Source organism: Mesorhizobium sp. B283B1A (assembly GCF_020165735.1).
In the GTDB taxonomy this organism is placed as follows: domain Bacteria; phylum Pseudomonadota; class Alphaproteobacteria; order Rhizobiales; family Rhizobiaceae; genus Mesorhizobium; species Mesorhizobium opportunistum.
This window is the reverse complement of sequence record NZ_JAIUIQ010000001.1, coordinates 55,355-109,226: the sequence shown is the minus strand read 5'-3', so window position 1 is coordinate 109,226 and position 53,872 is coordinate 55,355. Positions and strand designations below refer to the sequence as shown.

The window sequence follows — 53,872 nt, the reverse complement described above, 5'->3', positions numbered from 1 at the left end:
ATTGTTGACGAGAATGTCGAGCCGGCCCCATTCGGAGACAACCTTGTCGACCATGGCGGTGATGTCGCCGCCCTTGGCGATGTCAGCTTCAACGGCGAGAGCCTTGCCGCCAGCCTTCTCGATGCGGCCAACCAGCATGTCGAGGCGATCGGCGCGGCGGGCGGCGACCGCCACCTTGGCGCCGGCGGCGGCAAGCGCCGCCGCGGTCGCCTCACCGATGCCCGACGAGGCGCCAGTGACGAGCGCGACCTTGCCCATGAGAGGGGAATTAGAGGATGTCATGATGGATCTTCTCCAGATGCCCGGCCCACCCCTTCAGATAGGCCGCGCGAACGTTTCTGGAAGCCCAGCCCTATGGCGAGGCTATTCGTCCGGCCCGGGTTCCGGCCACGTCTCCTTCGCCGCTTCGGCATACCAGTGCCGCATCGCAGGCGTTGCCAGCACGGCGTCGACATAGGCCTTGGTGTCGGCCGCCAGTACGCCGCCATAAGTGTCGAAGCGGGTGACGACCGGCGCATACATGGCATCGGCGGCGGTGAAATGGCCAAACAGAAACGGGCCGCCCTTGCCGTATTTTTCACGACACTCGCGCCACAGCGCCTCGATGCGGGCGCGTTGCGCCTCGCCTTCGGCGTCGAGCGGCTTATGAACCTTGGGCCGGCGCAAATTCATCGGCCAGCCGTAGCGAACCTCGCGGAAACCAGAATGCATCTCGGTCGCCACCGAGCGCGCCAGCGCGCGGGCGCCAAGGTCGTCCGGCCAGAGTTTTTTCTGCGGGTAGAAGTCTGCAAGATATTCAAGGATGGCAAGGGTTTCCCAGACGATCCTTCCGCTGTGATTCAAAACCGGGACCTGACCGGTCGGCGACACTTTCGCCAGATTGGCGGCCGTCTCCGGCGTACGCAGGCGCACAAAACCTTCCTCGAACGGGATCTCCAGATGCCTCATCGCCAGCCATGGCCGCAGCGACCATGAGGAGAAGCATTTGTTGCCGATGTAGAGCGTGAATTCCGCCATTTTTCTCCCCGCGCACGATTGTCCAAACCCGATGCGTATTCACAGCCTAGCCTGCCGGCCTTTCGCCAGGAAGCGACGGTGCGACCTGATCTGCCGGCCGAACGACGCCTGGAACCCAAGCGGGATCTGTCCGTTGGCTTGCCGCGGATGAATTCGTTCGAATTCAAAACCCAATTCCTTCGAATTCAAAACCCGGGAGATGTGGAAATGGTGAACAAGGATCAGGTCGCAGGCGTGGCCAAGCAGGTCAAGGGTTCGGTCAAGGAGGCCGCCGGCAAGGCGACCGGCAACAGGCAGACCCAGGCCAGAGGCATGGCCGACAAGGCCACCGGCAAGGTGCAGAAGGCCTACGGCGACATGAAGGAAAAAATCAAGAAGGCGCTCTGACCTTTTCGGATGGCTGCATCGACTGTCATGTGCTCCAGCCTTTGCTGAAGGCGTTGGTGAAAGCGACCTCGCCATGGTCATCGATCGCCTCGCCAAGCGCGACGTCCATGCCGTCGCTGGTCAGCCTGGCGACGGCGAAACCTCCCATATAGGCGGCCTTCGGCTTGAACAGGTCGAGCCCGTCGCGGTGATAGATCAGCGGCGTGGCGTGCTGGTGGCCGTGGAAGATGGCGACGACATTGTAGCCCTTCAGCGCCGCCAGCAGCGCCTGCCTGTCGGCTTCGCCCCACCAGTGCGGCGCGCCGGCGCCGTCATCGTCGTAGGTTCTCTTGGCGGCATCCCAACGCTCGATCGAGAATGTGTCCCAGCCATAGTGCTGGAACAGGATGACGGGGCGACCGTCCGCCGCGTAGGTCGCCAGGTCCTGCTTCAGCCATGGCAGGCTGCTTTCGGCGCCGTGGCCGGTATCACCGGCGAAACGATGGGTCTGGACGAGATGCAGGCCGCCCCAGTCCCAGGAATAGCAATCGGTGTCGACATCGTAGCTGGTGGCCGGCGCGGGCGGCTTGAAGAAGACGCCGGCACGGTGGTTGACCTCGACATAGTCGCGCATTTCGCGCCGATACCAGTCGACATGGTGCGGCGGCCCGTTCTGGTCGAGATCATGATTGCCGAGACCGACATAGACCGGCATGTGAACGCGATCGGGGCCGACACCTTGCTGGTAGCGCTGGCTGAACTGCAGGAGCTGCGTGCCCTCGCTCGGCTGGGTGATCTGGCCGCCGCCGTCGTCGGTGATGTCGCCGCCAACGACGAGGCCGAGCGGCGTGCCGATGCGGCTGCCAGCCGAACGCAGGCCGGTGGCGACGCCGTCGATTTCGGCGGGCCAGTCCTTGTCGCCGATGGCGTTCAGCGCCGCTACATTGCGCAGCAATGCCGCGTCGGTCTTGCCTTCCTGCTGGCAGTTGGGGCTCAAACCGCTGGCCATGCGGCAGGCATGGATATCGGCGATGAACAGGAAGGTGGCGTCGATGGGCTGGACGCGTTGCCCGGTCTGACCGAGCGCCGGGCGTGACAGCACGCCAGCCGCGGCAAAACCGGCGGCCCGCGCTAGGAAGCAGCGTCGTGAAAGCAATGCCGGCGACAGTCGATTCATCATCGGGGAATTTCAGCACGGAGAGCGGGCGGCCGTCCAGCGCCTCTCCTTGCAGCCGAGCATCGACATAGGTTCATGGGTCTGGCATGTCTAACCCTCAACTTGCGCGAGCAGAGGAGGACGAAATGAAAACCGCACCGATCTGCGTGATCCTTGCCGCGATCGTGATCCCGTCCGCGAGCACCGCGCATGCCGCCGGTTGCATCGACGCAAAGTCCGCCAAGAATGGCTTCATCCTGGCGAGGCCCGGCATCCAAAGCGAGTTTCGGCCCGTAGCCGGCGGAATGGTCTCCGTCGTCAACACCTACGCTTCGCAATCACCACAGAAGCAGTTCCTGTTTGCCGGCCTGATCGAGGTGTTTCGCGACAGCGACACCGGCCGGCTGGCGATGATCCCATTTTCCGACCTGCGAAAACTGTTTCCGCTGAAAACGGGGACCAAAGGCACGATCGAGTTTGTCGAGCTGTCGCCCAGCAAGCAGCCGAAGAGCACCAAGACGCTGACGCTGGTGGTCAAGGGCAAGGAGACGTTCAGCCTGGGCGACTGCAAATACAATGTGCTCGCCGTCCAGGAGACCTTCAAGAGCGGAGCAGGCGAGACGCTCGATGCCTATACCGCGCTCTATGCACCCGATCTGCAAGCCGCCCTCGCCCGGCGCTACGATGAAGGCACCAGCAAGAAATCGGTGAACGGCTACGAGACGATCAAACCGCTGGCCGAGTAAGGGATGCTAGCCGGGTAAGGAAGACTGGCCGAGTAAGGGAGACTGGCCGTAAGGGACTGGCCTCATGAGGTTCCGTACCGCCGCAGCACCCTGCGACGCCGCCTCGCTCCCGTCTCGCCCTGGGACGACTCACCATGAGACGGCTCGGCCTGGGAAGCGTCCCACTCCAACGCCGCCAGGCAATCGCGCAACGGGCCGGCGTCCTGCGCCGTCTTGGCCATCGACATGGCGCCCGAGTAGGTGGCGATCACCAGCGCCGCAAAGCGCTGGGGATCCATGCCCAGCTCCCTGCCCGCCTGCTGGTCGGCCCCGATCTTGTCGGCGATCGCCTGCCGCCATCCCGAAAAGATGCCGGCAAGGGCGGTGCGGAACTCCGGATCGGCAAGAGACAGTTCGTGCGCCAGGTTGTTGAGCGGGCAGCCGCGCACGAAACCCTGCTGTTCCAGTTCGGCCGCCACAGCCTCGAAGACGAGGCGCACGCCCTCGCGCACCGAGGCCGCAGCCTTGACCGGCATGATCCATGTCTCTTCGACCGCGGCTGCCACGCGCTCCTCGATCACCGCCAGCGCCAGCGCCTTCTTGGTCGGGAAATGGTGATGCAGCGCACCGCCGCTGACCCCTGCCGCCGCCATCAGATCGCCGAGGCTGGACGCGTGATAGCCGCGCACCTGGAACGCGACCTCGGCGACATCGAGCATTTTCCGGCGCATGCCCTGGGGGTCGTTGATGCGGTTGCGAGACCGTGGGCCCGGTCGAATGGTCATCTCTGCTGACATTGCCGGACAATAGCATGTTGACAAAACAGGACAACCGGTCTGTTTATAAACAGGATGATCACCCTGTTTTGGAGAAGAACGCGATGGACCTGCCCCTCAATGCCAAGCCGGAGCTTGCGGCATGCGCGTCGCCCGTCGTCGAGTTGCGGCAATACACGTTGAAATCGGGCCAGCGCGACACACTCATCGACCTCTTCGACAGCAAGTTCATCGAGGGCCAGGAAGACGCCGGGATGACCATTATCGGCCAGTTCAGGGATCTCGACCGTCCCGACATGTTCGTCTGGCTGCGCGGCTTCGACGATATGGAGACTAGGAAAGACGCGCTGACGGCCTTCTATGGCGGCCCGGTCTGGGCCGAACATCGGGACGCCGCTAACGCCACGATGATCGATTCAGACGACGTTCTGCTTTTGAAGCCGGCATGGCCGAGCGCGGGTTTCGATCTGTCGGGGTTGCAAAGGCCAGCCGCGGCGGAAGCCGGAAACCCAAACCCGCAAAGCGCTTTAGATACCCTCGTTGAGATTTCGATTCATCATTTGCGGCCAGGCACCGAAACCGGCTTCGCTGAGCGCTTTCGAACAGAGGCCGCCCCGCAGCTTGCCGCGAACGGCGCGCGCCTGCTCGGGGCGTTCATGACGGAGCGCGCCGAAAACACGTTTTCACGCCTGCCGGTTCGAACCGGCGAAAATGTTTTCCTGTCCGTCACCGGCTTCAAAAGCGAGGATGCCCACGCGCAATGCCAGACGACGCTTGCAGCCTCGCTCGGCTGGCAGGCTTTCCAGCGGGCCGTGGAACCGAGACTGTCAAAGCCGACGGACGTGCTGCGGCTTTCGCCAACCGGGCGATCGCTGCTCGGCACATCAGCGATTGCTTAATCCGGCTGTTTTATGCTGCCGACATCCAATCGGACGTCACCCATGCCGCAGTGGTTCATCGCAACGGTCTTCGGCCTGCTAGCCCTCGCGGCGGTCTGGGGCATATACAGATCGCTGTCCTCGGGCGTCGCCAATGATGGCATTTATCGTTTCGACGTCGATAAAAACCCCTTGGGCTTTGCCTTGGTGATCGCCAGCCGGACCCTCATCATCGCCTTCGCCGTGGCGGTGATCCTGCATGCGCTGGGCCTCATTGGCGACCCGGTGTCGATGCTTCGCTCACTATTCGGCTGAGTTCAGGCTTCGCCGAAGGTCCGGCCGACGGCCCTGGCGACAAAAGCCGGCTCCTCCCAATGCGGATTGTGGCCACAGGCCTCGGCGCGGACGAGGACGGCCTCGGGAAGAGCCCTGAGCAATGCCTGCTGGTGCGCCTCGCCGAACAGCGGGTCGCATGCGCCGGCGATGATCAGCGTCTCGGTCCGCACGGCTCGCGCCGCACCGCTCAGGTCGGCATGGCAGATCTCCTCCAGGATCGCGCGCCAGCGCGCCGCCGGCATCGCCGAGGCATCCTCCGCAAGACCAGCGAGAAAGGGCTGCGGCACGCCGGGCCGGCAGGCATGCCACCAGGCATAGAACGGGTCGGCCGGCGATATCGGGTCATGCAAGGCCTTAACGCCCGCGACCAGCGCATGATCGCGCGAGAAACCAGGCTTCACCGTGCCGGCCATGACCACCAGTCCCCCGACAAGCGCATCATGTCGCGCGGCCAATGCGATGGCCACCATGGCGCCCAGGGAATGACCGACGACGACGGGCCGGTCGAGCCGCAAACGCCCGATCAGCCCGGCGACGTCATCGGCAAAGTCGGCGATGGCGTAGCCCTTGCCTGCTTGCGATCCGCCGTGGCCGCGCAGGTCGGGCATGATCAGCCGGCGGCCGGCCAGATGCGGCGCAAGAAGCGAAAAGCTGCGGCTGGTGTCGGTGAAGCCATGCACCAGAAGCAGCGGCGGCTCGGCGCCCGCGATCTCGACATAGGCGATCTCGAGGTCGCCAACATCGACCAATCGCTTGCGGCCGGCCCAGGCGTCCTGTTCGGCCCCAGCGTCGGGCAAGGCATCCAGCGCGGCCGATCTCACAGGCCGAGCTTTTCCTTGACCGCGGCAAGGCCGGGCTTGCCGTCGAAAGTGGTGACGCCGGCGAGCCAGGCATCGAGGCGGCTCTTATTCAGCGTGACCGCCTTCAGCGCCCCATCCTCCGGCTTCATGCCGTCATTGATCAGGTAGCCCATGCCGACATTCTCGAAATCGATGTCGAAGGCGAGATTTTTCAAGAATTGCGCGACGTTCGGGCACTGATCCAGATAGCCCTTGCGCACCTGCGTCGTCACCGTGGCGGCGCCGAAATTCGGGCCGAAGAACTTGTCGCCGCCGGTCAGATACTTGAAATCGTACATGGTGTTCATCGGATGCGGCGCCCAGCCCTGGAAGACGATGAACTGCTTCTCCTTGATCTCGTAGCCGACCTCGGAGAGCATGCCGGCCTCGCTGGACTCGACCACGTGCCAGCCATCGAGGCCAAAGCTCGGATCGGCGATGGCGTCCATCATCAATTGGTTGGAGCCGGGCTCGATGCCGTACATCTTCTTGCCGAACTTGTCGGCGAACTTGTGCAGGTCGGCAATGTCCTTGACGCCGGCCTCCCAGACATAGGTCGGCACGGCGAAGGTGTATTTGGCGCCGACGAGATTGACGCGCACATTCTCGATCGAGCCATCCTTCTTATAGGGCTCGTAGTAAGTGACCATCGCCGGGTCCCAGTAGCCGAGGAACAGGTCGAGATCCCTGTTCTTCATGCCTTCGTAGATGACGTTGATGCCAAGCACCTCGCTTTGCGGCTGATAGCCGAGCGCTTGCAGCAGGACGTTGGCCACGCCCGTGGTGAAGGCAAGATCATTCCAGCCCGGTTCGGCCATGCGGACCGTCCTGCACTCCTCCGCTTCTGCCGCCTGGGCTGCCTGAGACGCCAGCGCCAACGCGGCAAGACACACGCCATTTGCAAGGATGCGCAACATTTCGGTTCTCCTCTTGTGACCAATTATTGTCGGATTGACCAATTGGTCTTTTTATTGTCCCACTGGTCAATGATTGATCTGACCGGACGAAAATGTCAACGTGGATTCGCCATGCATGGATCGAACCCGTGAAACTCAAGCGTCTCGGCGACATACGCCGCAAGGAATTGCGGCAGGCAGCCTTCGCCGTGCTGGAGCGCGAAGGCATTGCAGGTGCCACGCTGGAAAAGGTTGCCGCCCACGCAGGCGCCTCCAAGGGCATCGTGCTGCACTACTTCCGCAACAAGCAGGAACTGTTCGAGCATGCCATGCGCGAGGCCAATGCCGTCCTGCGCGACGCGGTGGTCACCCGGCTGCGCCAGGCGCGGACGCCGATGGAGCGCCTCGATGCCGTGATCGACGGCAATTTCGAGGAGCACCTGTTCCGGCCACCGCTATGCCATGCCTGGCTTTCGCTTTGCGCCGAGGTCCCGCGCGACGAGAAGCTGGCGCGCATCCAGAGGGTGCTTCACGCCCGCATGCGCTCGAACCTGTTGTCCGGCCTGCGCGGCCTTGCCCCGCCTGGAGATGCGGACGACATAGCGCTTGGCGTCACCGCGCTGATCGACGGGCTTTGGCTGCGGCTCGGCCTGCAACCAGGCAGCGTATCGCGCGAACAGGCGATCCGCCAGGTCAGGGATCTTGTCGCCGCGCGACTGGCCATGCACCGGCCTGCGGCCGTCGGCGCGTAAACCGGCTGGCTTGCCAGCCGGGCTGAGTTTCACCTCATGGGAACAGGCGCACGGTTAGATCGGCCAGCCGGTTGCGCGCTTGCGGTGCTGGAGACCGGATTTCAGATTGCCGCCGCCGGCGGCGTGATCCCCCAGGAGCTTCGCCCATGCCGCCACGGCCGCCGCGCGGGTCAGGCGGGTCTGCGCGAAGTGCTGCGCCTCCGTGGCTATTTCGGCTTCCCTCTTCGGATTGACGCGCAGCCACTCGATGCGTTCGGCCAGGTCCGACATGTCGCGCGCCACCGGGACATAGTGTCGAAACGGCTCGATATCGTCGAAAAACCATTCGCGCCATGGCCGATCCTGCAGCAGGACCACCCGTTTGGTGTGGAGCAGCATCTTGAGGCGGCCACTGTAGCCGGCGCCCTCGATGTCGATCATGTACCTGTACGTCGCGACCTGTTCCTCCATCGTCCTGAACCTGGTGGAATAGCGATTGACGGCGACGTCGTAGTTCGGCTCGGTGTCGTAAGCCTCCAGCAAGTCTGGCCGGGCTTTTGCGAGATCGACGACCCTTTTGCGGGCTTCGTTCATGCAGCGCCCCGCCCAGAACAATCTGTTGTCGCGCGGCGGCTCTTCCGATGCTGCCGCCATCGCTCGTGTCTTCTCATCATAGTCGTCGAACTTTGCGTCCGGCCATCCATCGAAAACGAAATCGGGCGCCGCCACCTCGCCATAGCCGTCGGCTTGGGAGAAGGCAAAGCGGGTGCGGAAACGGCGATGCCTTCTGCGGGACGGGGTGTCCCCGAGAAGCATGTAGAAAGGCGGCATGCTGCGGGCGCCAAGCGACGCCAATGCCTCGGCAATCAGCGTCAGGACCTGCACGTGCCGTTCAAGCCAGGCGGCACGGGAGCGCACGATGAGCTTCCCGTCGTCGAGGCGACAGTAGATTTCACCCCGATTGAGCCCGGGCAGAAAGCGCCGGCCGACCTCGACGACATCGACCGGCAAGGGAAGCTTTCGGTTCGCCATCTCGAGAGTAGCCATTTTCAACAATGCTCTTGCGGGATTCAACAATGCTTCTTGGGAAAGGTATTTCGATAGGAGACCCGTGGCGCTTCACTTGAAACTGCACGACCGCTCGGTCAAGCCGGCTATCCTGTTCGCCCCTCCGAAGCAAGCCGCAGGGCCGGCGGCGATCGAAGTTCATACCGTGGGATAGGCCGCTGGGTTGACCACTGCCGCGACTATGCGGTGCTCTTGGGCTGGCCAAGGCTGCTTTGGAGCGTTCCCATGAAACTTCGCAACAAGCGCGCGCTGGTGACCGGCGGTTCGGACGGCATCGGCCTTGCGATCGCCGAGGCGTTCCTGCGCGAGGGCGCCGATATGCTGATCGTCGGGCGCGACGCCGGCAAGCTCGAAGCCGCTCGCGACAAGCTGATGGCTCCCGGCCCTGTCGGCACGGTCGAGACATTGTCGGCCGATCTTGCCGTCAGCCCCGGCATCGCCGCCGTCGTCGAGCATGTGAATGGCGCCGGCCAGCCGCTCGATATCCTCGTCAACAATGCCGGTGTCGCCTATCTCGTGCCGTTCGAAACCGTCAGCGAGGCGCAATTCCAGCACTCCTTCGCGCTCAATGTGACGGCGGCGTTCTTTCTCACCCAGGGCCTGTTGGAACATTTCGGCGCCGGCGCGTCCGTCATCAACATCTCTTCCTATTTCGCCAACAAGATGATCCCGAAGCGGCCATCCAGCCTCTACTCGCTGTCCAAGGGCGCGCTGAATTCGCTGACCAAGTCGCTTGCCTTCGAACTCGGCCCGCGCGGCATCCGGGTCAACGCCATCGCGCCCGGCACGGTCGACACCGCCATGCGGCGCAAGACCGTCGACAACCTGCCGGCCGAGGCACAGGCGGAGCTGAAGGCCTATGTCGACCGCAGCTATCCGCTGGGCCGCATCGGCCGCCCGGGCGATCTGGCTGGCATCGCGGTCTATCTCGCAAGTGACGAGGCCGCGTGGACGAGCGGTGGTATCTTCGCGATCGATGGCGGGTACACGGCGGGATGAGCGCCAGTTGTCGCCCTGCGTGAGACGGACAGGCGCGGCGCGTTGTTGCCTCGGACCGGATAGATCCGATCGTCGGCCAACGGCTGCTTCAGCTGACGAGTGCAGATCCCATCGACAAGAATAAATACTGATCTTTGTTTATATGCTCCATTCCTCATCAATTAACCATCCAGATGGTCGGCTCGCCATATTCCTTATTTCGCCAGAATATCTTTAGTAACTTTTTACATACGCAATGAATATTGCCCCCACATGCCGATGGGGGATGTACATGAATCTTTTGTTTGGATTTTCCGGGCGGATCGGGCGTGGACAATGGTGGTTGGCCCAGTTCGTGGTGCTGGCCCTGTTGGTGGTGACCGTCGCCGCGCTTGTCCACGTCGGAGGTGCATCGGCTGGTCAAAGGCTCAGGGCGCTTCATTCAGACCGGCTAAGTGTCAATCTGGCGCTAATCACCGGCTCCGTCCTTTCGCTCTGGATCAATTTCGCCGCAACGATCAAGCGGTACCATGATCTGGACAAGTCGGGCGTATGGTCCCTGCTGTTGTTCCTCCCCTATATCGGCGGACTATGGGTGCTCGTCGAATGCGGCTTTTTCTCCGGTTCAGGCGGCAACAACGACTATGGTCCGCCATCCGGCACGGATGATTCCAGAAGCGAGCTCAGCACACACATCTCGCGTATGAAGGCCGAGCACTCTGTTCAGCAGCAATCGCGATCCACCAGGGTGGACCAGCAAGCCAGCAGGATCGATCCCGCACCACGGGCGCCGCAAACGAGGCGTCCCACAGGCCCAACCGGATTCGGCCGCCGCGGCCTCTAGGTCGAGAAAGACAGTTCCGCGAACACGCGGGCGCCTGCATACAAAGCGTAATCCACGGGCCATCTTCAACCGATTTGCATCCTCACCGTCCGCAATCTCCGCTTGATGCGTTTTGTGCAACGCGATACGCCGTTGCCCAAATCGACAGACCGGAGACTTGCCGTGAGCACGCCAAAGACCAGAACCGAAACTGACACGTTCGGTCCCATCGAGGTCGCCGCCGACCGCTATTGGGGCGCGCAGGCGCAGCGTTCCCTGGGCAATTTCAAGATCGGCTGGGAAAAGCAGCCGGTTTCGGTCGTGCGGGCGCTCGGTATCGTCAAGCGGGCGGCAGCGGAAGCCAATATGGAGCTGAAGCGGCTCGATCCCGCCATCGGCAAGGCGATCATCGCGGCCGCGCAGGAGGTTATCGACGGCAAGCTCAACGACCATTTCCCGCTGGTGGTCTGGCAGACCGGCTCGGGCACGCAGTCCAACATGAACGCCAATGAGGTGATCTCCAACCGGGCGATCGAGATGCTGGGCGGCGTCATGGGCTCGAAGAAGCCGGTACACCCCAACGACCACGTCAATATGAGCCAGTCGTCGAACGACACCTATCCGACGGCCATGCACATCGCCTGCGCCGAGCGCATCGTGCACGACCTCCTGCCGGCGCTGAAGCACCTGCACAAGGCGCTGGCCGCCAAGAGCAGGGAGTTCAACCATATCATCAAGATCGGCCGTACCCACACGCAGGATGCCACGCCGCTGACGCTGGGCCAGGAATTCTCGGGCTATGCGGCGCAGGTCGCCTCGTCGATCAAGCGCATCGAGTTGACGCTGCCCGGCCTGCAGGAGCTGGCGCAGGGCGGTACCGCCGTCGGCACCGGCCTCAACGCGCCGGTTGGCTTCGCCGAGCGGGTGGCCGACCGCATCGCCGCCATTACCGGCATCGCCTTCGTCACCGCGCCCAACAAGTTCGAGGCGCTCGCGGCGCACGATTCCATGGTGTTCTCGCACGGCGCCATCAATGCCGCTGCCGCTGCCCTGTTCAAGGTCGCCAACGACATCCGCTTCCTCGGTTCCGGGCCGCGCTCGGGCCTCGGTGAATTGTCGCTGCCGGAAAACGAACCCGGCTCGTCGATCATGCCGGGCAAGGTCAACCCGACACAGTGCGAAGCGTTGACCCAGGTCTGCGTGCAGGTGTTCGGCAACAATGCCGCCGTCACTTTCGCCGGCAGCCAGGGCCATTTCGAGCTCAACGTCTACAACCCGCTGATGGCCTACAACTTCCTGCAGTCGGTGCAGTTGCTCGCCGACGCTTCGGTCTCCTTCACCGACAATTGCGTCGTCGGCATCGAGGCTCGCGAAGACAACATCAAGGCGGCCCTCGACCGCTCGCTGATGCTGGTGACGGCGCTGGCGCCAACCATCGGCTACGACAACGCCGCCAAGATCGCCAAGACCGCGCACAAAAAGGGCACGACGCTGCGCGAGGAAGCGCTGGCCACCGGCCTAGTCAGCGAGGCCGACTATGACCGGCTGGTGCGGCCCGCGGACATGACCCATCCGGGGTGAGGTTTTCGGCGGGAAAATTTACCCCCTTCACCGCGTCATCCGACACGAATTTCGCGCGTGTCGCGCGATCGCGGAAATGTATGACCTGTGAACAATGTGTCGCCGCATAGGCGGCTTTGGTGAACAGTCGGCATCGTCTATCTGGGTGGTCATTCAACCCATTCGGAGAGCCACCATGTCCACCAACACTTCCGCCGCCGGCGCCGGCACAGCGTCCAATAGTTCTGTCACGATCCTGCTCGGCCGCATCCTGCTCGCGGTCATTTTCCTGCTTTCCGGCTTCGGCAAGCTGACTGCCATTTCCGGAACCGCTGGCTATTTCGGCGCCCTCGGGCTGCCGTTGCCAACCGTGACGGCCGTCGTTGTCGGCCTGATCGAACTGCTCGGCGGGCTCGCCATCCTCGTCGGCTTCCAGACCAGGATCGCCGCCTGGGTGCTCGCGATCTTCACGGTCGCCACCGGCCTTGTCGCCCACACCGGCTGGGCCGACCAGATGCAGATGATCCAGTTTCTCAAGAACCTCGCCATCACCGGCGGCTTCCTGCTGCTGGCTTCGTCGGGCGCCGGCGCCTACTCTATCGACGCCAAGCGCGGCTGAGTTTCCCTGTTCTGACGCAGTTCCCGAGGGAAAGCGCTATGCGCTTTTCCTCGGAATTGCTCCAAGCCTTCCCTCCCAAGCCTTGAAAATGGAAGCGGCACGGAATTTTTCGCGCCGCTTCTTCGTTGTCTCAAATAGGCGGCTCTCCGGTTTCAGCCGCAGCCTCGCAGGAGTAGACTGCCTGGCCGCCGGCTGAGCCCGATCGTGCGGCGACAAGGGAGATGGGCCATGGCTCGCAACGCATTGCTCCTGGTTTCGCGGCTGCTGTTTGCCGTGCTGTTCGTACCGTCCGGCTTCCAGGCGCTCGCCAACATCGCCGGCACCACCAATTATTTCGCCGGCCTGGGCCTGCCGCTGCCCACGCTTGCCGCCTGGGGCACGGGCCTGTTCGAGCTGATCGCCGGACTGCTGATCCTCATCGGCTTCCAGACGCGGATCGTGGCGCTGCTGCTTGCCGCCTTCTGCATCGCAGCCGGTTTCATCGGTCATTACGGCCAGGGCGCCGGCGATGCGACGCTCGCCTTCCTGCACCAGCAGATGCTGATGAAGGACATTGCGATCGCGGGCGGCTTCCTGGCGCTGGGCATGGCCGGTGCGGGCGCCTGGTCGGCCGACGGGCGCGACGCGGTTTGATATCTTCTTAGTCCCGAGCCAGGTCGACCCCCACTCCGTCTCGGCTTCGCCGAGCCACCTCTCCCCCGATCGACGGGGTAGAGGAAGGGCGCCAAGTTCTTTGGCGTTAACGCTCGTCCAGCAACGCTCCCTTCCTTTCCCTCCGGAGGGGGGAAAGGTGGCGCTGCGAAGCAGGGACGGAGTGGGGGAAGCCGGTCATCAAACGCGAAACCGCTTGCAAGGTGGCGCGATTGGGTTGATCTGATATCCGCGTGCGCTCTGGTAGACTGTGTCTATTTCACCGACATGCTCGGGCCGCCCTCGACGGCCAGCACCAGCCGGCGGTTGGTGATGCGCGCCAGTTGCGCTAGGCGCCCGGCCGGCCGTTCGCCATAGAGGTCGGCCAGGGATGCCGGCAACACCAATGCCAGCACGCCGTTGGCGCGCTGCTCCCACTTTAGCCTGGGCATGATGCCGGGCATCGAGGCCGTCAGCAGATAGACGACGCGCATCATCGCCGCCAGCACACGGGCGCGCTCCAGATAGCGCGGCGTCGCCAGCGCCTTGATTTCGGGCGCGATGGATTCGTTGAAGATGCCATCGTGGCGATAGGCGTTGGCCAAGGCCAGGAAGGCACGGCCGGGATGGTCGACGCCGAAGAAGGAGGCGTGCGCGATGATGTTGAGCGATTGCCTGCCGCGATACTCCGGATGGGCGCGCCAACCTATATCGGCCAGCAATGCGGCGGCGTGGCGGTAGCGCGCCTCGTCCTCCGTCTCATCAATGCCGAAGGCGGCAAAGGATTTTGCCGTCCAGTCGACCAGTTCATGCGAATGGGTGAGCGAGCGCGAGCGCAGCCGGGCGAGTTCCTCGGATGCCGAAATCAACGGATCGGCCTTCTGCTCGGCCTCGTCGAGCAGTGAATAGAGGAAGCCTTCGCGCACACCGAGTGCCGAGACGATGATCTTCGACGGCTGCATGGCCGCCATGATCTCCTGCAGGACGATAGAGCCGTAAGGCAGCAGCGAGCGGCGATTTTTCGATACGCCTTCAATGCCCTTGATCTTCTCGATCTCGGCTTTTGCCACCTGCTTGAGAAAGGCCGTCGCGCTCTCGGCGGATATCTCGTAGTGGTGCATGACGCCAAGCGGGTAGTTGGTCATCTCCATGTGCAGCCGGGCGAGGTTTCGCCAGGTGCCGCCGACGGCGTAGAAGGGCCGGCCCTGCCCGCCCTTCAACAGCTTGGCCCGCGCCAGTTCGTCGCGCGCGATCTTCTGCGCCTGGGTAAGCGAGTTCTTGGCCATGTCCTGCAGGCGCAGGCCACCGAGCGGCAGCGTTATGCCATCGCCGATCGCCTCGCCATTGACGTCGACCAGTTCGAGGCTGCCGCCGCCGAGATCGCCGGCGATGCCGTTGGCCGGGTGGAAGCCGGAAATGACACCGAGCGCCGAATAATAGGCCTCCTGGCGACCGCTGATGACACGAATCTCGGTCTTCAGCACCTCTTCGGCGCGGTGGATGAAATCGGGACCATTGATCGCCTCGCGGGCGGCGGCGGTGGCCAAGACATACATGTGCTCGGCGCCGGCCTGGTCGGAAAGCGCACGGAAGCGGCGGAACTCCTCCATCGAGCGTGTCACCGCCTCGGGATCGAGTTTGCCGGTCGAAACGATGCCGCGGCCAAGGCCGGCCAGCATCTTTTCGTTGAACAGCATGGTCGGCGAACGCGCCAGTCCCTCATAGACGACAAGGCGGATCGAATTCGACCCGATGTCGATGATGGACAGCGGTCGGCGGTCCTGCAGCCGGCCCTGGGAATCAGACAGCATCAGCCGGACGCTGCGGCGTTCTTCTTGCGGCGCTTGAACTGCGCGATGCGCTTGGGCGCGTGCGACTTCAGCGCGTCACCCCGTCCCGACAGGCTCGGATTGGTCATGAAATATTCCTGCGCGTTGAACGGTTCCTCGCCCTCCTCCAGCACGACGCGCCGGGAGGTTCCATCAGCCAATACGTCGAAACTTTGCTGATTGTCCATGATGTTGCCGAGCATGATCTGGCCAAGGACCTGTTCATGCACAGTTGGATTGGTGATCGGCACCATGGTCTCGACGCGGCGGTCGAGATTGCGCGGCATGAGATCGGCCGAGGAGATGTAGACGATCGCTTCGTCCGAGGGCAGGCCATAGCCATTGCCGAAGCAATAGATGCGGCTGTGCTCGAGGAACCGGCCGACGATCGACTTCACCCGGATGTTTTCCGAAAGCCCCGGAACCTGAGGCCTGAGGCAACAGATACCGCGCACGACGAGGTCGATCTCGACGCCGGCGCGGCTGGCATCATAGAGCGCATCGATGATGATCGGGTCGACAAGCGCGTTCATCTTCATCCAGATGCGAGCCGGCTTTCCTTCCAGCGCATGGGCGACTTCGGCGGAAATGTGCTTGAGGATACGGCTTCTCAGCGTGAAAGGCGAGATCGCCAGCCGCATTTCGTCGGTCGGCTCAGCGTAGCCGGTGATGAAATTGAACAGCTGGGCGACGTCGCGGGCGATCGTCGGATCGGTGGTGAAGAAGGACAGGTCAGTGTAGATGCGCGCGGTGACCGGATGGTAGTTGCCGGTGCCCAGATGCACGTAGTTGCGCAGTTTGCCGTCTTCGCGGCGCACCACCAGCGACATCTTGGCGTGGGTCTTGAGTTCGAGGAAACCGAACACGACCTGCACGCCGGCGCGCTCCAGATCGCGCGCCCAGCGGATGTTGGCTTCCTCGTCGAAACGGGCCTTGAGCTCGACAAGCGCGGTCACCGACTTGCCGGCCTCGGCCGCATCGACCAGCGCGCGCACGATCGGGCTGTCGTTGGAGGTGCGGTAAAGCGTCTGCTTGATCGCCACCACCTCGGGGTCGGCCATGGCCTGGCGCAGGAACTGCACCACGACGTCGAAGGATTCATAGGGGTGGTGGACGATGATGTCCTTCTCGCGGATGGCGGCAAAACAGTCGCCACCATGCTCGCGGATGCGCTCGGGAAAGCGCGGATTGTAGGGCGTGAACTTCAAATCGTCGCGGGCGACCGCCACGATCTCGGAGATCTGGCTGAGCGCCAACGGGCCGGTGAGCACGCTGATACGGCTCGACGAGACGCCAAGCTCGCCGGCGACGAAGTCGCGCAATTCGCTGGGCATCAGCTTGTCGAATTCGATGCGGATCACCGAACCGCGGCGGCGGCGCTTCAGCGCCGTCTCGAACAGGCGCACCAGATCTTCCGATTCCTCCTCGACCTCGATGTCGCTGTCGCGGATGATGCGGAATGTGCCGGAACCCTTGACCTCATAGCCGGGGAACAGCTTGCCGATATAGAGGCCGACCGCCTCTTCCAGCGGGATGAAGCGGACATGGTGTTTGCGATCCGGAAGGCGGATGAAGCGCTTCAGCGCCACCGGCAGGCGCAAGAGCGCGCTCATCTCCTCGCCATTCTTGCGATGGCGAAGCTGCAGCGCCATCGAGAAACCGAGATTGGGAATGAACGGGAATGGATGCGCCGGGTCGATCGACAACGGGGTCAGCACCGGAAACACCTGGTCCTGGAAATGCTCTTCCAGCCAGGCCTTCTCGTCCTTGGTCAGCGCATCCCGCGTAATGGTCTCGATGCCTTCCTTGTTGAGCAGCACGGTCAGCGCCGATAGGCTCTTCTGCTGGTCTTCCTGCAGCCGCTCGACCTCGCGCAGCAGCTGTTCGAGCTGCTGTTCGGGAGTGCGCCCGTCAGGGCTCTTCAAGACGATGCCCTCGCGCACCTGGCCGGCGAGGCCGGCGACGCGGACCATGAAGAACTCGTCGAGATTGGCGGCCGAGATCGACAGGAAGCGGACGCGCTCCAGCAGCGGATGATTGGTGTTCAGCGATTCCTCGAGCACGCGGCGATTGAACTGCAACCAGGAAAATTCGCGATTGACGAAACGGTCTGGATTGCCGCCCTCCGGGCTTGCCGCCTCGACATTGATGAATTCGCTCTGCACCGGCTTCAGTTCGTTCATTGTTCCTGCTCTTCCCACCAGCTCAGCCGGTTAACCGGCTTAACTTATCCTCTGACAGGCTTTTGCGACAGTTTCATTTCATCGATCTTGCAAAGAGACCTGTTATGATCCAGATGCATGCGAGACTGCGTTAAGGAGACGACGATGGCAGGCGGTTCCATTCCCCATTTCCAGAACGATGCGGGCTTTCCGGCAATCGACATCGGTGTCAAGGAATTCATGTGCACGGGCGCCAACCCGCCTTTCGACCATCCGCATGTGTTTCTCGACATGGGTGACGACAATGAGAAGGTCTGCCCCTATTGCTCGACGCTCTACCGCTATTCGCCGAAGCTGAAGGCCACGGAAACGCTGCCGGCGGGCTGCCTTTACATCGACCAGGCCGCCTGATTCTTCCGCGACGGGCCTGATGGACGACAAGCGCTCCCGGCAAGTCGTCATCGCCGGAGCGGGCGTTGCCGGGCTGACCGCAGCACTTGCCTTCGCCGAACGCGGCTACCCCGTGCAGGTGTTCGAACAGGCGCAGCGGCTGGAGGCCGTGGGAGCCGGCATCCAGCTTTCCCCCAACGCGACACGCATCCTGCGCCAGCTCGGCGTGCTCGACCGGCTGCTGCCGGCCGCGGTGCGGCCGGAGGCCGTCGTGCTGAAGGACGCAAGGACGTTGCGCGAACTGGCGCGTGTCCCCCTCGGGCAAGCCGCCGAAGAACGCTGGGGCGCGCCTTATCTCGTCGCCCACAGAGCCGATCTGCAGAGCGCGCTGACCGCACACGTCGCCGAAAGCCCGAATATTCAGCTGGTCAAGGGTGCGCGCGTCAGCGGCTTTGCCACAGGCGACCATGGTGTGGCGGCGACGCTGGAGACGGACGGCAAGATCGTCCAGTCACAGGGCTTCCTTTTGGTCGGCGCCGACGGCGTGTGGTCATCGGTGCGCGCGGTTGTCGATCGGGCTCGGGGGGGATCGTCAAGAAGCCGTTTTTCCGGCGAACTGGCCTGGCGCACGACCGTCACCGCCGATAGCGGCGCCGGACAAGCCTTTGCCGCGATTGGGGCGGCTGATTGTGTCACGACTTTTCTGCATCCGGGATTCCACATGGTCGCCTATCCCGTCAGCAAGGGCGATGCCTTCAACCTTGTCGCCTTCACCAAAGGCGAGCGCATTGCCGAGGGTTGGTCGGGTCGTGCCGATCCCGTCATCCTCGCCAATGCAATGAGCGGCACGGCGGCAGCCCTTGCAAGACTGGTCGAAATGGCCGGCCCGTGGCTGACCTGGCCACTCCATACCGTCGACCAGAAGCAGCACTGGACGACACCAACTGGCATCGCCCTGATTGGCGACGCCGCACATGCGATGACCCCATTCGCGGCACAAGGGGCTGCCATGGCCATCGAAGATGCCGCAACGCTTGCCGGGGTAATTGCCGACTTCCCGGCCAATCCGAAGCAGGGCCTGGCGATCTGGGAAAATCTCAGGCGAGCCCGCGTCGAGAAGGTGATCCGGCGCGGCGCGCTCAACCGGCTGGCCTGGCACGCGTGGGGCCCGGTGGCATTGGCTCGCAACCTGGTGCTGGCGACGCGGCCCGCGGAAAAACTCGCGGCGGATCTGGACTGGCTCTACGGGTGGGAGCAACCGAAGATTGTCAGGCGGTGACGTGTCATCACGTCATTCAGCCTTGACGTCGCAGTGAAATGTAGTTACATTTTTGTGGTTACAAAATATGGAAGAATTGCGATTTGAGTGGGATCTCGAAAAGGCCAGATCGAATCTGCGCAAACATGGTGTGAGCTTCGAAACCGCGGTTAGCATTTTCTCCGATCCCTTCGCGCTAACGGAGCAGGACAGAGTCGAAGACGGCGAATACCGTTGGCAGACGACCGGCGCGGTTGATGACATGCTTGTGTTGTTGATTGCCCATGTCGATCGGGAAGAAGACGGAATGGAGGTGATCCGCATCATTTCCGCGCGGCGAGCGACTACAAGGGAGAAGAAACGTTATGCGCAAAATCGTTCAATATAAATATGATCCGGCCAATCCACCTCCTCTGACAAAAGCACAGAAAGCGGAGATCGCGGCTTTGAAGGCGCGACCGGAGGATGATGTCGATACGAGCGATATTCCCGAATTGACCGAGGAGTTCTGGCAGAACGCTGTCCGAAATCCCTATTTCAAGCCGGTCAAGCAACAACTGACCCTTCGCCTCGATTCCGATCTCGTTGCCTGGTTCAAAAGGAGCGCACCGGATGGTCGCGGCTACCAAAGCGCAATCAACAGAGCGCTTCGAGAATATGTGTCCAAACAGGACCGCAAGACCGGCTGATCAGCCCGAATGATCTTCAATTATACAGCCGCATCGACAGCCCCAGCGAAGCCGGAAGCGGGTTCCACCAGCCGGTGCGCAGGCCGGCGGTGCGTAGCGCCGCCGCCGTCCAGGTGTTGCAGCCGACCAGTGCGTTGAAATGGCCGTTCGCCTCGTAGAAGCGGTCGAACCTGGAATAGGCTGCATTCTCGATGACGATTGGGCCGCCAGTCCCCTGCTGGAAGCTGGCTGCGATAAAATCGAGCAAGTCCGCAAAACGGTCCTCGCCGATATCGAAACCGGCAATGTCGGGATGTGGCTCGGCGATGGCGCCGGCGACATCGACATGCATGACCGACGCGTCAATGGTCAGTGCTTTCATCACCGGAATGGCCTTCAGCTGCGACCAAGTCGGCGTTTCCAGATAGAAGGCGCGGCCACCCCAGCCAAAGACGATGTAGCGCACCTCGGGACTGTCGGCGGGGATGCCGGCCTCGACCAGGAAACGAAAGCGCTGGCGCACGGCATCGTCCACCGGAATGGCGATGTCGGTGTGGATCGGGTTCTTCAGCACCAATACGTGCCGGGTGCCCTCGCCCGCAGCGGCGGCCGGCCACAGTGGCCGCGGCAACAGCGTGCCGAGCGTCGCGGCGAGCGCGGCCGCTATCAACAGCAGACCCAGAAAACGGCCGAGTTTTCTCATGAGGCGGCGACTCTGCGGCTCAGTCGCGTTCCAATGCAAGCGATCCACTCGCTCAAATGCAAGGAAGCCCGGCCTTGGTGCGGCCGGGCTTCCTGAACTGGCGTCGGATCGCTCAGTGCAGGATCTGCGACAGGAACAGTTTCGTGCGCTCGTGGCGCGGGTGGTCGAAGAACTCGGCCGGCGTGTTCTGCTCGACGATCTGCCCCTGATCCATGAAGATCACCCGGTTGGCGACCTTGCGGGCAAAACCCATTTCGTGGGTGACGCACAGCATGGTCATGCCTTCCTCGGCCAGGCCAACCATGGTCTCCAGCACTTCCTTGATCATTTCCGGATCGAGCGCCGAGGTCGGCTCGTCGAACAGCATGATGCGCGGGTTCATGCACAGCGAGCGCGCGATCGCCACGCGCTGCTGCTGGCCGCCGGACAGCTGGCCGGGATACTTGTTGGCCTGTTCCGGGATCTTCACGCGCTTGAGGAAATGCATGGCGATTTCCTCGGCCTGCTTCTTCGGCGTCTTGCGCACCCAGATCGGCGCCAGCGTGCAGTTCTCCAGGATGGTCAGATGCGGGAACAGGTTGAAGTGCTGGAACACCATGCCGACCTCGCGGCGCACCTCGTCGATCTTCTTCAGATCATTGGTCAGTTCCTTGCCGTCGACGATGATCTTGCCCTTCTGGTGCTCTTCCAGCCGGTTGATGCAGCGGATCATCGTCGATTTGCCGGAGCCGGACGGGCCGCAGATGACGATGCGCTCGCCGCGCATCACTTTCAAATTGATGTCCTTCAGGACATGGAACTCGCCATACCATTTGTGCATGGCGATGATGTCGATGGCGACATCGGTGGTGGAGATATGCATCTTGGCGGCGTTGACCTTGATCTCTTCCGCGCTGACGGCATTTTCGGTGGCCATGACGGGGTCCCCTTGCTTTTTTGTTTAGCGTTTGTGGCCGGTGTCGAGCCGGCGTTCAGTGTACATTGAATAGCGCGACATGCCGAAGCAGAACAGCCAGAACACAAAGGCGGCGAAGACGAGACCGGATTTCGCGGTCTGCGCCGTTGCCCAATTGGCGTCGGAAAAGTTCTGCTTGACGATGCCGAGCAGGTCGAACATCGAGATGATGAGGACCAGGCTGGTGTCCTTGAACATGCCGATGAAGGTGTTGACGATGCCGGGGATGACCAGCTTCAGCGCCTGCGGCAACACGATCAGGCTCATCTTCTGCCAGTAGCCGAGGCCGAGCGAATCGGCGCCTTCATACTGGCCCTTCGGGATCGCCTGCAGCCCGCCACGCACCACCTCGGCCATATAGGCGGCGGCAAACAGCGACACGCCGATCAGTGCCCGCAAATATTTGTCGAAGGTGACGCCGGCCGGCAGGAACAGCGGCAGCATGACGGAGACGAAGAACAGGACGGTGATCAGCGGGATGCCGCGCACGGCTTCGATGAAGATGACGCACAGCATCTTGACGATCGGCATCTTGGAGCGCCGGCCGAGCGCCAGCACTGTGCCCAGCGGCAGCGACACGGCGATGCCGACGAAGGAGAGGCTGAGCGTGATCAGCAGCCCGCCCCAGCGCGAGGTTTCGACATGCGGCAGGCCGAACATGCCGCCGACCAGCAGGAAGAAGGAAACGATCGGCAGCACCAGGAAAAGCAGGATGGCATTCAACCCCTTGCGGGGCACGCGCGGGATCAGCATCGGTATCAGCAGCGCCGCGAACAGGATGGCGACCACGATCGGCCGCCAGCGCTCCTCGACCGGATACGTGCCGAACATGAACTGGCCGAACTTGGCGTTGACGAAGGCCCAGCAGGCGCCGCTCCAGCCATCCGGCTGAATGCCGCCTTGCGCAACGGTCGCGCAGACGGTGCGATCCGGCCCGGTCCAGACGGCATTGATGAACGCCCAGCCGATGACCTGCGGCAGCACCCAGGCGACGATGATGATGCCGAGGATGGTCAGGATGGTGTCGCCGACCGTGCCGACCAGGTTCTTGCGCACCCAGGCGATCGGACCGCTGACGCTTGCCGGCGGCGGCTGCGCCAGCGCCATTTCGGTACGCACCCAGGTCATGTCGTGTTCCTGCATGGTCCTACCTCTCCACCAGCGCCATTCTGGCGTTGACCACGTTCATGACGGCCGATGTCACCAGGCTGAGGATGAGATAGGCGATCATCATGATCAGCACGCCTTCGACCGCCTGTCCGGTCTGGTTGAGCACCGTGCCGGCGGTCGCCGTCAGGTCAGGGTAGCCAATGGCGATGGCCAGCGAGGAGTTCTTGGTCAGGTTGAGATACTGGCTGGTCAGCGGCGGAATGACGATGCGCATGGCTTGCGGCACCACGACCAGCCGCAGGATCGATCCGGACCGCAAGCCAAGGGCGGCGGCGGCCTCGGTCTGGCCCTTGCTTACGCCCCTGATGCCGGCCCGCACGATCTCTGCGATGAAGGCCGCCGTGTAGCAGGACAGCGCCAGGTAGAGCGACAGGAACTCCGGCTTCACCTGAAAGCCGCCGGTCAGGTTGAAGGTCGACTGTTTCGGAAGATCGAAACTCAGCGGAAAGCCGCTCAGCACGTAAGCCAGCAGCGGCAGCCCGACGATCAGCGCCACGGAAGTCCACAACACAGGAAATTGCTGGCCTGTCGCCATCTGCCGCTGACGCGCCTTGCGGGCGACGAACCACGCCATGGCGATGCCGACGACGAGCGCGACCAGGATCAGCCAGGAGCCGTCGCCCCAGACCGGGCGCGGAAAGTAGAAGCCGCGCTGGTTGAGGAAGGAGCCGAAGGGCAGGTTGTAGCTGTCACGCGGCGGCGGCAGCACGGCCAGCACGCCCGAATACCAGAAGAAGATGACCAGCAGCGGCGGGATGTTGCGGAAGATCTCGACATAGACGGTGCAGATCTTCTGGATCAGCCAGTTCTGCGACAAACGGCCGATGCCGATGACGAAGCCGATGATGGTGGCGGTGATGATGCCGGCGACGGCGACGATGATGGTGTTGATCAGGCCGACGATGATGGCGCGGCCATAGGTCGAGTCCGACGTATAGGCGATCGGCGTGTCCGAGATGTCGAAACCCGCGCGTCCCCTGAGGAAACCGAAGCCGGAGGCGATGTGCAGGCGCTGCAGATTGTCGATGACGTTCTGCACGATCCACCAGACAGAGCCGAACAGCACGATGACGACCAGCGTCTGGAAGAAGAGACTGCGGACTTTCGGATCATTGACGAACGAAGCCCGGCTTGGCTCCTCGCGAAGGATTTCCTGCGATGCCATGCGACTATCCCCTGGAAAGAGAAACCGGGAGGCAGACGATCTGCCTCCCGGATCACATTTCGGTCAGCGGATCGGCGGAGCGTATTGCAGGCCGCCCTTGGTCCACAGCGCGTTGATGCCGCGGGCGATCTTGAGCGGGCTTCCCGAGCCGACATTGCGGTCGAACATTTCGCCGTAGTTGCCGACGGCCTTGACGATGTTGACGACCCAGTCGTTGGAGACACCGAGATCGGTGCCGATCTTGGTGTCGGCTTCCTGGCCGAGCACGCGCTTGATCTCCGGGCTGGCGGAGTTCTTCATCTCATCGACATTGGCCTTGGTGATGCCGAGTTCCTCGGCGTCGAGCAGCGCGAAATAAGTCCACTTGACGATGTGGTACCACTGGTCGTCGCCCTGGCGCACCGCCGGTCCGAGCGGCTCCTTGGAGATGATCTCGGGCAGCACGACGTGATCCGCCGGCGAGCCGAGGGTCAGGCGGATGCCGTAGAGACCCGACTGGTCGGTGGTGTAGACGTCGCAGCGCCCGGCGTCATAGGCGGCATTGACCTCTTCGAGCTTCTCGAAGACGACCGGGTTGTACTCCATCTTGTTCGCCTTGAAGTAGTCGGCGAGGTTGAGCTCGGTGGTGGTGCCGCTCTGCACGCAGACGGCGGCGCCCGAAAGCTGGAGGGCCGAGTTGACGCCCGGCAGCTTCTTGGCATTGATCATGAAGCCCTGGCCGTCATAGTAGGTGACGCCGATGAAGTTCAGGCCAAGTGCCGTGTCGCGGTTGATGGTCCAGGTGGTGTTGCGCGACAGGATGTCGACTTCGCCGGACTGCAGGGCGGTGAAGCGCTCCTTGGCGCTGAGCGGCGTGAACTTGACCTTGGTGCCGTCACCGAAGACCGCGGCTGCGACAGCACGGCAGAAATCCGCATCGATGCCTTGCCAGTCACCCTTGTCGTCCGGCGCCGAGAAGCCGGCGAGACCTGTCGAGACGCCGCACTGGATGAAGCCTTTCGCCTTGACCGTATCGAGCGTGGTAGCCGACGCGGCCGACGCCATCAATCCAAGCGCAGCGGCGCCAAGAATGCCGATAGCAATGTGTTTCATGACCCACAGACCCTTTTCTGTTTTCAGGCAAAACCTGATCTTTTTTCCCGTGTGAACGCAGCTCCCATTCCGGCCCATTCCCGGAACCCCGCATCGTAAACCGACGCGCTGCCTCCCATTCACGGACAGCATCGAAGGCGATAATTCCCGTGAGGTCAAGGGAAATGACTGATTTCCAACGTGTTTGAAAATCGATTGCCCCGAATGCCTGAATTGCGGACAAGAGCGCCCGCGATTTAGTCATGAGCGCAAATAAAGTCGGCACGATCAGCTTTACGTAAAGTGAGGTTCCCGGTCGAAATCCGTCCTTGCCCGTTACTCGGCGTTACTGGCGCCTCGCCGCGATCGACTGATATCACCTGTCTCCGGGCAAACACGGCCGCAGCGTTCGCGAGCAAGGATACGACGCTGTTCAGGATGGCCCGACGATGAACCAGACGCCGATTGCCGCCATCAGCGCGCCCGAAATGCGCGGCACCAATTGCCCTGTGGGGATGATCTTCTCCAGCAGGACGAGTGCGGCGATGCCGGCGATCCACAGCACGTTCATGACGCCGCCGACGAACAGCAGAGCCATCAGCGCCCAGCAGCAGCCGAGGCAATAGGCACCGTGGGCGACACCGAGCCGAAGCGCGCCGAACGGAGCGGAACGGAACCCGCCATGGCTGGCCAGGAACGCGATCGGCGCCTGGCATTGCCGCAGGCAGACGCCCTTCATCGGCGTCCATTGATAAAGACCGGCCGCGATCAGGACGAGACCGCCGAGGATCGCGCTGCCGGTCGCCATCGAGGGGCTGAGCAAGGCAAGACCGGCGAGCAGCCATTGCGCGGCGGTCGCCACCAGGCTGAAGACGACCCAGACCGCGAGATAACCGGCAAAGAACCATCCCGTCGAGGCAATGGGCCGGCCGTCGGCCCGCGCCTTGCGGCCGACACCGGCATAGAGCAGCAGCATCGGCGCCACCGAAGGCGTCATCATGCCGACCATCATCACCGTCCACATCGTGAAGATGAAAGCGAAATCGGCCGCTGCCCAGGCCCGGAAAACGGGCGCCGCGGTGGCGCCCATGTCCATGCCGGTCATGTCCATGCCGGCCATGTTCATGCCGGCCATGTTCGACATGTCCATTTCAGCCATGCCGCCGCCCGCGCCGGCCGGAGCGGGCGAACCGGTGGTGACCATGCCGGCGGCGAGCCACAGCACATAGGCCCAGGCGAGCATCGCGATCACGACGAGCGCGGCCGTCACGACCGCGCGGTCGCGCCGCAGCACCGCCTCGAGGGTCGTGTCGCTCATGGTCGGCTCAATGCACGACGCCGCTTTGCGTGAGATGCAGATTGGCAAAGTGGCTGTGGGTGTCGGCCAATTCGAACGCGATCGGACCGGTCGCCTTGGTCCAGCCGCGCCCGATTTCGGCGAGTGCGTATTCGAAACCGCGCGGAAGGTCTATGCGCGCCCGATGCTCGGCGCCGGTGACGGGATTCTTGATCGGCTCGCCATGGCCCTCGGTGACGCCCGGCACGTGCAGATGGCCTGTCCTTGCGTCGACGTCGACCTTGAAGTCGATGGCGGCGAAGATCGGGTCATGCAGCGTATCCAGCGTGGTCGAGAAAACCTGGAATATGGTCGCTCCGGGCTCGGTGTCCTCGCCGCCGAGAATGCGAAGCAGGGCTACGCGCTGCGCCTCGTTGGCCCGATCGTCGATGACCACCGCCGCCTCGCCGCCGCCTTCATGAATTGCGCCAGGCCAGCGAAACACACCCGCAAAGCGCAGGCCATCGAGCCTGGTGTCGCCGTGATAGCCGCTTTCGACCTCCATGCCGACCACGGCCTGGCAGAAGCCGTAGGTCGGCAAGGCGTTGAATTGGCACGGGCAGCCATAGGCGCAGTTGCAATTGACGAATTCACGCGCCTTTAACATCCACTTGACGTTGGACATAACGATCCCTCCCATTGTTGTTCGGCGGGAACGAGAAGCGGTGATGCGGAAGCCCAATTTACCAGTGCGTTAGCCGCTGCCGGGATTGAACATCCGGTAAGATTGGCCCGCCTACTTTGCATTAGATATCCATCATATACCTTTTGCGGCGGCTTACAATATCCGACGGCCGGATGGAACTCGGCAAAGCTGTCTTCGAATTGGCACATCCGAAGTCCGTCCGGTGGCGGCGGCTGGGCTGTTGCACGGCCCATGGCACCGCACTATGGCTACCGTCTTGTGAAACGAGGCGATCAAGAATGGCGAATGACGGCAGCGGGCCAGGCAAGGTGGGCATCAACACGCGGCTTGCCCATTCGGGCAACAACCCGCACGACTATTTCGGCTTCGTCAATCCGCCCGTGGTGCATGCCTCGACCGTGCTGTTTCCCAATGCCGCCGCGATGGCGGCGCGCAACCAGAAATACACTTACGGCACGCGCGGTACGCCGACGACGGACGCCCTTGCCCACGCCATCGACGCCTTGGAAGGCTCGGCCGGAACGATCGTGGTGCCGTCAGGGCTTGCGGCGGTGACCATACCGCTGCTCGCCTTCGTATCGGCCGGCGATCACCTGCTGATCGTCGATTCCGTCTATCACCCGACCCGCAATTTCGCCGACACGATGCTGAAGCGGCTGGGAGTCGAGGTCGAGTATTACGACCCCCATATCGGCGCGGGCATCGCCACACTGATCAAGCCCAACACCAAGGTGGTGTTCACGGAATCGCCGGCCTCCAACACGTTCGAGGTGCAGGACATTCCGGCCATCGCCACGGCCGCGCACGCGGCCGGCGCGATCGTGATGATGGACAATACCTGGGCGACGCCGCTCTACTTCCGTCCGCTCGACCATGGCGTCGACATCTCCATCCATGCGGCGACGAAATATCCGGCCGGCCATTCCGACGTGCTGCTTGGCACGGTTTCGGCCAATGAGCGCTGCTGGAAGCAGCTCTATGAGAGCTTTTGCACGCTTGGCTGCTGTGCTGGACCCGACGACGTCTACCAGGTGCTGCGCGGGCTGCGCACCATGGGCGTGCGGCTGGAGCATCATCAGCGCAGCGCGCTCGCCATCGCGTCGTGGCTCGAGGGCCAGCCGGGCGTGGCGCGCGTTCTCCACCCTGCCCTCCCCAGCCACCCGGACCATGGCCTGTGGAAGCGCGACTTCTGCGGTTCCAGCGGCATCTTCTCCATCGTGCTTGCCGGCGGCGGCCAGAAACAGCAGCACGCCTTCCTCGACGCGTTGCGGATCTTCGGGCTCGGCTATTCCTGGGGCGGCTACGAGAGCCTCGCCGTGCCGGTCTGGCTCGGCGATCGCGCCGTTGCAAAAGCCGCCTATGAAGGCCCGTTGATCCGCCTGCAGATCGGCCTCGAGGATGTCGAGGATCTGAAGGCGGATATCCAGCGTGGTCTGGCCGCCGCGGCCACCGCCTGACCGCGCGTACGGGCCGGCTGCCGGACAGAACCAGCAAACAGCCGCAAGGCATTGACGCTGATGACAAAGCGCGAGCCGCTCGCAGCATCCCAGTGCGGCGTGGCGCGCAATATTATTCTCCCGGGCCGCGGCTTTCCGGATTTGTTTGACTTTCAAATCCGTGGGTTCGGCTTCATTGCGTGCTGAACGGCTTTTTAGCCAATCCATTCGTCACCAAGCCGATTCCTTCACCACAAAGTTGCCATGGCCTTTCGTCTTTTTGTCCCTATCCTTGCCGGCGCGACGCTGCGTGAACGCCTGTTGGCGTGCATCGGAGCGACGATCGGCATCGCACTGACCGGCGCCATCAGCGGACTGGCGATGGGCGGCGGCCCGCATGTGGCCCTGCTGGTGGCGCCGATGGGCGCCTCCGCCGTGCTTCTCTTCGCCGTGCCCGCAAGCCCGCTGGCGCAGCCCTGGTCGATCATCGGCGGCAATTCCATATCCGCGCTGGTGGGCGTGACCGTCATGCATTTTGTCCATGATCCGATATTTGCCTCCGGCCTCGCGGTGGCGCTCGCCATCGCGGCGATGTCGTTCACGCGCTGCCTGCATCCGCCGGGTGGTGCCGCGGCGTTGACGGCGGTGCTCGGCGGGCCGGCCGTCGTGAGCGCGGGCTTCCTGTTTCCCTTCGTGCCGGTGGCCCTGAATTCGATCATCCTGGTCACGCTCGGCTTCCTCTTCCACAGGCTGGCACGGCGCAACTATCCGCACGTCGCCGCACCCGCCGCCAACAGCCACGGCACCGCCGATCCGCCTGCGGGGCAGCGCGTCGGCTTCCGGCCCGAGGACATCGATGCGGCGCTGACGACACTCGATGAAACCTTCGACATCGACCGCGACGACCTTGAACGGCTGTTGAGACAAGTCGAACTGCAGGCGATGGTGCGGTCGCACCGGACGCTGCTTTGCCAGGACATCATGTCGCGTGACGTGGTTTCAGTGCCCGAGCAAGCCACGGTCGACGAGGCGCGCCAGCAGCTGCTCGATCACAACATCCGCACCTTGCCGGTGGTCGACGCCGAAGCAAGGCTGGTCGGCGCCGTCGGCCTGCGCGAGCTGACGAAAGCCGTCGATACGGTGAAGGGTGTGATGTCCAGGGCCGGCACCGCCTCGCCCGATACGCCGGCGATGAGCCTGCTTCCCGTGCTGACCGACGGCCGCAGCCACGCCGTGGTCATCGTCGACGGCGAGCGGCGCATTCTCGGCCTGATCACGCAGACCGATCTTCTGGCGGCGGCCGCGCGCGTACAGACGGCAGACCAGGGATTGGCGGCGGCCTAAAAAAGCGACGTCGGATCGCCGAAACCCGGGAACCTTTTTGCGGCAGGCGCATCCAACGTACAGTCAAGTGTCTGTTCGGGCCTTTGTTCGGGAGATCCGGTCGCGATGAGCAAGCTCGCAATACCCGCCACGTCCGCAGAGGCCCAAAACCCTTCAGGCGACATGCTGCTCGTGCAGCGAGCGCTGGCGCGCGAGGCGGACGCCTTCCGCGCCATCATCAAGACGCACAACCAGCGGCTCTTCCGCATCGCGCGCGGCGTGGTGCGCAACGACGCCGAGGCCGAGGACATCGTCCAGGAGGCTTATGTCCATGCTTTCGCCAGCCTGGCGGCATTCCGTGGCGAGTCCTCGCTCGCCACCTGGCTGTCGCGCATCGTCATCAACGAGGCGCTGGGCCGCCTGCGCAAGAGGCGTCGCATTGTGGCAATGCCTGAAAATCCGGAAGCGCGGATCATCCGCTTTCCCCTCAATCCCAGCGACGATCCGGAGCGGACGATGGCGCAGCGGCAGATTCTCGCACTTGTCGAACGGGCTACCGACAGCCTGCCCGACATCTACCGCATGGTCTTCGTAGCCCGCGTCATCGAGGGCCTGAGCATGGAGGAAACCGCCGACCTGCTCGGTCTGCGGCCGGAGACGGTCAAGACAAGGCTGCACCGGGCGCGTGCCCTATTGCGCAAGGCGCTGGACGACGAGATCGGCCCGGTGCTGCTCGACGCCTTCCCCTTCGCCGGCCGGCGCTGCGAGCGGCTGACCCAGGCGGTGATGGGAAGGCTGGGCTTCGAATGATCCTGTCCTGATTTTCCGGGAACGTTTCTCCAGGTTCCGCATCCAATCAGCGTCAACTGAAAAATGCGAGCCCGGCGCCTCTCGCGACCGGGCAAGGAGGATGCCATGTTCACCCGATACACCGCCGCCCTTGCCGCCTTGCTTCTCGTCGGCGCCGCCCCGTTTGCGGCACGGGCCGCCGACAAGCCGACCGACCCGCAGATCGCCCATATCGCCTATACGGCCGGCGTCCTCGACATCGAGGCCGCCAAGCAGGCGATCAAGAAATCGAAGAACAAGGAGGTTCTCGATTTCGCCAAGGACATGGAGCGCGACCACGAAGTGGTGAACAAGCAGGCGCTCGACCTGGTCAAGAAGCTCAAGGTGAAGCCCGAGGACAACGCCACCAGCCAGGCACTGACGAAGGCGGCAAAAGAGGAACGCGCCAAGCTCGCCAAGCTGAAAGGCGCAGCCTTCGACAAGGCTTATGTCGACAACGAGGTCGCCTACCACAAGCAGGTCAACGGCGCGCTCGAGACCCTGCTCATTCCCTCGGCCAGCAATGCCGAGTTGAAGAGCTTGCTCGAGACCGGCCTGAAGATCTTCCAGGGCCATGAGCAGCATGCCGAACACGTCGCCGGCATGCTGAAATGAAAGCGGGCGCTTCAAATCGCCTGCTATTTGTGGCCATATTGGCGCTGGTCCTCGTGACGGTGCCGGCGGCGGCCGCAACCATCCAGGTCACCATCGACAAGCTGGTCTTTTCGCCTGATGCCGTCGAGGCGAAGGTCGGCGACACGATCGAGTGGGTGAACAAGGACGTGATCGCCCACACAGCCACAGTGAAAGGCGGCTGGGAAGTGATGATCCCGCCACGGAAATCAGCAAGCCTGACATTGAAGGCGGCGGGAACGCTCGACTATTTCTGCCGCTTCCATCCCAACATGAAGGGCCGATTGCTGGTGTCGCCGTGATCCAACGCGGAGGAGGCCCGCCGGGCCTCCTCGGGCCGTGCGATATGGGTCCATGAGCCGTCAAAGCCCGGCTTGCGGCGCTCGATCCAGGCATCGAGCCCTTCGCGCAGGTCGGTGGTGGGGGCCATGCGGGCGAACTGCTCGGCCTCGACCAGCAGCCCTTCGGCAATGCTCTGGTTGAGGCCTCGCGCCACTGCCGTCAGAATGCTGGCGATGGCCGGTTGCGAGTGCCGCAGGATGCGCCTGGCCAGATCAAAAGCCGCCGGCATCAGCTCGGCATGGGGCACAACCTCGTTGACGAGACCGAACTCAAGCGCCCGCGCCGGCGGAAACCAGTCGCCCGTCAACAGCAGTTCAAGTGCCCGCTTGCGCCCCACCAGCCTCGGCAGGCGCTGCGTTCCGCCAAAGGTCGGCGGCATTGCAAGGTTGATCTCCGGCTTGGCGAACAGAGCTCGGTCGCTGGCGATGGCGAGCGGCACGGCCTCGGTGATCTCGCAGCCACCGCCAAAAGCAATGCCGTTGACGGCCGCGATGATCGGTTTGCGGAACGCTTCCAGCCTCGCCGTCAGCCGCTGCCCGCGCATGACGAAGTCGCGCATGGCGACATCGGCGCCAAGTGCCACGCTGGCCGAAAATTCATGGATGTCGCCACCCGCCGAGAAAGCCCGCTCCCCTGCTCCGGTGAGGATGACAGCCCGGACGCTGCCATCGACTTCAATCTCGTCGAGGATCGCGAGCAGGCGATCGATCAGGGCATAGTTCAACGCGTTGAGCTTTTCCGGACGATTGAGGGTGAGGACGGCAACCTCGTCGCGGGTTTCGTTCAGGACAAGATCGGTCATTTGCCTTTCCTCTTCAGCTGCGGCGAGAAAAGGAACATGCTTTCTGTTGCCTGTATATTCACTAGTCGGTATACATAGTCCATGCCTGAAGCTCAAAGCCCGACCCGCAAACGCATCGTCGAAGCCGCGACGAAGCTTTTCTACGCCGAGGGAATCGGCCGTGTCAGCGTCGATGCCGTCGCCGAAAAGGCCGGGCTCACCAAGCGGACGCTCTACTACCATTTCAAGAGCAAGGACGACCTGATCGCCGCCTATCTCGACGGGCGCGACCAGCCCAATCTGAAGCAGATGGCCGCGTCGTTCGAAGCCCAGGAGGGTGGCGCGGACCGCAAGGTCGAGGCGATCTTCAGCAATCTGGCGCGGGTCGCGCGCCATCCGAAGTGGAAGGGTTGCGGCTTCCTGCGCACCGCCGCGGAACTCGCCTCGATGCCTGGCCATCCGGCGATCAAGGTCGGGTCGCGGCACAAGTCCAACTTCGAGGCATGGCTGGCTGGCGCGTTGTCCGGGTACGACATCGAAGAGCCGCAAGTCCTGGCCCGTGAAATCGTGCTGCTGATAGACGGCTGCTTTTCGATCATGCTGATCCACCGCAATGCCGACTACATCGAAGCCGCCGGACGAGCCGCGGCCACGCTGGTCAGGGCGCGAATCTCAGGGCCACGCCTAGAAACCGAACGCCAGCCAAGCGGTGCCGGCGACGAGCGTGATCATTGTCAGCGGCAAGCCGACCTTGAAGAAGGCACCGAAGGACAACGGGTTGCCGGTGACCCGCGCGTGCTCGGCAACGATCAGGTTGGCGACCGAGCCGAGCAAAGTGAAATTGCCGGCGAGCGTCGAACTCATGGCGACGACCAGCCAGGCACGCTGCGGATTCTCCAGGCCCGGTATGAACGGCCTCAGCGCCAGCACGGCCGGAACATTGCTCATGATGTTGGAGAGCACTGCGGTGAAGCCGGACAGCCGCCAGACGTCGTCCAGGCCGAGATCCTTGGCCGAGGCGATGATGTCGGGGGTCAGCAGTGTCTTTTCGGCGCCGGCAACCACGACGAACAGCCCGGCGAACATGAACAGCAGCGGCCCGTCGATTTCGCGGTAGATGCGTTCAGGCTTGATGGCGCGGGTGAGCAGGAGAATGGCGCCGCCGACCAGCGCCGCCTTGGCCACGGGAACGCCGGCGAAGAAGGCGATCGCCAGCCCGATGCAGACGATCACCGCCTTCAGCACTTGCCCGCGATGCATGCGGCCGCGCGAGACATGCGGCGTCAATTGAGCGGTACGGGTGAATTCGGTCCGGTAGACGATGCGCACGATGACGATGACCGCGACGAGGCCGAACAGAGCGACCGGCGCCAGCGCCGCCGAAAAGGTCGGATAGGAAATGCCTGACAGCGCGCCGATGACCATGTTTTGCGGATTGCCGGTGATGGTGGCGACGCTGCCGCAGTTCGATGCCGTGGCGGTGGCGATCAGATAGGGGACCGGGTTGCGGTTGATGACGCGGGTGACGTGGACGACGATCGGCGCCATGACCAGGCAGATGGCGTCGTTGACCAGGAAGGCCGACAGCACGCCGGTTAGAAGCGTCACCATCACCAGGAGCATGAACGGTGCGTGCGCGTGCTCGATGGCGATCGCGCCAAGGCCGCGAAAGGCGCCCGATACCTTCAGATGCGCCACCACGATCATCATGCCGAGCAGAAGCGTGATGGTGTCGAAATTGATGGCCCGGTAGGCATCCTCCATGCTGAGCGCTCCAATGGCGATCATCGCGGCGCCGCCAAGCAGTGCGATCCCCGCGCGGTCGAGACGCAGGCCAGGGATGCGGCCGATAGCGACGCCGGCATAGGTGAGGACCAGGATCAGCAGTGCCGCGGCGCCCATCAATGTCATCGGTGGAAGTCCTGCTCGATCTGATGGCGCGCCGAAGGGTGTCTGGAAAGGCCAGACGGCGTGGTGCCGCTAACGCCGGTAGAAATCAAGCTGTTGCCGCAATGCCTGCGGCGAAAACAGCTGTTCGACGGTCTGCCTCGCCTTCTTGCCCACGGTTACTCGCCGCGCCGGATCGGCCTTGAGCTCGGCCAGGATGCCGGCCGCCTGCTGCGTGGTTTCGAACAGAAAGCCGTTTTCGCCATGCCTGATGTGGTCGGCATAGCCGCCATGCACATGACAGACCACGGGCAAACCGCAAGCCATCGCCTCGAACACGACGCGGCCGAACGTCTCCACATGCGAACCGGTGCGGTAGTAGAACACGTCGAGCGTCGGCAGGAACTGTTCGGCGGCAAATTGGCCCTGCGGCAGGAGTTCGAGCAGCGGATGCGGCGCGAGCCTGTCCCGGAGCGGCATGCCGCCTTGAATCCGCACCGCGACGCCATCGACCAGCAATGCCTCGTAAAGCGCCGCATCGTCGGCATGATGCTTGTCCGCCGTGTCGCGGCTCAGCCGGCCGACCGTCAACGGGCCGTCCGGCCTTGCCTGCCGTGGCGCGAAACGGTCGATATCGATCGGCGACGGATGAACGACGCCCTCGACCCGCAACAGGCGCTTTTGAAAGTCGGATATCAACACCAGTTCGGCGTCTGGCCAGCCAAGCAGGCGCGGCATGCGCGTCGTCAGCGCGATGATTTTCGGGTGGAAGGTGTTGAAGACATAGATCAGCCGGCGCGGCCTTGGGATCAAGTAAGGCCATAGCTTGTTGCGCCAATGCGCGCCGAGGAAGACATAGGTGCTACCGTCCGGCGCGTTGCGCGTTGCCGGCGAGACGGGGCGAATCGGGAATTGGCGCATCAGCTCGTCCGATACGCGCGACGAGGTTGCCCACAGCCGCACCGGCCCATCGGCGCTCAACAGTCGGTACAGGTCCAGGGTTTCGCGTTCACTGCCGCCAAACGGGTTCTGAAAACCGTTGAACAAATGGATCATGATCGCTGCGCTTACCTGGCCTTGCCCGGAGGAAGCACAGCGGTGAGAGAGCGTCAAGGAAGCCGCCCGCGTCAGCCCCCAGCCACTTGCAAGGCGGTGGTCAATGCATGGTGGTGGCGCTGGGTTCCGGGGCGGCCTGTGCCGGATCGAAGCTGACCTGATCGCGGCCATTCGATTTGGCGGCATAGAGCCGTCTGTCGGCGGCGGAGAATATCGCCTCATAGGTGGTCGGCCCGTTGAAGCTCGTGCCGCCGATACTGACGGAAAGCGGACAGGAGCGGCCACCGGGCGAAAAGTCCATCTCGCTGATGCGCCGGCGGATGCTTTCGGCAACCAGCCAGGATTGCGAGGGATCGACACCAGGCAGAAACACGCCGAACTCCTCGCCGCCAATGCGGCCGACGATATCGCTGCCGCGCAATTGTGCCTTGATCGTCTGCGCTATCAGCTTGAGCGCCTGGTCGCCGCAGTCATGGCCGAGGCGGTCGTTGATCGACTTGAAGTGGTCGGCGTCGATGATCAGCAGCGCGCCGGAACGGGTCGGCTCCTGTTTGCGGGTCTGCTCGAGATAGGCTTCGACCAGCATCGAGAAGGCACCTCGGTTCAACACCGCCGTCAGGCTGTCCGTCGCCGCGATGACGCTGAGATCGCGCTGGGCTATGGCCAGCTGCCGGATCTTCCACATGAGAAAAAACAGGAACGAGCCGCCCAGCACCAGGGGAAGCATCAGGTCGGTGAGCTGCGCGCGCCAGACGGCCTCGGTCGAAAGATAGGGGAAATTGAACGAATCGACGAAAAACGCCACAGCGATAAAGAACGCCGTTCCGGCGGCTGTGACAGCGACCACCCTGCCCCAGCTGGTCGGCGACAGGTCGAGCTTCATCCCGTTTCACTCCGTTAGCCGTCTCTACTATGACGTGCCAACGCAAACAAAATGATAAGATGTTCGTTTCAATTCGAGATCGGTTGGCGGGAGCCGGGGCACGCTTGCCTCAATGGGCGGCAGTGCTCCGGCGGCAGAAGCGAATTCACCGAATTTCGCCTGGATGAGGGGAGATCCTGAATTCAGCGGTTGGGTGACGGCCCACCCGCCTCGACAACGAAGGATGCCGCGATCAGGTCGTCGGCATCCAGTCGCAGCGAACCGTCGCCCGCCCCCATGATGGCGGCGACCTTGTGAAAGGTCCTCATCTCATGGTCGGAAATTTCGGCATCATGCATTCTGGCCTTGAGTTCGGCGATACGCCGCACCAAAGCAGGGGACGTTCCAATTTCACGTTTCGACATGGCCTGCTTCTCCTCCCCCAACCCGCACCTATTTTGCCCCGCCCGTTTCGCTGGTCCTCACACTGCCTGTTTATCAGGCACCGCGAATACAAGGCCCCGAACGCGCGGTGTGTGCTAAGGTTCCAGGCCAGGAAGATCACGAAATAATTCCGGGACGATGATGCTGAGCGGCCGGAGCCGACGGCACGCGTGCTGATCTTGTCGCGCTTTTGTTTGCTCGGATTGCGAACTCGCCGGACCGCGGTCCCGCACCCAAAAAGGGCGGGCGCACAGCACGGGGTCCGCCCAGCGGACAATCAAGTCCGCCGCATAGCTCGCTTCCTCACAGGAAACCTTACTCGTGATGCTGCACGATATAGCTCGTGCTGACGGCGCTGCTCCCAATGCCTCGGGTCACCACAACCGTCGTATATCCGGTAGGCAGCGAGCCGGTGACGGTCTGGTCGACAGGACGGCATCGGCCGACTATTTCTCCGCTAGGCGCTGCCGCGAGCCTGTCGGCCAATGAGGCACGGCATTCCTCAAGCGAGGCATAGCGAGTCTCAGGTGCCCAATTGACAGGTTTGCAGACGGACGCTTGGCTCGGGCTGCACGAAAGCAAAACCATCACCGCTGCGGTTGCTGGATCCATTCCCGAGGCTCCCATGTCGGACGAGCCTAAACGCGGGTCGGAAATCTTTGTTTCGCAGCCGCTAAAATATTGTGCCGCCGGGGATGCTCCTCCTCGAACCTTTGGCACGCGGAATTGCCAATAGGGTTCTGGCGCTGCTTGCGCGGGCCGATCGCCTGTCCCAAAGCTCCGGCAGCCCGCAGCTTGCTGGCGGGCTTATCTCGCTGATATCAATTCCGCCAATTCAGCGTGTGGCTGGCGACAGCTCAGATGCCAAACGCACGCTCGCGCCTGAGAAGACCACGAAGGCAAAAACCAGCACGGCAGCGGCCACGATCAGCGAGCCGGCGGCGACGACCGGCTCGATCGCCGTATAGCCGCCGTGTAGCATCAGATACAGGGCTGGCAGCATGATTACCAAGCCGATCGTATAGAGGCCGTAGTGGATCATTGCGATCTTACGAGCTGCCTTTGCGGGATTGAGGGCGTAGTAGCCGCCGAATATCGCGCTTGTGACCCATCCGAGCAGATTGATATGTGCATGGGCCGGAAAAGCACCGTGGTCGCCCGAGATCGCCATCTGCAAACCGGCGCCTATTCCCAAAATGAGCCACACGACGGCGGTCTTGAAGAAAAGATCTGAAACTCTAGGCATGACACTCCTCCCAAAATGCCAATTTCAAAGCACGTCGATATTAGGTCTTCCTAAAATGAAAACGCAATCAAAATCAAAAACGTCCACAGAACCCTCTCGGGCCAAGTGTTACCCATGTCTTCGGTATAAACCGTAACCCATGTGTCCGGAACGGACCCTGAAAAGATTGGCGATCCCGACAGGATTCGAACCTGTGACCATCGGCTTAGAAGGCCGGTGCTCTATCCAGCTGAGCTACGGGACCGCTGGCCGACCCGGGGGCCGGTAGATATTGCCTCTGGCGCCCGTTTGGGCACGCGTTCAATGCGTCCAGGGCGTCCTGCGGTCATAGCGGAAATTCTCCGCATAGGAAATCTGGCGGCGCTTGGCCTCTTTCGGCTCCTCGACGCGGAAGGCAAGGCCTTCCTTTTCGGCATAGGCCACTGCTTCTTCCCGCGTGTCGAAGGTAAGCCTGATCTGGCTTCTCATGTCTCCGGACGTGGTATAGCCCATCAGCGGGTCGATCTTCTTGCGCATCTCGGGGTCGAATTCCAGCACCCAATAGCCGGTCTTGGCCTTGCCGGACTGCATCGCGGTTTTGGCTGGGCTGAAAATGCGCGCGGACATGGCCACCTCATTGTTGTGCAAGGCGGTATCGCCCGCCCGTGGCCCGTCATTACTGCGCAATGCGCACGGCGGCAAGGTTTTTGCACTTGCAGGTTTTTGCACTTGCAGGTTTTTGCACTTGCCATCCAACGCCGAAATGAATAGGCAACAGACCGTTCGGAGTGTAGCGCAGGCTGGTAGCGCATCTGGTTTGGGACCAGAGGGTCGGGAGTTCGAATCTCTCCACTCCGACCATCCTTCTCAAAAACGCGATATCGAGAGCCATTGGCATGAGCGCATGGCCACCTTGTGGCTCGCTGACTATGGGCCTGTCGATCTTTGAGCCTGTCGATCCTTTAGGTCTGTCGATCCTGGGCCTTTCGAAAGGCAAGCTCGCCGGGCGAGAACCCCCGCGCCATCCCCCGGCGAGCCTACAACCTGATTTGGAACGCAATCAGGACCGGGGTCAGCCGGCAACTCTCGGAGCAAGACTGATGCCAGCTCTGTCTTCCCAAAATGGAACACCGGCAGGTAACACGGAGAGCCGCCATCCCAGCAGGCTCTATCAAAACATCGAGGCCGTCAGATCTCGAACTCGCCCTGTCCTTCGTCCATCACGCTGACGGTTTCGGCGGCGAGCGCCCTGGTGATCGGCATCTTGCGCTCGAGCGCGATGCGATCCAGCCGCTCCACCACACGCATCGCCGTCGCCAGCGAGCGTTCGATGCGCCGCACCAGATACTGCACGACATGCGGCTCGACCTCGACCTGGCGGTCGGCGAACAATTTGGTGATGACACCCGCCAGCAGAAGGTCGTCGGGCTCGTGGATCTCGACTGTCGCCGCCGCCTTCAGCCGCGAGGCAAGATCGGGCAATGACACACCCCAGGCGGCCGGAAAGCGCCGCGCCGTCAACAACAGCGTCGAGCCGGCGCCACGCACGGCATTGATCAGGTGGAACAGGCCTTGTTCGTCGACTGCTCCGGCGTCGACATCGTCGATCAGCGCCGGGCGGGCGCCAAGATTGGCGATGCTGTCGCCGATGCGCGCCGCGTCGACGGCCACCGCATTGGCATGCGCGCGCCAGATGGCGGCGAGATGCGTCTTGCCGGATCCGGCGGGACCCGCCAGCACCACCACCGGCGAGGGCCAGTCGGGCCAGCGGTCGACCAGCGCCGCCGCCTGGCTGTTGGTGCCGGAGACGACGAGTTCGTCGCGCGAATAGCCGGTGCCGTGGCCGAGATCGAGCGGCAGCTGGCGCGGCGGATCGGTGCGCTGGGCAGTCACGTCAGCGACGCGGCTGCGTGCGGCGGCCGCCGCCACGATCGGCGGGCAGCGGCGGCACGGGCTCTTTCGCATGGCCCTTGTAGAGCGGCGATTCGAGATAACGGGCAATGGCAAAGCGCACCAGCACGGCGACGGCCGCCGAAGCCGGCACGGCGATCAGAAGGCCCACGAAACCGAACAGCGCGCCGAAGGCAAACAGCGCGAACATCAGCCATACCGGATGCAGGCCGACGCTTTTGCCGACCAGCCGGGGCTGCAGGATGTTGCCTTCGATGAACTGGCCGATGAAGAACACCACGGCGACGGCGACGATCATGGTCCAGTCCGGCCAGAACTGGACGAAGGCAACGCCGACGGCCAGCACCAGGCCGGTCAGTGAACCGACATAGGGAATGAAGGAGATCAGCCCGGCGAAGAGGCCGATGAGGATGGCGAAATTCAAGCCGGTCAGCGTCAGGCCGGTGGCGTACATAGCGCCAAGCACCAGGCAGAGCGTGCCCTGGCCACGCACGAAGCCGGCGGTGGCGGTGTTGATGTCGCGCGCGATGGCGCGCACCGTGGCGACGTTGTCGCGCGGCACCCAGCTGTCGATGACCGCGACCATGCGGTCCCAGTCGAGCAGCATGTAGAAGGCAACCACCGGCGTCACCACGAACAGGCTGACCACCGAGACCAGCGCCATGCCGGAAGTCCACAGCGAGGTGAACACGGTGGTGATCAGGCCAAAGCCGGAAGTCAGCAGCGAATTCAGCCCGTCGCGCAAGCCATTGGCGTTGACGCCGAATTTCTCTTCCAGCCATTTCGGGTCGAACGACGTGATCAGGCTCTGCAGCCGGGTCAGGTACTCCGGCAGTTTGCCGGCGAAGTCGGCCATCTGCGTCGCCAGCACCGGTATCAGAATGACGAATGCCAGCACCAGCACGATCAGGAAGGTGATGAGGATGACCACCGTCGCCATGAAGCGCGACAGGCCGAGCCGCTGCAGCCGGTCGGCGACCGGATCGAGAAAATAGGCAAGCACCATGCCGGCGACGAAGGGCAGCAGTATGTCGCTGAAGATATAGAGGAACAGCGCAAGCACCGCCAATCCGGCCAGCCAGAAGAATATCTGCCGGCGGAACGCCAGAGACGCAGTTTCGCCTGCCGCCGCAGCCTCAGCGGCCGCTTCGATGGATCCTTGGTCAGGTGTCCGGTTTGGAGCTTTCGCCATAGCCGCTCATATGCCTCAGCCAAGCCACGAGATAGGCCGCGGCCGAAGCCACGGTCAAGACCCCGGACAGCAATATGAGGGCCGGCCGCAAAGGGTCGAGTCGCACGGCAAGAGCCAGCTCGCCCAGCACGACCGCCGCCAGGACGATCTGGATGGCGGTGTTGGCCTTCGAGACGAACAGCGGCTTCATCTCGACCGGTTGGGCCATGATGGAAGACAACAGAACCGCGCAAACGATCAGCGCGTCGCGCGCCACCATGGTGACGACCAGCCACAGCGGCAACTGTCCGATGAAGCCCATGACGATGAACACCGAAACCAAAAGCAGCTTGTCGGCAATCGGATCGAGATAGGCGCCGAGCCCGGACCACTGGTTGAAACGGCGGGCGATGAAGCCATCGACACCGTCGGAGACGCCGGCGACGACGAAACCGACGAAGGCCCAGTCCCAGCGCTCCTGCAGCATCGCCAGCACCACGGCGGGCACCAGGAGAAGCCGCAGGATGGTGATCAGGTTGGGGATCGTCAAATGCGTGCCTGCCAGTTTGCTTGCTGATAGATGATGGAGACGTAAGCCGGGTGCAAGGGAAGCCGCCAATCCCCTTTGCCGCGCGGACTGGCCGGCTGGGGTCCGCTGTCCACGATTTTGTCACTTTGAACCGCCCCTCCGCCGCCGTTATCCTTGCCCCCCGAAACCATTCATGCGAAGAGCCCGCAAACAGGGAAATTGCGATGAGCAAGCGCGAAACGGGCCAGGACAAAACGGGCAAGCGCAGGAACGGGCTCACTTATGCCGAAGCCGGTGTCGATATCGATGCCGGCAATCTGATGGTCGAGAAGATCAAGCCGCTGGTGCGCGCGACGCGCCGGCCGGGCGCCGATGGCGAGATCGGCGGGTTCGGCGGCCTGTTCGACCTCAAGGCGGCGGGCTTCACCGATCCGGTGCTGGTCGCGGCCAATGACGGCGTTGGAACCAAGCTCAAGATCGCCATCGAAGCCGGCAAGCACGACACGATCGGCATCGACCTCGTCGCCATGTGCGTCAACGACATCGTCGTGCAAGGTGCCGAGCCGCTGTTCTTCCTCGACTATTTCGCCACCGGCAAGCTCGACCCCGACCAGGGTGCGGCGATCGTCGGCGGCATCGCCCTGGGCTGCCGCCAGGCCGGCTGCGCGCTGATCGGCGGCGAGACGGCAGAAATGCCCGGCATGTACCACGGCAACGACTACGACCTTGCCGGCTTTGCGGTGGGCGCGGCCGAACGCGGCCAGTTGCTGCCGACCGATGATATCGTCGAAGGTGACGTGCTGTTGGGTCTGGCCTCCTCGGGCCTGCATTCGAACGGGTTTTCGCTGGTGCGCCGCATCGTCGGTGTCAGCGGCCTCGCCTGGAGCGATCCGGCGCCATTCAACGACGAGGTGACGCTGGCCGAGGCGCTGCTCGAACCGACCCGCATCTACGTCAAGTCAATCCTCAAGGCGATCCGCAACACGCATGGCATCAAGGCGCTGGCCCACATCACCGGCGGCGGCTTCCCGGAAAACATTCCGCGCGTGCTGCCCAAGGACTTTTCGGCGGAACTCGACCTCGAGGCGATCGACGTGCCCGCGGTATTCTCCTGGCTGGCCAAAGTCGGCGGCGTTGCGCCGGAAGAGATGATGCGCACCTTCAATTGCGGCATCGGCATGATCCTGGCGGTCGCCTCCGGCCAGGCGGCGCAGGTCGCCGCCGTGCTGCAGGAAGCCGGCGAGACGGTGACGCCGATCGGCCGCATCGTGCCGCGCCGCGACGCCGGCGTCATCTATCGGGGCTCGATCGGCCTATGAATATGCAGAAGAAACGCACCGTCGTCCTGATCTCGGGACGTGGATCGAACATGACCGCGCTGATCGCTGCTGCCAGCGACCCGGCCTTCCCGGCGGAGATCGTCGGCGTCATCTCCGACAAGGCGGATGCCGCCGGCCTTGGCATCGCCAAAGCACGCGGTATCGCCACCCGGGTCATTTCCCGTGCCGACCATGGCAGCAAGCAGGCGCATGACGCCGCGATCGACGCCGCACTCACGGCCTTCAACGCCGATATCGTGGCGCTGGCCGGCTATATGCGCATCCTCACCCCCGGCTTCGTGCAGAAATGGCAGGGCCGCATGATCAACATCCACCCTGCCCTGCTGCCCGCCTTCAAGGGGCTTGATACGCATGCGCGCGCACTTGCCGCCGGCATACGCATCCACGGCTGCACGGTGCATTTCGTCACGACCGAAATGGATGACGGCCCGATCATCGCGCAGGCGGCCGTGCCGGTGATGGTCGGCGACAATGCCGACACGCTGGCCGCCCGGGTGCTGAAGGCCGAGCACCGGCTCTATGCGCTGGCGCTGGGGCTGGTCGCCGAAGGCAAGGCGCGCATGGAGGCCGGCCGCACCGTGCTTGCCCATTTTGCCGACGATGCCGACAACGGCACGTCGGTGGTGATGGCGCCCGACCCGCTGCGCGAAGAAGCCGATCTGGAGCACCTGGCGCGCATTACGCCTTGAGTTGAGGACGTGGCGATGAGACAGCTGCTTCTCCTTCGTCACGCAAAATCGAGCCGAGACGACCCTGGTCTCGACGATTTCGACCGGCCGCTCGCCGAGCGCGGGCTGAAGACTGCGCCGCTGATCGGGCGCGAGCTTGCGGCGCGCGAATGGCTGCCGGATCTGGCGCTGGTGTCGCCGGCGCTGCGCACACGCGACACCTGGCGGCTGGTGGCGGCGGAGTTGCCCATGCATCCTCGATCCGTGTTTGCCGAGGCGCTCTATGACGCTTCGGCGGCGGATATTATGAGCCAGATTCGCCTGGCCGACCCGTCGAACGGTTGCCTGCTGGTGGCCGGCCACAATCCGGGCCTGGAGGATCTGGCGAAACAGCTTGCCGGTTCAGGATCGGAAGCGAAAGCGCGCAAGCGGCTCGAGGAAAAGTTCCCAACGGCAGCCCTTGCACGCTTTGTCTTCGACGGCGACTGGTTCGGCCTGACGTCCGCGCGGCTGACGTATTTCCTGCGGCCGAGGGATCTGAGCCAGTAAGCTGATGTTGGCAGGAACGGCGGGGCGAACCCTCCGCATATCTGCCCACGGACATCAGTTCCCCCAGATGCCCTGGCCGGGTTCGGGCCATTCCTTGGTGGGTTTCACGTTGATGTCGGCTGCCTTGTGCCCGGCCATGTCCGTGTTTTTGACCGCGCCGGTAACGGCGTGATCGACGCCGGCAACCGAGGCGACCGGCTGGTTGGCACCATCGGAGCCATAGTGCTCGCTGCCGGCAAAGGCAGCGCCGACCATAACGAGAATGGCGGCGGTAGCGAGAGCGATCCTGTTCATTTCAATCTCCTGTTTCATCCGTTGGGCGGCGTCTTGGGAGGACGGTTCCGCTAGTGCATGATGCCGAAAAATGTGAAGCGGTTTTCGGACGCGATCATGCTCTATCTCTTTGATTTAGAGCCGAATTCAGATTTCAAATCATTCGACCTGAAATCATCCGGCTCTATGGACAAGACCTAGGGCCAACGGGTTTTATTCCTGGAGGTGGAAGCTTTTTTCTGGCGAGTGCGAAGACCGACGGCCCAAGACGGTGCTCGTCAGTGCCTGCGCCATGGGCACAAAAACAAGAGCGGCGGGCCAAGCCCACCGCTCTTTGTCGTCATGCAAGGGTTTGAAGCTGTTAGCGGCCCCAGATGCCCTGGCCCGACTGGGCAGGAACCTTCGCATTGGCGTCGGCCTGCGTCTTGTCGATCTTCAGGATCGAACCGGTGCGGAGCGTGTCGACGTTGGAAGTCGACTGGGTGGCGACCGGCTGGTTGGCATTGTTTGAGCCATAATTGTCGCTGCCGGCGAAAGCGGTGCCCGTGGCAACGAGGATGGCGGCGGCGGTAAGAGCGATCTTGGTCATTTTGGTTACTCCAGTTTGCTAGTCCTGTCCGGTCTAGTGGCGTGCCCTTGGGAGGAATTTCGCGTCGCTCGGACCACCCCGAAGTAGGGAGTGCCTTTTTGGATTGCCAGTCGGGTCGGTTTTACAGTCTTCCATTATATTATGAACAATGCATATTGCACCGCAGCAAATGCGACATTATTTCTTCAATGTTTTCAGCAGCTTAAGTTTTCGCCTTCGACGAAAGCGACACCAGTTCGCGAGCTATTGTTCACCGTTTGCGATACAATCCGTTAATCAGAACCGAACCGTTCGGTTCGATCTAATGGGAAAATGGATGCGGAAATGGATGGATCGAGCGTGCGTAAAACCTTTCGCCGCCGGCCACCTGCCCGCATTTGCCTTGCGTCGAGATCGACACTATCGCTCATTTCAGGTCTGATTGTCGGATGCGGCGGCCGTTCGAGCCCGGGGCAGCCGCCGAGACCGAGAAAAGACGGACGCAGGAACAGCAACAGACATGCGATTGCTGCTTGTCGAGGACAACCACGAACTGGCGGACTGGCTTGGCAAGACCCTGCGCCAGGCGCATTACGTCGTCGACATCGTACATGACGGCGAGGATGTCGAGCATGCGCTGGCGGCCGGCGAACACGCGCTCATCATCCTCGACCTCGCGCTGCCGCGCATGGGCGGAATGGAGGTGCTGCGCATGCTGCGGGCGCGCGGCAACCGGGTGCCGGTGATCGTGCTCACCGCAAATGCCAGCCTCGACGGCCGCGTCAAAGGCCTCAACGAAGGCGCGGACGACTACCTGGCCAAGCCTTTCCAGATCGAGGAACTCGAGGCGCGTATCCGCGTGCAGTTGCGCCGCGCCAATGACCGCACCGCGCCGATGATCACCTGCGGCGACCTCGTCTTCGACACCAACACAAGGCTGTTTTCGCTCGCGGGCGAAACGTTGGCGCTGACACCGCGCGAACACGCAGTGCTGGAACAATTGATGGTCAAGGCCGGGCGCACCGTGAGCAAGGCGGCATTGTCGGCCGCGATCTACGATTTCGAGACCGACGCCGATCCCAGCGCCATCGAGATCTACGTCCACCGCGTGCGCAAGAAGCTCGAAGGGTCGCGGGTCCAGATCGCCACCTTGCGTGGCCTCGGCTATCTCTTGCGCCAAGACGATTTGGCGCCATGAGGATCAACAGTCTCCGCTTGCAGCTTCTGGCTTGGGTGGTGTTGCCGCTCGTCGGGCTCGCGACCATCAATCTATGGACCAGCCACCGCAACGCGCTGGCGACCGCGGATCTTGTCACCGACCGCATGCTGATGGGCTCGGCGCGGGCTATCGCCGAACGTGTAGCCGTGGCCGACGGCGTGCTCGACGCCACGATACCGCCGGCGGCGATCGAAATGTTCGATACCGGCGATCAAGACAGCGTCTACTACCATGTCAAGACGGCTGGAGGGCGGCTGCTGACTGGCTACCCTAACCTGCCGGAGGCACCGAAGTCTTCCAGCACAGAGGCGAGCTATCGCGACCATCGGCTGAGGCTGCTTACCTTCAGCCACACGGTGGTCGGCGCAGGCAACGATTCGCCGATCACCGTTACCGTCGGCGTCTCGCTTGGCGGACACGACGCCATGGTGCGGCGTCTTTGGTTTGGCGCCTTTGCCCAGCAACTGGCGCTGGTGGCGATTGCCGGCGTGTTCGTGCTGCTCGGCTTGCGTCGCGGCCTGGCGCCGTTGATCCGGCTGCGCGATGCGGTACGCTCGCCAAACCGCAGCGACCTCGATCCGGTCGAAGTGCCCGGTGCGCAAAGCGAGATCCGCCCGCTGATCGACGCGCTCAACGCCTATATGGAACGCGTGCGGGCGCAGATGGCGGCGCAGCGCCGCTTCATCGCCAATGCGGCGCACCAATTGCGCACGCCTCTGGCGCTGCTGTCGACGCAGGCGAGCTATGCGCTTCGCGAAACTGCCCCCGGCGCGCGCCAGGAAGCGCTGGTGGCGCTGCAGGCGAGCTCCGGCAAACTGGCGCGATTGGCCGAACAGCTCTTGACCCTGTCACGCGCCGAGCCAGGCAGCCGGCGGCCGCGCGCCGACCGCATCGACCTGACCGAAGCCGCCCGCCACGTGCTGGAAATGCAAGCCCCGGCGGCGATCGCCCGCAACATCGACCTCGGCCTCGATGAGGCCGGTCCCGTGCCGGTCATCGGCGACGGCACCATGCTGCGCGAGATGATCGTCAACCTCGTCGACAACGCGCTGCGCTACTCTCCGGTCGGGGGTCGTGTCACGGTCAGCCTGGCGGCCATCGATGGCGAGGCCGTGCTGGCCGTCGCCGACAACGGACCCGGCATCCCGGCGGACGAACGCGAGCATGTGTTCGAACGCTTCTATCGCGTCGCCGGTTCAAGCGAGCAGGGCAGCGGGCTCGGGCTCGCCATCGTGCGCGAGGTCGTCGAAAACGCCGGCGGCCGCGTCACCCTGGGGGATGGCGCGGCTGGCGGCCTGAGGGTTGAGGTGCGGCTGCCGCTGGCGGGCAGCTAGCATACGTCGCCGTTCTTCACTGCGTCTCGTGCAGCGGCTGCGGACGCCATTTCGCCAGGCGATCCTCGACCATTGTCATCAGATACTCGGCGCCCAGCGCCACCACCATGACGATGACGATCGCCGCGTACATGCCGGCGGCATCGAAGGATCCCTTGGCGATGTTGATCAGCAGGCCGATGCCGAAGCGCGCGCCGACGAACTCGCCAACGATCGCGCCGATGATGGCAAAGCCGAAGCTGACATGCAGGCTGGCGAAGATCCAGCTCATTGCCGAAGGCACAATCACCGAGCGGGTCAACTGCCAGTTGGACGCGCCCAGGATGCGGGCATTGGCGATCATCGCCCTGTCGGCTTCCCGCACGCCCTGAAAGGCATTGTGGAAGACAACGAAGAAAACCATTACGAAGGCGAGCGCCACTTTCGAAGCCAGGCCAAGGCCGAGGATCATGATGAAGATCGGCGCCAGAACCACGCGCGGGATGGAATTGATCACCTTGATGTAGATGGAGAAAATATCGGCGGCCATGCGGTTGCGGCCGAGCGCGACGCCGATGATGATACCTGCGACCGAGCCGGTCACGAAGCCGATCACGGACTCCTCCATGGTAACATAGAGATGGTACCAGAGCGGCCCCTCGGACGTCCCTTCGGTGGTCCATTCGTAGAGCCGCTGCGCGATCGCGCTCGGCATTGCGTAGAAGAACGGATCGATCCAGGCCTGGCGCGCGGCGATTTCCCAAAGCCCGAGAAAGGCAACGAGGATGGCGACCCGCCAGAACATCACCGCACGGCGGCGGTGCTGCGACGCCTTTGCCGCGGCCGCTTCGATTTCCGCGTCCGATGTACCAGGCTTGAAAGCCCCTGCTCTGATGTCGATGGCGGCATCTGTCATGGCGTTCCTCCTCAGGCTGCCGCGCGCGCATAGCTGGTCTCGACCTCTTCCTTGAGATCGGCCCAGATGGTGCGCGAGTAATTGATGAAGCTCTGCTCGTAGCGGATATCAGCGACTACGCGCGGGCGCGGCAGGTCGATCGTGTAGACCGACTTCACGGTCGCCGGCCCGGCGGTCAGGACATAGACCTTGTCGGCCAGGGCGATCGCCTCCTCAAGATCATGCGTGACGAAGACCACGGAAGCCTTTGCCTGCGACCACAGGCGGAGCAGCTCCTCGTGCATCAACACGCGCGTCTGCACGTCGAGCGCCGAAAACGGCTCGTCCATCAGAAGGATTTCCGGGCCGTTTATGAAGGTCTGGGCAAGCGCCACGCGCTTGCGCATGCCGCCGGAAAGCTGGTGCGGATAATGCTGCTCGAAACGCGACAAGCCGACGCGTGCCAACCAGTCGCGTGCCGCGGCCGTGGCATCCGCCTTGGCTCGCCCGCGAAAAAGCGGGCCGGCCATCACGTTCTCGATCACAGTCCGCCAGGGAAACAAGGCATCGCTTTGGAAAACAAAACCGATGCGCGGATCTATTCCCTTGACGGGGGCTCCCATGACACGGACCTCGCCGGCACTCGGGCTTGCCAGCCCGGTAACAAGATTAAGGGTGGTGGACTTTCCGCAACCGGTCGGACCGACAACGGCGACGAATTCGCCACGCTCGACGGTCATGGTGAAATCGCGCAGCGCCGTGAGCGATTTTCCGGTGGGTGAAAGGAACCGCCGACTGACGTTGATCAGTTCAATCGCTGGTGTGGTCTTGTCTTGGGTCATGGTGAAACTCCGGGTTCGAGCGGACGCCCGCCGTCGGGCTGAACCACCGGACGTGGGAAACCGGCGGCTGCCGGCGCGATGTCGCGTATCGCGCCGGCGCGGCCTGCTACTTGGCGTTCTTGACGAATTCCGAGGTGTAGGTCTTAGAGAGGTCGATCTGCTTGCCCTGCAGTTCCTTCTTGAAGGCTGAAAGAACCGTCAGCACCGTCTCCGGGCCTCCTTCGGGCATTATCCCGTCGGGGGTGAACATTGCCTTGCCGGCATCGAGGGCCTTCACGTAGCCTTCCTTGTCGCCGACGTAATAGTCCTTCGGCATCTTGTCGGCGATCTCGGCGCCGCTATGCGTGTTGATGAACTTCTGCGTCTTGACGAAGGCATTGGCCAGCTTCTGCACGATGTCCTTATGCGCTTCGACCCAGTCGGTCTGCATATAGAGGGATGCAGCCGGGTAAGTGCCACCGAGCGCAGCCTTGGTGCCCTCCATTGTGCGCATATCGATAAGAACGGTCGCTTCGCCGGTCTTCAGCAGCCGGGTGATCGTCGGCTCGGTCGTCATGCCTGCCTGGATCTTGTCCTGCTGCATGGCGGCAATGAAGGTCGTGCCGGCGCCAACCGGAACCGAGGTAAATTCGCCGAGCTTCAAGCCGTTCTTGACGGCGAGATATTCCGTAAGAAAATTCGTCGATGAGCCCAGACCGGTCACGCCCAGGCTCTTTCCCCTGAAGTCGGCGGGCGATTTGATCTCCGGATGTTTCGTCGAAACAAGCTCGACTTCGCCCGGCGCTTGGCTGAACTGGACAATCGATTCAACGAACTTGCCCTTCGCTTGCAGGTCGATGCAATGGTCGTAGAAGCCGACGACTCCCTGCACGGCCCCGGCAAGCATCTCGTTCTCGGCATCGACGCCGGCCGGTTCGTTCAGCAACTCGACGTCGAGGCCCTCGTCCTTGAAGTAGCCGAGCGCTTCGGTCAGCTTGGCAGGCAGATAGATCTGTTTCTCGTAGCCGCCGACCATGATGGAGACCTTCTCGTCGGCGCGTGCGGACGGCGCGGACAAGGCCATGGTGGCGACAAGTGCGGTTGTGGCGGCTGAATCAAGCAGAATTCGCGCGAGCGACATGGCCTCTTCCCTTTGTTCGTTTCCCGCACCCCTCTCTCTCCCATCGCTTTTTGCGCGACAATATGGGGGCGCCTGTCAACAATTATGACACCAACCTTTCATCCAGCTTTCAGGGCAAAGCCGAAAATCAGGGCAACCTACGGATCGGTAGCGGCCGACGGGCCGCCGCGACGCTGCACGCCGCGTGTTCAGCCGTTCAGACCCAGCACGTCGCGCATGTCGTATTCGCCGGGGTGGCGCCCCGCCACCCAGAGCGCGGCAGCGATGGCGCCGCGGGCGAACATGATGCGGTCGCCGGCCGCATGCGACAGGGTAACCGTTTCGCCCTCGGTGCCGAAGCTGACGCTGTGCTCGCCGACGGTGCTGCCGCCACGCACCACCGCGAAGCCGATCTCGCCTGCGGGCCGCGCGCCGGTGACGCCATCGCGAACACGCCGCGCCACCGCGTCGAGTTCGACCTTGCGTCCGCCGGCCACGGCTTGGCCAAGCATCAAGGCGGTGCCCGACGGCGCGTCGATCTTGTGTCGGTGATGCGCCTCGAAGACCTCGGCGTCCCAGTCTTCGGGATCGAGCGCTGTCGCCGCCCGTTCGACCAATCCGACCAGCATGTTCAGCCCCAGCGAAAAGCTGCCGGAGCGCACGATGGCGATGGTCTTTGCGGCCTCGGCGATGTCGGCGAGTTCAGTCGCATCGAAACCAGTCGAGCCGATAACAAGGGCTGGCCCGCCGCGAGCAGCGCAAAACCTTGCCAGGTCAGCGGAGGCCGCCGGCGTGGTGAAGTCGATGACCAAATCGGCCGCGGCAAGCGCCTCCTCGCGGCTAACCAGCCCATCACCGACAATGCCCGGCCGATGAAAGCGAGCGGCGAGCGCCAGCCGTGGATCGGCCCGCACGGCGTCAGCCATCTGGCGGCCCATGCGGCCGAGCGCGCCGGCGATGGCGATCCTGATCGGCGGCTGCGGCATGGCCTCGGCTATTTCCACATGCCACGCATGCGCGCGCCGATGTCGACGCGCACGTCCGGCCGGGGCGCCCTGCCCTGCGTGGCCTGCGCGCTTGGCCACGACACCTGCTCGAACGCGGCGAGGATCGAGGCCGGGATGAAGCGGGTGCGCGAGGCATAGAGATGGCGGTCGCCGCGCGCCGCCTGGCCGTGGGGGAAGAAGCGCTGCGGCATCACCAGGTTGAGGTTGTCCTTGGCCCGTGTCATCGCGACGTAGAGCAGCCGGCGCTCCTCCTCGATGTCCTCCTTGGTGCCGACGCCGAGATCGGCCGGGATGCAGCCATCGACGGTGTTGAGCACAAAGACATTTTTCCACTCCTGGCCCTTGGCCGAGTGGATGGTCGACAGGATCAGATAGTCCTCGTCCCGATGCGGCGGCCCCGCCTGGTCACTGGTCGCGTCCGGCGGGTCGAGCGTCAGCTCGGTCAGGAAGCGTTCGCGCGAGGCATAACCCGATCCGATCTGCTCAAGTTGCAAAAGGTCGGCGCGGCGCGTGATCGCGTCCTCATGGATGCGCTCCAGATGCGGCTCGTACCACAGCCTGACCTGTTCGAGATCGGCGGGCCATTTGGCGCCGGCCCGCAGGCCCGAATAGAGCGCGACGAAGCTTGGCCAGTCGTCCGCCGCGCGCTGCGGCGGGCGCCATCCGGCCAGGCCCATCGCCTCGTCCAGCGCCGATGTCATCGTCTCGACGACCTGCGCGGCGGCCGAAGGGCCAATTCCCGGCAAAAGCTGCAGCACCCGAAAGCCGGCAACGCGGTCGCGCGGGTTTTCGGCGAAGCGCAGCACCGCCAGCACATCCTTGACGTGGGCGGCATCGAGGAACTTCAAACCGCCGAACTTTACGAAGGGAATGTTGCGCCGCGTCAGCTCGATCTCGAGCGGCCCGCTGTGGTGCGAGGCACGAAACAGCACCGCCTGGGATTTCAGCGCGGTGCCGGCCTCGCGCTCGGCCAGGATGGTGTCGCAGACGAAGTTCGCCTGCTCGACCTCGTCGCGGACGCTCACCAGTCTCGGCTTGCCCGTGGATTTGCGCTCCGACCACAGGTTCTTGGTGAAGCGTTCCGAGGCCTCGCCGATCACCGCGTTGGCGGCGGCGAGGATGGTCTCGGTCGAGCGGTAGTTGCGCTCCAGCATCACCACATCGGCGGCTTGCGCGAACTGCTTGGGGAAATCGAGAATGTTGCGCACCTCGGCGGCGCGGAACGAATAGATCGACTGCGCATCGTCGCCGACCACCGTCAGCCCGGCACCGTCGGGCTTCAGCGCCATCAGGATCGAAGCCTGCAGCCGGTTTGTGTCCTGGTATTCATCGACGAGCACATGGTCGAAACGCCCGCCCAGATGGGCCGCGATTTCAGGCTCGGCCGCCATCTGCGCCCAATAGAGCAGCAGATCGTCGTAATCGAGCACGTTCTGCGCTTGCTTGGTCTCGACGTAACCGGCGAACAGCTGCTTCAACTGCTCGGCCCAGCCGGCGCACCACGGAAAGGCCGAACCCAATATTTCGCCCAGCGGCGCCTGCGCGTTGACGGCGCGCGAATAGATGGCGAGGCAGGTGCCCTTGGTCGGAAAGCGCGCCTCCGTCTTCGAGAGGCCGAGTTCATGCCGAACCAGATTCATCAGGTCGGCGGAATCCTCGCGATCATGGATGGTGAAGGCCGGATCGAGGCCGATCTCCAACGCATAGTCGCGCAGCAGCCGGGCGCCGATGCCATGAAAGGTGCCGGCCCAAGTCAACGCATCCGTGATCACCGCCGCGTCGCGGCCGAGCACCTCGCCGGCGATGCGCTCGACGCGTCTCGCCATCTCGGACGCGGCGCGCCGCGAAAAGGTCATCAGCAGGATGCGGCGCGGGTCGGCGCCCTTGACGATCAGGTGCGCGACGCGATGCGCCAACGTGTTGGTCTTGCCCGAGCCGGCGCCGGCAATGACCAGCAAAGGCCCCGCGATCTTGCCGTCGCCATGCTCGACGGCCTGGCGCTGGGCGTCGTTCAGCCGCGCAAGGTAGGCGGGCGGGACGGTCGATTCCACAAAGGTCGAATCATGGGCGGCGAGGTTCATCGCCCATCAAGCATCGTTTCCGCTTTGTTCGCAACACAGAAGCGGCGCGATAGGGGACGACCACTTTGGAGACTATCGCTTGGGGGACTATCGCTTGGGGACTACCGTTTGGGATCGACACCCATCGCCGCCGATTGACGGCGCAGAGCCTCGCGGTCGCTTCTTGGCGCCGGCAGCAACAGCGGGTCGAAATTGTCGGGCACCTCATCGATCATCTTGCGAGCGAGCCGGTATGCGAGAAGGGCAAGGGTGGCTGCCAGAAGCAAACGGACCATGGATCGGTTCTCCCGTGATCGGGATCAACCAAAGGAACGGCGTTTTGTTCCCTCACGCGAAATTCGCAACCAAACCGACATCACCTCGTTTTGAGACAGGAGGCGATAGCGATGAAAAAGCTAAGATTGGGCCTCGTCCTGGTGGCATTGGCTGTTTCGGCCTGCGACAACAAATTGCCGCCAACGACGGCTCCCGGCGCTGAACAAAGCCTCGCCAGCAACCCGTCGTAAACACGGGCACTGTCGGCAAGTGATCCAATGCTCCTGGGCCGTGCAACAGGTTCTGGGCTCCTTGCAATAGGTCGGATGTTCAAGGCATCGCCGAGATGCATTCCTCGAGCCGATCGAGGCGGAACTTGGCATTGCGCAGTTCGTGCCCGGCTTCGTGCCGTTGCTGACGGCTTGGGGACGCTGACGCCGCCGTCAGGTTCCGTTCGAGCTCGGCGATACGCGCACGCACCTGCCGCGCTTCGTCCTGACGCAACGCCTTTATCCAGTTCCGCCCGCGCATCTGTCTTCCCGCAAGTCCCCAAAGACCCGCCGCCTTATGCCAGCAAGACCCTA

59 protein-coding genes, 2 tRNA genes and 1 pseudogene (1 of these 62 only partly in view) are annotated in these 53,872 nt (G+C 63.3%); 26 read left to right on the top strand and 36 right to left on the bottom strand.

Annotated elements, in window-relative coordinates; translation table 11 throughout:
• Together LB577_RS00605 and LB577_RS00600 are read right to left on the bottom strand one after the other, a co-directional pair.
• Nucleotides 1-282, bottom strand: the 5' end (the start) of a protein-coding gene (locus tag LB577_RS00605; protein WP_224685124.1) for an SDR family NAD(P)-dependent oxidoreductase. Its footprint begins 474 nt before the window's first position; only the first 282 of its 756 coding nucleotides appear in the window; it begins with the start codon at nucleotides 280-282; its stop codon lies off the left edge, out of view.
• Nucleotides 283-363: 81 nt separating this feature from the next.
• Nucleotides 364-1,017 (bottom strand): glutathione S-transferase family protein, encoded by a 654-nt coding sequence (locus LB577_RS00600; RefSeq protein ID WP_224685123.1) that lies wholly within the window; start codon nucleotides 1,015-1,017, stop codon nucleotides 364-366.
• Between the two features lie 207 nt (nucleotides 1,018-1,224).
• Here LB577_RS00600 and LB577_RS00595 point away from each other — a divergent pair, with 207 nt between their 5' ends.
• Complete coding sequence (locus LB577_RS00595) at nucleotides 1,225-1,404, top strand: CsbD family protein (protein WP_013896186.1); 180 nt, start codon at nucleotides 1,225-1,227, stop codon at nucleotides 1,402-1,404.
• Nucleotides 1,405-1,429: 25 nt separating this feature from the next.
• Here LB577_RS00595 and LB577_RS00590 read toward each other — a convergent pair whose 3' ends face one another.
• Nucleotides 1,430-2,563, bottom strand: coding sequence for a metallophosphoesterase (locus tag LB577_RS00590; RefSeq protein ID WP_224685122.1), 1,134 nt, complete (start codon nucleotides 2,561-2,563; stop codon nucleotides 1,430-1,432).
• A 122-nt stretch (nucleotides 2,564-2,685) separates the two neighbouring features.
• On the opposite strand from LB577_RS00590, the gene LB577_RS00585 reads away from it, so the two are divergent.
• Nucleotides 2,686-3,285, top strand: a complete 600-nt coding sequence (locus LB577_RS00585; protein WP_224685121.1) for a hypothetical protein — start codon at nucleotides 2,686-2,688, stop codon at nucleotides 3,283-3,285.
• Nucleotides 3,286-3,347: 62 nt separating this feature from the next.
• On the opposite strand, the gene LB577_RS00580 is transcribed toward LB577_RS00585, so the two are convergent.
• Entirely contained in the window at nucleotides 3,348-3,995 is a 648-nt protein-coding gene (locus tag LB577_RS00580; protein ID WP_224685120.1) for a TetR/AcrR family transcriptional regulator, read from the bottom strand.
• Nucleotides 3,996-4,144: 149 nt separating this feature from the next.
• Between LB577_RS00580 and LB577_RS00575 the strand changes: the two genes are divergently transcribed.
• Nucleotides 4,145-4,939, top strand: a complete 795-nt coding sequence (locus tag LB577_RS00575) for an NIPSNAP family protein (protein WP_224685228.1) — start codon at nucleotides 4,145-4,147, stop codon at nucleotides 4,937-4,939.
• Between the two features lie 42 nt (nucleotides 4,940-4,981).
• Nucleotides 4,982-5,233 carry a hypothetical protein gene (locus tag LB577_RS00570; RefSeq protein ID WP_140571673.1) on the top strand — a complete coding sequence of 84 codons (252 nt, stop codon included), beginning with the start codon at nucleotides 4,982-4,984 and terminating at the stop codon, nucleotides 5,231-5,233.
• 2 nt (nucleotides 5,234-5,235) lie between these two features.
• On the opposite strand, the gene LB577_RS00565 is transcribed toward LB577_RS00570, so the two are convergent.
• Together LB577_RS00565 and choX are read right to left on the bottom strand one after the other, a co-directional pair.
• Nucleotides 5,236-6,075: an alpha/beta fold hydrolase gene (locus LB577_RS00565; RefSeq protein WP_224685119.1), complete on the bottom strand. Its 840-nt coding sequence runs from the start codon at nucleotides 6,073-6,075 to the stop codon at nucleotides 5,236-5,238.
• Nucleotides 6,072-7,010, bottom strand: a complete 939-nt coding sequence (gene choX, locus LB577_RS00560; RefSeq protein ID WP_013896193.1) for a choline ABC transporter substrate-binding protein — start codon at nucleotides 7,008-7,010, stop codon at nucleotides 6,072-6,074. The genes LB577_RS00565 and choX overlap by 4 nt, the downstream gene beginning before the upstream one ends.
• Before the next feature lie 92 nt (nucleotides 7,011-7,102).
• Between choX and betI the strand changes: the two genes are divergently transcribed.
• Nucleotides 7,103-7,741, top strand: a complete 639-nt coding sequence (gene betI / locus LB577_RS00555) for a choline-responsive transcriptional repressor BetI (protein ID WP_224685118.1) — start codon at nucleotides 7,103-7,105, stop codon at nucleotides 7,739-7,741.
• Between the two features lie 54 nt (nucleotides 7,742-7,795).
• On the opposite strand, the gene LB577_RS00550 is transcribed toward betI, so the two are convergent.
• A complete protein-coding gene (locus LB577_RS00550; RefSeq protein ID WP_224685117.1) occupies nucleotides 7,796-8,767 on the bottom strand; it encodes a glycosyl transferase family 90 in 972 nt (323 codons plus the stop codon).
• Between the two features lie 246 nt (nucleotides 8,768-9,013).
• On the opposite strand from LB577_RS00550, the gene LB577_RS00545 reads away from it, so the two are divergent.
• From LB577_RS00545 to LB577_RS00525, 5 genes are all read left to right on the top strand, one after another.
• Nucleotides 9,014-9,787 carry an SDR family NAD(P)-dependent oxidoreductase gene (locus LB577_RS00545; protein WP_224685116.1) on the top strand — a complete coding sequence of 258 codons (774 nt, stop codon included), beginning with the start codon at nucleotides 9,014-9,016 and terminating at the stop codon, nucleotides 9,785-9,787.
• A gap of 271 nt (nucleotides 9,788-10,058) precedes the next feature.
• The gene (locus tag LB577_RS00540; protein ID WP_224685115.1) at nucleotides 10,059-10,610 is read left to right on the top strand and encodes a DUF805 domain-containing protein; all 552 of its coding nucleotides are present in this window, start codon (nucleotides 10,059-10,061) and stop codon (nucleotides 10,608-10,610) included.
• A 162-nt stretch (nucleotides 10,611-10,772) separates the two neighbouring features.
• Complete coding sequence (gene fumC / locus LB577_RS00535) at nucleotides 10,773-12,170, top strand: class II fumarate hydratase (protein WP_224685114.1); 1,398 nt, start codon at nucleotides 10,773-10,775, stop codon at nucleotides 12,168-12,170.
• A 175-nt stretch (nucleotides 12,171-12,345) separates the two neighbouring features.
• Nucleotides 12,346-12,768 (top strand): DoxX family protein, encoded by a 423-nt coding sequence (locus LB577_RS00530; protein WP_023766427.1) that lies wholly within the window; start codon nucleotides 12,346-12,348, stop codon nucleotides 12,766-12,768.
• 228 nt (nucleotides 12,769-12,996) lie between these two features.
• Nucleotides 12,997-13,401, top strand: coding sequence for a DoxX family protein (locus tag LB577_RS00525; protein WP_140571691.1), 405 nt, complete (start codon nucleotides 12,997-12,999; stop codon nucleotides 13,399-13,401).
• A 272-nt stretch (nucleotides 13,402-13,673) separates the two neighbouring features.
• On the opposite strand, the gene ppx is transcribed toward LB577_RS00525, so the two are convergent.
• Complete coding sequence (ppx, locus tag LB577_RS00520) at nucleotides 13,674-15,209, bottom strand: exopolyphosphatase (protein ID WP_013896201.1); 1,536 nt, start codon at nucleotides 15,207-15,209, stop codon at nucleotides 13,674-13,676.
• Nucleotides 15,209-17,410 carry an RNA degradosome polyphosphate kinase gene (locus tag LB577_RS00515; protein ID WP_224685113.1) on the bottom strand — a complete coding sequence of 734 codons (2,202 nt, stop codon included), beginning with the start codon at nucleotides 17,408-17,410 and terminating at the stop codon, nucleotides 15,209-15,211. Before LB577_RS00515 ends, ppx begins: the two co-directional genes overlap by 1 nt.
• A 144-nt stretch (nucleotides 17,411-17,554) precedes the next feature.
• Between LB577_RS00515 and LB577_RS00510 the strand changes: the two genes are divergently transcribed.
• The 4 genes from LB577_RS00510 to LB577_RS00495 all read left to right on the top strand — a co-directional run bounded on the left by LB577_RS00510 (nucleotide 17,555) and on the right by LB577_RS00495 (nucleotide 19,726).
• The gene (locus LB577_RS00510) at nucleotides 17,555-17,800 is read left to right on the top strand and encodes a zinc-finger domain-containing protein (protein WP_013896203.1); all 246 of its coding nucleotides are present in this window, start codon (nucleotides 17,555-17,557) and stop codon (nucleotides 17,798-17,800) included.
• 19 nt (nucleotides 17,801-17,819) lie between these two features.
• On the top strand, nucleotides 17,820-19,058 hold the full coding sequence (locus LB577_RS00505; RefSeq protein WP_224685112.1) for an FAD-dependent monooxygenase: 1,239 nt from the start codon (nucleotides 17,820-17,822) through the stop codon (nucleotides 19,056-19,058).
• Between the two features lie 67 nt (nucleotides 19,059-19,125).
• Nucleotides 19,126-19,425, top strand: a complete 300-nt coding sequence (locus tag LB577_RS00500) for a BrnT family toxin (protein ID WP_224685111.1) — start codon at nucleotides 19,126-19,128, stop codon at nucleotides 19,423-19,425.
• On the top strand, nucleotides 19,403-19,726 hold the full coding sequence (locus LB577_RS00495) for a BrnA antitoxin family protein (RefSeq protein ID WP_224685110.1): 324 nt from the start codon (nucleotides 19,403-19,405) through the stop codon (nucleotides 19,724-19,726). Before LB577_RS00500 ends, LB577_RS00495 begins: the two co-directional genes overlap by 23 nt.
• A 16-nt stretch (nucleotides 19,727-19,742) precedes the next feature.
• Here the strand turns inward: LB577_RS00495 and LB577_RS00490 are convergent, their stop codons facing one another.
• The 7 genes from LB577_RS00490 to LB577_RS00460 all read right to left on the bottom strand — a co-directional run bounded on the left by LB577_RS00490 (nucleotide 19,743) and on the right by LB577_RS00460 (nucleotide 26,730).
• Nucleotides 19,743-20,408, bottom strand: a complete 666-nt coding sequence (locus tag LB577_RS00490) for a TIGR02117 family protein (RefSeq protein ID WP_224685109.1) — start codon at nucleotides 20,406-20,408, stop codon at nucleotides 19,743-19,745.
• 112 nt (nucleotides 20,409-20,520) lie between these two features.
• Nucleotides 20,521-21,270, bottom strand: coding sequence for an amino acid ABC transporter ATP-binding protein (locus LB577_RS00485; RefSeq protein ID WP_031240865.1), 750 nt, complete (start codon nucleotides 21,268-21,270; stop codon nucleotides 20,521-20,523).
• A 78-nt stretch (nucleotides 21,271-21,348) separates the two neighbouring features.
• The gene (locus tag LB577_RS00480) at nucleotides 21,349-22,506 is read right to left on the bottom strand and encodes an amino acid ABC transporter permease (protein ID WP_023766422.1); all 1,158 of its coding nucleotides are present in this window, start codon (nucleotides 22,504-22,506) and stop codon (nucleotides 21,349-21,351) included.
• Nucleotides 22,507-22,510: 4 nt separating this feature from the next.
• Complete coding sequence (locus LB577_RS00475) at nucleotides 22,511-23,698, bottom strand: amino acid ABC transporter permease (RefSeq protein WP_224685108.1); 1,188 nt, start codon at nucleotides 23,696-23,698, stop codon at nucleotides 22,511-22,513.
• Between the two features lie 63 nt (nucleotides 23,699-23,761).
• Entirely contained in the window at nucleotides 23,762-24,790 is a 1,029-nt protein-coding gene (locus LB577_RS00470) for an amino acid ABC transporter substrate-binding protein (protein ID WP_023766421.1), read from the bottom strand.
• A 412-nt stretch (nucleotides 24,791-25,202) separates the two neighbouring features.
• Nucleotides 25,203-26,087 carry a DUF2182 domain-containing protein gene (locus tag LB577_RS00465; protein WP_224685107.1) on the bottom strand — a complete coding sequence of 295 codons (885 nt, stop codon included), beginning with the start codon at nucleotides 26,085-26,087 and terminating at the stop codon, nucleotides 25,203-25,205.
• A gap of 7 nt (nucleotides 26,088-26,094) precedes the next feature.
• Nucleotides 26,095-26,730, bottom strand: coding sequence for a DUF1326 domain-containing protein (locus tag LB577_RS00460; protein ID WP_224685106.1), 636 nt, complete (start codon nucleotides 26,728-26,730; stop codon nucleotides 26,095-26,097).
• Nucleotides 26,731-27,029: 299 nt separating this feature from the next.
• Here LB577_RS00460 and LB577_RS00455 point away from each other — a divergent pair, with 299 nt between their 5' ends.
• The 5 genes from LB577_RS00455 (at nucleotide 27,030) to LB577_RS00435 (ending at nucleotide 31,273) form a co-directional block, all read left to right on the top strand.
• Nucleotides 27,030-28,208 (top strand): cystathionine beta-lyase, encoded by a 1,179-nt coding sequence (locus LB577_RS00455; protein ID WP_224685105.1) that lies wholly within the window; start codon nucleotides 27,030-27,032, stop codon nucleotides 28,206-28,208.
• Between the two features lie 243 nt (nucleotides 28,209-28,451).
• Nucleotides 28,452-29,531, top strand: coding sequence for an HPP family protein (locus LB577_RS00450; protein ID WP_224685104.1), 1,080 nt, complete (start codon nucleotides 28,452-28,454; stop codon nucleotides 29,529-29,531).
• 105 nt (nucleotides 29,532-29,636) lie between these two features.
• Complete coding sequence (locus LB577_RS00445; protein ID WP_224685103.1) at nucleotides 29,637-30,320, top strand: RNA polymerase sigma factor; 684 nt, start codon at nucleotides 29,637-29,639, stop codon at nucleotides 30,318-30,320.
• Between the two features lie 105 nt (nucleotides 30,321-30,425).
• Complete coding sequence (locus tag LB577_RS00440) at nucleotides 30,426-30,953, top strand: DUF4142 domain-containing protein (protein ID WP_224685102.1); 528 nt, start codon at nucleotides 30,426-30,428, stop codon at nucleotides 30,951-30,953.
• On the top strand, nucleotides 30,950-31,273 hold the full coding sequence (locus LB577_RS00435) for a cupredoxin family copper-binding protein (RefSeq protein WP_224685101.1): 324 nt from the start codon (nucleotides 30,950-30,952) through the stop codon (nucleotides 31,271-31,273). Before LB577_RS00440 ends, LB577_RS00435 begins: the two co-directional genes overlap by 4 nt.
• Here the strand turns inward: LB577_RS00435 and LB577_RS00430 are convergent.
• On the bottom strand, nucleotides 31,219-32,115 hold the full coding sequence (locus tag LB577_RS00430; RefSeq protein WP_224685100.1) for a crotonase/enoyl-CoA hydratase family protein: 897 nt from the start codon (nucleotides 32,113-32,115) through the stop codon (nucleotides 31,219-31,221). The two genes, LB577_RS00435 and LB577_RS00430, sit on opposite strands and share 55 nt — an antisense overlap.
• Nucleotides 32,116-32,196: 81 nt before the next feature.
• On the opposite strand from LB577_RS00430, the pseudogene LB577_RS00425 reads away from it, so the two are divergent.
• Nucleotides 32,197-32,757, top strand: a pseudogene (locus tag LB577_RS00425) (TetR/AcrR family transcriptional regulator); the annotation flags it as partial.
• A gap of 21 nt (nucleotides 32,758-32,778) precedes the next feature.
• Here the strand turns inward: LB577_RS00425 and LB577_RS00420 are convergent.
• From LB577_RS00420 to LB577_RS00390, 7 genes are all read right to left on the bottom strand, one after another.
• Nucleotides 32,779-34,005 (bottom strand): anion transporter, encoded by a 1,227-nt coding sequence (locus LB577_RS00420; protein ID WP_224685099.1) that lies wholly within the window; start codon nucleotides 34,003-34,005, stop codon nucleotides 32,779-32,781.
• 69 nt (nucleotides 34,006-34,074) lie between these two features.
• Nucleotides 34,075-35,037 (bottom strand): glycosyltransferase family 4 protein, encoded by a 963-nt coding sequence (locus LB577_RS00415; RefSeq protein WP_224685098.1) that lies wholly within the window; start codon nucleotides 35,035-35,037, stop codon nucleotides 34,075-34,077.
• 100 nt (nucleotides 35,038-35,137) lie between these two features.
• Entirely contained in the window at nucleotides 35,138-35,920 is a 783-nt protein-coding gene (locus LB577_RS00410; protein ID WP_224685097.1) for a GGDEF domain-containing protein, read from the bottom strand.
• A gap of 182 nt (nucleotides 35,921-36,102) precedes the next feature.
• Nucleotides 36,103-36,324, bottom strand: a complete 222-nt coding sequence (locus LB577_RS00405; protein WP_023766409.1) for a hypothetical protein — start codon at nucleotides 36,322-36,324, stop codon at nucleotides 36,103-36,105.
• 854 nt (nucleotides 36,325-37,178) lie between these two features.
• On the bottom strand, nucleotides 37,179-37,589 hold the full coding sequence (locus LB577_RS00400) for a hypothetical protein (protein ID WP_023766408.1): 411 nt from the start codon (nucleotides 37,587-37,589) through the stop codon (nucleotides 37,179-37,181).
• A gap of 167 nt (nucleotides 37,590-37,756) precedes the next feature.
• Nucleotides 37,757-37,833: transfer RNA gene (locus LB577_RS00395), tRNA-Arg, on the bottom strand.
• Between the two features lie 56 nt (nucleotides 37,834-37,889).
• Nucleotides 37,890-38,195 (bottom strand): ETC complex I subunit, encoded by a 306-nt coding sequence (locus tag LB577_RS00390; protein WP_013896224.1) that lies wholly within the window; start codon nucleotides 38,193-38,195, stop codon nucleotides 37,890-37,892.
• Between the two features lie 157 nt (nucleotides 38,196-38,352).
• Here LB577_RS00390 and LB577_RS00385 point away from each other — a divergent pair.
• Nucleotides 38,353-38,429 (top strand) — tRNA-Pro (locus LB577_RS00385).
• 327 nt (nucleotides 38,430-38,756) lie between these two features.
• On the opposite strand, the gene hdaA is transcribed toward LB577_RS00385, so the two are convergent.
• From hdaA to LB577_RS00370, 3 genes are read right to left on the bottom strand one after another with little or no spacing between them, the layout of a single operon-like run.
• Nucleotides 38,757-39,461: a DnaA regulatory inactivator HdaA gene (hdaA, locus tag LB577_RS00380; RefSeq protein WP_224685096.1), complete on the bottom strand. Its 705-nt coding sequence runs from the start codon at nucleotides 39,459-39,461 to the stop codon at nucleotides 38,757-38,759.
• Nucleotide 39,462: 1 nt separating this feature from the next.
• Nucleotides 39,463-40,671, bottom strand: a complete 1,209-nt coding sequence (locus LB577_RS00375) for an AI-2E family transporter (protein ID WP_224685095.1) — start codon at nucleotides 40,669-40,671, stop codon at nucleotides 39,463-39,465.
• A complete protein-coding gene (locus LB577_RS00370) occupies nucleotides 40,643-41,200 on the bottom strand; it encodes a CDP-alcohol phosphatidyltransferase family protein (protein WP_224685094.1) in 558 nt (185 codons plus the stop codon). Before LB577_RS00370 ends, LB577_RS00375 begins: the two co-directional genes overlap by 29 nt.
• A 203-nt stretch (nucleotides 41,201-41,403) precedes the next feature.
• Here LB577_RS00370 and purM point away from each other — a divergent pair, with 203 nt between their 5' ends.
• Genes purM through LB577_RS00355 form a run of 3 tightly spaced genes read left to right on the top strand, consistent with a single transcriptional unit; the run spans nucleotide 41,404 to nucleotide 43,736 of the window.
• Nucleotides 41,404-42,498 carry a phosphoribosylformylglycinamidine cyclo-ligase gene (purM, locus tag LB577_RS00365; protein ID WP_224685093.1) on the top strand — a complete coding sequence of 365 codons (1,095 nt, stop codon included), beginning with the start codon at nucleotides 41,404-41,406 and terminating at the stop codon, nucleotides 42,496-42,498.
• Nucleotides 42,495-43,208, top strand: a complete 714-nt coding sequence (gene purN, locus LB577_RS00360; RefSeq protein ID WP_023779709.1) for a phosphoribosylglycinamide formyltransferase — start codon at nucleotides 42,495-42,497, stop codon at nucleotides 43,206-43,208. The genes purM and purN overlap by 4 nt, the downstream gene beginning before the upstream one ends.
• A 15-nt stretch (nucleotides 43,209-43,223) precedes the next feature.
• The gene (locus LB577_RS00355) at nucleotides 43,224-43,736 is read left to right on the top strand and encodes a SixA phosphatase family protein (RefSeq protein WP_224685092.1); all 513 of its coding nucleotides are present in this window, start codon (nucleotides 43,224-43,226) and stop codon (nucleotides 43,734-43,736) included.
• 54 nt (nucleotides 43,737-43,790) lie between these two features.
• On the opposite strand, the gene LB577_RS00350 is transcribed toward LB577_RS00355, so the two are convergent.
• Nucleotides 43,791-44,030, bottom strand: coding sequence for a DUF680 domain-containing protein (locus LB577_RS00350; RefSeq protein WP_023768497.1), 240 nt, complete (start codon nucleotides 44,028-44,030; stop codon nucleotides 43,791-43,793).
• 340 nt (nucleotides 44,031-44,370) lie between these two features.
• Nucleotides 44,371-44,598, bottom strand: a complete 228-nt coding sequence (locus LB577_RS00345) for a DUF680 domain-containing protein (protein ID WP_023779706.1) — start codon at nucleotides 44,596-44,598, stop codon at nucleotides 44,371-44,373.
• Between the two features lie 499 nt (nucleotides 44,599-45,097).
• On the opposite strand from LB577_RS00345, the gene LB577_RS00340 reads away from it, so the two are divergent.
• Together LB577_RS00340 and LB577_RS00335 are read left to right on the top strand one after the other, a co-directional pair.
• The gene (locus LB577_RS00340; RefSeq protein ID WP_031258531.1) at nucleotides 45,098-45,775 is read left to right on the top strand and encodes a response regulator; all 678 of its coding nucleotides are present in this window, start codon (nucleotides 45,098-45,100) and stop codon (nucleotides 45,773-45,775) included.
• A complete protein-coding gene (locus tag LB577_RS00335; protein ID WP_224685091.1) occupies nucleotides 45,772-47,130 on the top strand; it encodes a sensor histidine kinase in 1,359 nt (452 codons plus the stop codon). The genes LB577_RS00340 and LB577_RS00335 overlap by 4 nt, the downstream gene beginning before the upstream one ends.
• A 16-nt stretch (nucleotides 47,131-47,146) precedes the next feature.
• Here the strand turns inward: LB577_RS00335 and LB577_RS00330 are convergent, their stop codons facing one another.
• The 7 genes from LB577_RS00330 to LB577_RS00300 all read right to left on the bottom strand — a co-directional run bounded on the left by LB577_RS00330 (nucleotide 47,147) and on the right by LB577_RS00300 (nucleotide 53,819).
• Complete coding sequence (locus LB577_RS00330; protein ID WP_224685090.1) at nucleotides 47,147-48,025, bottom strand: ABC transporter permease; 879 nt, start codon at nucleotides 48,023-48,025, stop codon at nucleotides 47,147-47,149.
• Nucleotides 48,026-48,036: 11 nt separating this feature from the next.
• Nucleotides 48,037-48,846 (bottom strand): ABC transporter ATP-binding protein, encoded by an 810-nt coding sequence (locus LB577_RS00325; RefSeq protein WP_224685089.1) that lies wholly within the window; start codon nucleotides 48,844-48,846, stop codon nucleotides 48,037-48,039.
• A gap of 106 nt (nucleotides 48,847-48,952) precedes the next feature.
• Nucleotides 48,953-49,909, bottom strand: coding sequence for an ABC transporter substrate-binding protein (locus LB577_RS00320; RefSeq protein WP_411969176.1), 957 nt, complete (start codon nucleotides 49,907-49,909; stop codon nucleotides 48,953-48,955).
• Nucleotides 49,910-50,154: 245 nt separating this feature from the next.
• Nucleotides 50,155-50,931, bottom strand: coding sequence for a 4-hydroxy-tetrahydrodipicolinate reductase (gene dapB / locus LB577_RS00315; protein WP_224685087.1), 777 nt, complete (start codon nucleotides 50,929-50,931; stop codon nucleotides 50,155-50,157).
• Nucleotides 50,932-50,939: 8 nt separating this feature from the next.
• On the bottom strand, nucleotides 50,940-53,033 hold the full coding sequence (locus LB577_RS00310) for an ATP-dependent helicase (protein ID WP_224685086.1): 2,094 nt from the start codon (nucleotides 53,031-53,033) through the stop codon (nucleotides 50,940-50,942).
• A gap of 101 nt (nucleotides 53,034-53,134) precedes the next feature.
• Nucleotides 53,135-53,308 carry a hypothetical protein gene (locus LB577_RS00305; protein WP_013896242.1) on the bottom strand — a complete coding sequence of 58 codons (174 nt, stop codon included), beginning with the start codon at nucleotides 53,306-53,308 and terminating at the stop codon, nucleotides 53,135-53,137.
• Between the two features lie 310 nt (nucleotides 53,309-53,618).
• Entirely contained in the window at nucleotides 53,619-53,819 is a 201-nt protein-coding gene (locus LB577_RS00300; protein WP_224685085.1) for a hypothetical protein, read from the bottom strand.
• Between the last annotated feature and the right edge of the window lie 53 nt (nucleotides 53,820-53,872).

Excerpts from the sequence above, each read along its gene's own strand:
- LB577_RS00600 (WP_224685123.1), bottom strand. The coding sequence starts at position 1,017 with ATGGCGGAATTCACGCTCTACATCGGCAACAAATGCTTCTCCTCATGG.
- LB577_RS00595 (WP_013896186.1), top strand. The coding sequence starts at position 1,225 with ATGGTGAACAAGGATCAGGTCGCAGGCGTGGCCAAGCAGGTCAAGGGT.
- LB577_RS00590 (WP_224685122.1), bottom strand. The coding sequence starts at position 2,563 with ATGATGAATCGACTGTCGCCGGCATTGCTTTCACGACGCTGCTTCCTA.
- LB577_RS00585 (WP_224685121.1), top strand. The coding sequence starts at position 2,686 with ATGAAAACCGCACCGATCTGCGTGATCCTTGCCGCGATCGTGATCCCG.
- LB577_RS00580 (WP_224685120.1), bottom strand. The coding sequence starts at position 3,995 with ATGCGCCGGAAAATGCTCGATGTCGCCGAGGTCGCGTTCCAGGTGCGC.
- LB577_RS00575 (WP_224685228.1), top strand. The coding sequence starts at position 4,145 with ATGGACCTGCCCCTCAATGCCAAGCCGGAGCTTGCGGCATGCGCGTCG.
- LB577_RS00570 (WP_140571673.1), top strand. The coding sequence starts at position 4,982 with ATGCCGCAGTGGTTCATCGCAACGGTCTTCGGCCTGCTAGCCCTCGCG.
- choX (WP_013896193.1), bottom strand. The coding sequence starts at position 7,010 with ATGTTGCGCATCCTTGCAAATGGCGTGTGTCTTGCCGCGTTGGCGCTG.
- betI (WP_224685118.1), top strand. The coding sequence starts at position 7,103 with ATGTCAACGTGGATTCGCCATGCATGGATCGAACCCGTGAAACTCAAG.
- LB577_RS00550 (WP_224685117.1), bottom strand. The coding sequence starts at position 8,767 with ATGGCTACTCTCGAGATGGCGAACCGAAAGCTTCCCTTGCCGGTCGAT.
- LB577_RS00545 (WP_224685116.1), top strand. The coding sequence starts at position 9,014 with ATGAAACTTCGCAACAAGCGCGCGCTGGTGACCGGCGGTTCGGACGGC.
- LB577_RS00540 (WP_224685115.1), top strand. The coding sequence starts at position 10,059 with ATGAATCTTTTGTTTGGATTTTCCGGGCGGATCGGGCGTGGACAATGG.
- LB577_RS00530 (WP_023766427.1), top strand. The coding sequence starts at position 12,346 with ATGTCCACCAACACTTCCGCCGCCGGCGCCGGCACAGCGTCCAATAGT.
- LB577_RS00525 (WP_140571691.1), top strand. The coding sequence starts at position 12,997 with ATGGCTCGCAACGCATTGCTCCTGGTTTCGCGGCTGCTGTTTGCCGTG.
- ppx (WP_013896201.1), bottom strand. The coding sequence starts at position 15,209 with ATGCTGTCTGATTCCCAGGGCCGGCTGCAGGACCGCCGACCGCTGTCC.
- LB577_RS00515 (WP_224685113.1), bottom strand. The coding sequence starts at position 17,410 with ATGAACGAACTGAAGCCGGTGCAGAGCGAATTCATCAATGTCGAGGCG.
- LB577_RS00510 (WP_013896203.1), top strand. The coding sequence starts at position 17,555 with ATGGCAGGCGGTTCCATTCCCCATTTCCAGAACGATGCGGGCTTTCCG.
- LB577_RS00505 (WP_224685112.1), top strand. The coding sequence starts at position 17,820 with ATGGACGACAAGCGCTCCCGGCAAGTCGTCATCGCCGGAGCGGGCGTT.
- LB577_RS00500 (WP_224685111.1), top strand. The coding sequence starts at position 19,126 with ATGGAAGAATTGCGATTTGAGTGGGATCTCGAAAAGGCCAGATCGAAT.
- LB577_RS00495 (WP_224685110.1), top strand. The coding sequence starts at position 19,403 with ATGCGCAAAATCGTTCAATATAAATATGATCCGGCCAATCCACCTCCT.
- LB577_RS00490 (WP_224685109.1), bottom strand. The coding sequence starts at position 20,408 with ATGAGAAAACTCGGCCGTTTTCTGGGTCTGCTGTTGATAGCGGCCGCG.
- LB577_RS00485 (WP_031240865.1), bottom strand. The coding sequence starts at position 21,270 with ATGCATATCTCCACCACCGATGTCGCCATCGACATCATCGCCATGCAC.
- LB577_RS00480 (WP_023766422.1), bottom strand. The coding sequence starts at position 22,506 with ATGCAGGAACACGACATGACCTGGGTGCGTACCGAAATGGCGCTGGCG.
- LB577_RS00475 (WP_224685108.1), bottom strand. The coding sequence starts at position 23,698 with ATGGCATCGCAGGAAATCCTTCGCGAGGAGCCAAGCCGGGCTTCGTTC.
- LB577_RS00470 (WP_023766421.1), bottom strand. The coding sequence starts at position 24,790 with ATGAAACACATTGCTATCGGCATTCTTGGCGCCGCTGCGCTTGGATTG.
- LB577_RS00465 (WP_224685107.1), bottom strand. The coding sequence starts at position 26,087 with ATGAGCGACACGACCCTCGAGGCGGTGCTGCGGCGCGACCGCGCGGTC.
- LB577_RS00460 (WP_224685106.1), bottom strand. The coding sequence starts at position 26,730 with ATGTCCAACGTCAAGTGGATGTTAAAGGCGCGTGAATTCGTCAATTGC.
- LB577_RS00455 (WP_224685105.1), top strand. The coding sequence starts at position 27,030 with ATGGCGAATGACGGCAGCGGGCCAGGCAAGGTGGGCATCAACACGCGG.
- LB577_RS00450 (WP_224685104.1), top strand. The coding sequence starts at position 28,452 with ATGGCCTTTCGTCTTTTTGTCCCTATCCTTGCCGGCGCGACGCTGCGT.
- LB577_RS00445 (WP_224685103.1), top strand. The coding sequence starts at position 29,637 with ATGAGCAAGCTCGCAATACCCGCCACGTCCGCAGAGGCCCAAAACCCT.
- LB577_RS00440 (WP_224685102.1), top strand. The coding sequence starts at position 30,426 with ATGTTCACCCGATACACCGCCGCCCTTGCCGCCTTGCTTCTCGTCGGC.
- LB577_RS00435 (WP_224685101.1), top strand. The coding sequence starts at position 30,950 with ATGAAAGCGGGCGCTTCAAATCGCCTGCTATTTGTGGCCATATTGGCG.
- LB577_RS00430 (WP_224685100.1), bottom strand. The coding sequence starts at position 32,115 with ATGACCGATCTTGTCCTGAACGAAACCCGCGACGAGGTTGCCGTCCTC.
- LB577_RS00420 (WP_224685099.1), bottom strand. The coding sequence starts at position 34,005 with ATGACATTGATGGGCGCCGCGGCACTGCTGATCCTGGTCCTCACCTAT.
- LB577_RS00415 (WP_224685098.1), bottom strand. The coding sequence starts at position 35,037 with ATGATCCATTTGTTCAACGGTTTTCAGAACCCGTTTGGCGGCAGTGAA.
- LB577_RS00410 (WP_224685097.1), bottom strand. The coding sequence starts at position 35,920 with ATGAAGCTCGACCTGTCGCCGACCAGCTGGGGCAGGGTGGTCGCTGTC.
- LB577_RS00405 (WP_023766409.1), bottom strand. The coding sequence starts at position 36,324 with ATGTCGAAACGTGAAATTGGAACGTCCCCTGCTTTGGTGCGGCGTATC.
- LB577_RS00400 (WP_023766408.1), bottom strand. The coding sequence starts at position 37,589 with ATGCCTAGAGTTTCAGATCTTTTCTTCAAGACCGCCGTCGTGTGGCTC.
- LB577_RS00390 (WP_013896224.1), bottom strand. The coding sequence starts at position 38,195 with ATGTCCGCGCGCATTTTCAGCCCAGCCAAAACCGCGATGCAGTCCGGC.
- LB577_RS00375 (WP_224685095.1), bottom strand. The coding sequence starts at position 40,671 with ATGGCGAAAGCTCCAAACCGGACACCTGACCAAGGATCCATCGAAGCG.
- purM (WP_224685093.1), top strand. The coding sequence starts at position 41,404 with ATGAGCAAGCGCGAAACGGGCCAGGACAAAACGGGCAAGCGCAGGAAC.
- purN (WP_023779709.1), top strand. The coding sequence starts at position 42,495 with ATGAATATGCAGAAGAAACGCACCGTCGTCCTGATCTCGGGACGTGGA.
- LB577_RS00355 (WP_224685092.1), top strand. The coding sequence starts at position 43,224 with ATGAGACAGCTGCTTCTCCTTCGTCACGCAAAATCGAGCCGAGACGAC.
- LB577_RS00350 (WP_023768497.1), bottom strand. The coding sequence starts at position 44,030 with ATGAACAGGATCGCTCTCGCTACCGCCGCCATTCTCGTTATGGTCGGC.
- LB577_RS00345 (WP_023779706.1), bottom strand. The coding sequence starts at position 44,598 with ATGACCAAGATCGCTCTTACCGCCGCCGCCATCCTCGTTGCCACGGGC.
- LB577_RS00340 (WP_031258531.1), top strand. The coding sequence starts at position 45,098 with ATGCGATTGCTGCTTGTCGAGGACAACCACGAACTGGCGGACTGGCTT.
- LB577_RS00335 (WP_224685091.1), top strand. The coding sequence starts at position 45,772 with ATGAGGATCAACAGTCTCCGCTTGCAGCTTCTGGCTTGGGTGGTGTTG.
- LB577_RS00330 (WP_224685090.1), bottom strand. The coding sequence starts at position 48,025 with ATGACAGATGCCGCCATCGACATCAGAGCAGGGGCTTTCAAGCCTGGT.
- LB577_RS00325 (WP_224685089.1), bottom strand. The coding sequence starts at position 48,846 with ATGACCCAAGACAAGACCACACCAGCGATTGAACTGATCAACGTCAGT.
- LB577_RS00320 (WP_411969176.1), bottom strand. The coding sequence starts at position 49,909 with ATGGCCTTGTCCGCGCCGTCCGCACGCGCCGACGAGAAGGTCTCCATC.
- dapB (WP_224685087.1), bottom strand. The coding sequence starts at position 50,931 with ATGCCGCAGCCGCCGATCAGGATCGCCATCGCCGGCGCGCTCGGCCGC.
- LB577_RS00310 (WP_224685086.1), bottom strand. The coding sequence starts at position 53,033 with ATGAACCTCGCCGCCCATGATTCGACCTTTGTGGAATCGACCGTCCCG.
- LB577_RS00305 (WP_013896242.1), bottom strand. The coding sequence starts at position 53,308 with ATGGTCCGTTTGCTTCTGGCAGCCACCCTTGCCCTTCTCGCATACCGG.
- LB577_RS00300 (WP_224685085.1), bottom strand. The coding sequence starts at position 53,819 with ATGCGCGGGCGGAACTGGATAAAGGCGTTGCGTCAGGACGAAGCGCGG.